This is a genomic window from Gemmata algarum, from assembly GCF_034097035.1.
Taxonomy (GTDB): Bacteria; Planctomycetota; Planctomycetia; order Gemmatales; family Gemmataceae; genus Gemmata; species Gemmata algarum.
Genome location: NZ_JAXBLV010000001.1, coordinates 1 through 57,671, shown reverse-complemented (window position 1 = coordinate 57,671; position 57,671 = coordinate 1). Strand labels below are relative to the sequence as shown.

The 57,671-nt window shown below is 64.4% G+C and carries 45 protein-coding genes (1 of these 45 running past the window's edge); 31 read left to right on the top strand and 14 right to left on the bottom strand.

From position 1 onward, the window contains the following. The 3 genes from R5W23_RS00225 to R5W23_RS00215 all read right to left on the bottom strand — a co-directional run. Nucleotides 1–1,490, bottom strand: partial view of a UxaA family hydrolase gene (locus tag R5W23_RS00225; RefSeq protein WP_320684580.1) — the 5' portion only. 79 nt of this gene lie to the left of the window's left edge; the window shows 1,490 of its 1,569 coding nt (coding positions 1–1,490); the start codon lies at nt 1,488–1,490; its stop codon lies beyond the left edge, outside the window. 93 nt (nt 1,491–1,583) lie between these two features. Further along, entirely contained in the window at nt 1,584–1,988 is a 405-nt protein-coding gene (locus tag R5W23_RS00220) for a hypothetical protein (protein ID WP_320684579.1), read from the bottom strand. A gap of 73 nt (nt 1,989–2,061) precedes the next feature. Further along, nucleotides 2,062–3,006, bottom strand: coding sequence for a DUF1559 family PulG-like putative transporter (locus tag R5W23_RS00215; protein WP_320684578.1), 945 nt, complete (start codon nt 3,004–3,006; stop codon nt 2,062–2,064). Between the two features lie 782 nt (nt 3,007–3,788). Between R5W23_RS00215 and R5W23_RS00210 the strand changes: the two genes are divergently transcribed. Next, nucleotides 3,789–3,986 (top strand): hypothetical protein, encoded by a 198-nt coding sequence (locus tag R5W23_RS00210; protein ID WP_261186093.1) that lies wholly within the window; start codon nt 3,789–3,791, stop codon nt 3,984–3,986. 32 nt (nt 3,987–4,018) lie between these two features. On the opposite strand, the gene cobA is transcribed toward R5W23_RS00210, so the two are convergent. Beyond that, complete coding sequence (gene cobA, locus R5W23_RS00205) at nt 4,019–5,560, bottom strand: uroporphyrinogen-III C-methyltransferase (protein ID WP_320684577.1); 1,542 nt, start codon at nt 5,558–5,560, stop codon at nt 4,019–4,021. A 331-nt stretch (nt 5,561–5,891) separates the two neighbouring features. Then, entirely contained in the window at nt 5,892–7,079 is a 1,188-nt protein-coding gene (gene tatC / locus R5W23_RS00200) for a twin-arginine translocase subunit TatC (RefSeq protein WP_320684576.1), read from the bottom strand. 281 nt (nt 7,080–7,360) lie between these two features. Between tatC and R5W23_RS00195 the strand changes: the two genes are divergently transcribed. The 7 genes from R5W23_RS00195 to fae all read left to right on the top strand — a co-directional run bounded on the left by R5W23_RS00195 (nt 7,361) and on the right by fae (nt 14,273). Next, nucleotides 7,361–7,594 (top strand): hypothetical protein, encoded by a 234-nt coding sequence (locus R5W23_RS00195; RefSeq protein WP_010044895.1) that lies wholly within the window; start codon nt 7,361–7,363, stop codon nt 7,592–7,594. Between the two features lie 47 nt (nt 7,595–7,641). Continuing rightward, complete coding sequence (locus R5W23_RS00190; RefSeq protein WP_320684575.1) at nt 7,642–8,694, top strand: ADP-ribosylglycohydrolase family protein; 1,053 nt, start codon at nt 7,642–7,644, stop codon at nt 8,692–8,694. 216 nt (nt 8,695–8,910) lie between these two features. Beyond that, nucleotides 8,911–9,486 carry a hypothetical protein gene (locus tag R5W23_RS00185; RefSeq protein WP_320684574.1) on the top strand — a complete coding sequence of 192 codons (576 nt, stop codon included), beginning with the start codon at nt 8,911–8,913 and terminating at the stop codon, nt 9,484–9,486. A 146-nt stretch (nt 9,487–9,632) separates the two neighbouring features. Beyond that, the gene (locus R5W23_RS00180; RefSeq protein ID WP_320684573.1) at nt 9,633–10,304 is read left to right on the top strand and encodes a hypothetical protein; all 672 of its coding nucleotides are present in this window, start codon (nt 9,633–9,635) and stop codon (nt 10,302–10,304) included. A 549-nt stretch (nt 10,305–10,853) separates the two neighbouring features. Next, nucleotides 10,854–11,996 carry an SPFH domain-containing protein gene (locus R5W23_RS00175; protein ID WP_320684572.1) on the top strand — a complete coding sequence of 381 codons (1,143 nt, stop codon included), beginning with the start codon at nt 10,854–10,856 and terminating at the stop codon, nt 11,994–11,996. Nucleotides 11,997–12,211: 215 nt separating this feature from the next. After that, the gene (locus R5W23_RS00170; protein ID WP_320684571.1) at nt 12,212–13,588 is read left to right on the top strand and encodes a hypothetical protein; all 1,377 of its coding nucleotides are present in this window, start codon (nt 12,212–12,214) and stop codon (nt 13,586–13,588) included. Nucleotides 13,589–13,718: 130 nt separating this feature from the next. Then, nucleotides 13,719–14,273, top strand: coding sequence for a formaldehyde-activating enzyme (fae, locus tag R5W23_RS00165; RefSeq protein WP_320684570.1), 555 nt, complete (start codon nt 13,719–13,721; stop codon nt 14,271–14,273). 180 nt (nt 14,274–14,453) lie between these two features. On the opposite strand, the gene msrA is transcribed toward fae, so the two are convergent. Both msrA and R5W23_RS00155 read right to left on the bottom strand, forming a co-directional pair. Beyond that, nucleotides 14,454–14,993 carry a peptide-methionine (S)-S-oxide reductase MsrA gene (gene msrA / locus R5W23_RS00160; protein WP_320684569.1) on the bottom strand — a complete coding sequence of 180 codons (540 nt, stop codon included), beginning with the start codon at nt 14,991–14,993 and terminating at the stop codon, nt 14,454–14,456. Between the two features lie 70 nt (nt 14,994–15,063). Continuing rightward, nucleotides 15,064–18,042: a prolyl oligopeptidase family serine peptidase gene (locus R5W23_RS00155; protein ID WP_320684568.1), complete on the bottom strand. Its 2,979-nt coding sequence runs from the start codon at nt 18,040–18,042 to the stop codon at nt 15,064–15,066. Between the two features lie 284 nt (nt 18,043–18,326). On the opposite strand from R5W23_RS00155, the gene R5W23_RS00150 reads away from it, so the two are divergent. The 4 genes from R5W23_RS00150 (at nt 18,327) to R5W23_RS00135 (ending at nt 23,063) form a co-directional block, all read left to right on the top strand. Continuing rightward, nucleotides 18,327–19,628, top strand: coding sequence for an acyltransferase family protein (locus R5W23_RS00150; RefSeq protein WP_320684567.1), 1,302 nt, complete (start codon nt 18,327–18,329; stop codon nt 19,626–19,628). Beyond that, nucleotides 19,625–20,263, top strand: coding sequence for a sigma-70 family RNA polymerase sigma factor (locus R5W23_RS00145; protein ID WP_320684566.1), 639 nt, complete (start codon nt 19,625–19,627; stop codon nt 20,261–20,263). Before R5W23_RS00150 ends, R5W23_RS00145 begins: the two co-directional genes overlap by 4 nt. Next, a complete protein-coding gene (locus R5W23_RS00140) occupies nt 20,260–22,104 on the top strand; it encodes a WD40 repeat domain-containing protein (RefSeq protein WP_320684565.1) in 1,845 nt (614 codons plus the stop codon). The genes R5W23_RS00145 and R5W23_RS00140 overlap by 4 nt, the downstream gene beginning before the upstream one ends. A gap of 146 nt (nt 22,105–22,250) precedes the next feature. Further along, a complete protein-coding gene (locus tag R5W23_RS00135; RefSeq protein WP_320684564.1) occupies nt 22,251–23,063 on the top strand; it encodes a sugar phosphate isomerase/epimerase family protein in 813 nt (270 codons plus the stop codon). Nucleotides 23,064–23,078: 15 nt separating this feature from the next. Here the strand turns inward: R5W23_RS00135 and R5W23_RS00130 are convergent, their stop codons facing one another. Further along, on the bottom strand, nt 23,079–23,873 hold the full coding sequence (locus R5W23_RS00130; protein WP_320684563.1) for an SDR family NAD(P)-dependent oxidoreductase: 795 nt from the start codon (nt 23,871–23,873) through the stop codon (nt 23,079–23,081). Nucleotides 23,874–23,941: 68 nt separating this feature from the next. Here R5W23_RS00130 and R5W23_RS00125 point away from each other — a divergent pair, with 68 nt between their 5' ends. Further along, nucleotides 23,942–24,916 carry an SMP-30/gluconolactonase/LRE family protein gene (locus R5W23_RS00125; RefSeq protein ID WP_320684562.1) on the top strand — a complete coding sequence of 325 codons (975 nt, stop codon included), beginning with the start codon at nt 23,942–23,944 and terminating at the stop codon, nt 24,914–24,916. Nucleotides 24,917–25,010: 94 nt separating this feature from the next. Here R5W23_RS00125 and R5W23_RS00120 read toward each other — a convergent pair whose 3' ends face one another. Then, nucleotides 25,011–25,850, bottom strand: a complete 840-nt coding sequence (locus R5W23_RS00120) for a sugar phosphate isomerase/epimerase family protein (RefSeq protein WP_261186111.1) — start codon at nt 25,848–25,850, stop codon at nt 25,011–25,013. A gap of 501 nt (nt 25,851–26,351) precedes the next feature. Between R5W23_RS00120 and R5W23_RS00115 the strand changes: the two genes are divergently transcribed. After that, nucleotides 26,352–27,653: a Gfo/Idh/MocA family protein gene (locus R5W23_RS00115; protein WP_320684561.1), complete on the top strand. Its 1,302-nt coding sequence runs from the start codon at nt 26,352–26,354 to the stop codon at nt 27,651–27,653. A 48-nt stretch (nt 27,654–27,701) separates the two neighbouring features. Here R5W23_RS00115 and R5W23_RS00110 read toward each other — a convergent pair whose 3' ends face one another. Together R5W23_RS00110 and ilvC are read right to left on the bottom strand one after the other, a co-directional pair. After that, the gene (locus R5W23_RS00110; RefSeq protein WP_320684560.1) at nt 27,702–28,550 is read right to left on the bottom strand and encodes an MlaE family ABC transporter permease; all 849 of its coding nucleotides are present in this window, start codon (nt 28,548–28,550) and stop codon (nt 27,702–27,704) included. Between the two features lie 846 nt (nt 28,551–29,396). Continuing rightward, nucleotides 29,397–30,446 carry a ketol-acid reductoisomerase gene (gene ilvC, locus R5W23_RS00105; protein WP_320684559.1) on the bottom strand — a complete coding sequence of 350 codons (1,050 nt, stop codon included), beginning with the start codon at nt 30,444–30,446 and terminating at the stop codon, nt 29,397–29,399. Between the two features lie 82 nt (nt 30,447–30,528). On the opposite strand from ilvC, the gene R5W23_RS00100 reads away from it, so the two are divergent. Further along, nucleotides 30,529–31,074: a MarR family winged helix-turn-helix transcriptional regulator gene (locus tag R5W23_RS00100; protein WP_320684558.1), complete on the top strand. Its 546-nt coding sequence runs from the start codon at nt 30,529–30,531 to the stop codon at nt 31,072–31,074. 82 nt (nt 31,075–31,156) lie between these two features. On the opposite strand, the gene R5W23_RS00095 is transcribed toward R5W23_RS00100, so the two are convergent. After that, nucleotides 31,157–31,420, bottom strand: coding sequence for a hypothetical protein (locus R5W23_RS00095; RefSeq protein WP_261186116.1), 264 nt, complete (start codon nt 31,418–31,420; stop codon nt 31,157–31,159). 204 nt (nt 31,421–31,624) lie between these two features. On the opposite strand from R5W23_RS00095, the gene R5W23_RS00090 reads away from it, so the two are divergent. Both R5W23_RS00090 and R5W23_RS00085 read left to right on the top strand, forming a co-directional pair. Continuing rightward, on the top strand, nt 31,625–32,929 hold the full coding sequence (locus R5W23_RS00090; RefSeq protein WP_320684557.1) for a ribonuclease D: 1,305 nt from the start codon (nt 31,625–31,627) through the stop codon (nt 32,927–32,929). A gap of 287 nt (nt 32,930–33,216) precedes the next feature. Then, complete coding sequence (locus tag R5W23_RS00085; protein WP_320684556.1) at nt 33,217–34,368, top strand: hypothetical protein; 1,152 nt, start codon at nt 33,217–33,219, stop codon at nt 34,366–34,368. Nucleotides 34,369–34,405: 37 nt separating this feature from the next. Here the strand turns inward: R5W23_RS00085 and R5W23_RS00080 are convergent, their stop codons facing one another. After that, on the bottom strand, nt 34,406–34,924 hold the full coding sequence (locus R5W23_RS00080; protein ID WP_261186119.1) for a PEGA domain-containing protein: 519 nt from the start codon (nt 34,922–34,924) through the stop codon (nt 34,406–34,408). Nucleotides 34,925–35,091: 167 nt separating this feature from the next. On the opposite strand from R5W23_RS00080, the gene R5W23_RS00075 reads away from it, so the two are divergent. The 4 genes from R5W23_RS00075 (at nt 35,092) to R5W23_RS00060 (ending at nt 43,616) form a co-directional block, all read left to right on the top strand. Next, a complete protein-coding gene (locus R5W23_RS00075) occupies nt 35,092–36,432 on the top strand; it encodes a PP2C family protein-serine/threonine phosphatase (RefSeq protein ID WP_320684555.1) in 1,341 nt (446 codons plus the stop codon). Nucleotides 36,433–36,592: 160 nt separating this feature from the next. After that, complete coding sequence (locus tag R5W23_RS00070; RefSeq protein ID WP_320684554.1) at nt 36,593–38,935, top strand: DUF1553 domain-containing protein; 2,343 nt, start codon at nt 36,593–36,595, stop codon at nt 38,933–38,935. A gap of 42 nt (nt 38,936–38,977) precedes the next feature. Then, nucleotides 38,978–40,426 (top strand): DUF1501 domain-containing protein, encoded by a 1,449-nt coding sequence (locus tag R5W23_RS00065; RefSeq protein ID WP_320684553.1) that lies wholly within the window; start codon nt 38,978–38,980, stop codon nt 40,424–40,426. A gap of 85 nt (nt 40,427–40,511) precedes the next feature. Beyond that, nucleotides 40,512–43,616 carry a c-type cytochrome gene (locus tag R5W23_RS00060; protein WP_320684552.1) on the top strand — a complete coding sequence of 1,035 codons (3,105 nt, stop codon included), beginning with the start codon at nt 40,512–40,514 and terminating at the stop codon, nt 43,614–43,616. 19 nt (nt 43,617–43,635) lie between these two features. Here the strand turns inward: R5W23_RS00060 and R5W23_RS00055 are convergent, their stop codons facing one another. Then, nucleotides 43,636–44,184, bottom strand: coding sequence for a DUF1415 domain-containing protein (locus R5W23_RS00055; RefSeq protein WP_320684551.1), 549 nt, complete (start codon nt 44,182–44,184; stop codon nt 43,636–43,638). 296 nt (nt 44,185–44,480) lie between these two features. Between R5W23_RS00055 and R5W23_RS00050 the strand changes: the two genes are divergently transcribed. From R5W23_RS00050 to R5W23_RS00005, 10 genes are all read left to right on the top strand, one after another. Further along, nucleotides 44,481–46,352 carry a TIGR03960 family B12-binding radical SAM protein gene (locus tag R5W23_RS00050; RefSeq protein ID WP_320684550.1) on the top strand — a complete coding sequence of 624 codons (1,872 nt, stop codon included), beginning with the start codon at nt 44,481–44,483 and terminating at the stop codon, nt 46,350–46,352. A gap of 122 nt (nt 46,353–46,474) precedes the next feature. After that, nucleotides 46,475–46,837 carry a hypothetical protein gene (locus R5W23_RS00045; protein WP_320684549.1) on the top strand — a complete coding sequence of 121 codons (363 nt, stop codon included), beginning with the start codon at nt 46,475–46,477 and terminating at the stop codon, nt 46,835–46,837. An 18-nt stretch (nt 46,838–46,855) separates the two neighbouring features. After that, nucleotides 46,856–47,224 (top strand): hypothetical protein, encoded by a 369-nt coding sequence (locus R5W23_RS00040; RefSeq protein WP_320684548.1) that lies wholly within the window; start codon nt 46,856–46,858, stop codon nt 47,222–47,224. A gap of 209 nt (nt 47,225–47,433) precedes the next feature. Continuing rightward, nucleotides 47,434–48,462 (top strand): UDP-3-O-(3-hydroxymyristoyl)glucosamine N-acyltransferase, encoded by a 1,029-nt coding sequence (gene lpxD, locus R5W23_RS00035; RefSeq protein WP_261186129.1) that lies wholly within the window; start codon nt 47,434–47,436, stop codon nt 48,460–48,462. A gap of 1 nt (nt 48,463) precedes the next feature. Continuing rightward, nucleotides 48,464–49,360 carry an LpxI family protein gene (locus tag R5W23_RS00030; RefSeq protein ID WP_261186130.1) on the top strand — a complete coding sequence of 299 codons (897 nt, stop codon included), beginning with the start codon at nt 48,464–48,466 and terminating at the stop codon, nt 49,358–49,360. A 181-nt stretch (nt 49,361–49,541) separates the two neighbouring features. After that, on the top strand, nt 49,542–51,038 hold the full coding sequence (locus tag R5W23_RS00025) for a hypothetical protein (protein WP_320684547.1): 1,497 nt from the start codon (nt 49,542–49,544) through the stop codon (nt 51,036–51,038). A gap of 533 nt (nt 51,039–51,571) precedes the next feature. Next, entirely contained in the window at nt 51,572–52,756 is a 1,185-nt protein-coding gene (locus R5W23_RS00020; protein ID WP_320684546.1) for a serine/threonine-protein kinase, read from the top strand. A gap of 51 nt (nt 52,757–52,807) precedes the next feature. Then, on the top strand, nt 52,808–53,782 hold the full coding sequence (locus tag R5W23_RS00015) for a DMT family transporter (RefSeq protein ID WP_320684545.1): 975 nt from the start codon (nt 52,808–52,810) through the stop codon (nt 53,780–53,782). A 128-nt stretch (nt 53,783–53,910) separates the two neighbouring features. Then, nucleotides 53,911–55,134: a hypothetical protein gene (locus tag R5W23_RS00010; RefSeq protein WP_320684544.1), complete on the top strand. Its 1,224-nt coding sequence runs from the start codon at nt 53,911–53,913 to the stop codon at nt 55,132–55,134. Then, on the top strand, nt 55,131–57,671 hold a 2,541-nt coding region (locus R5W23_RS00005; protein WP_320684543.1), incomplete at its 3' end, for a neutral/alkaline non-lysosomal ceramidase N-terminal domain-containing protein. The genes R5W23_RS00010 and R5W23_RS00005, both read left to right, overlap by 4 nt.

Genomic DNA, 57,671 nt, shown 5'->3' with positions numbered 1-57,671 from the left:
CTGGCCACCGACAGCACCTTTTCAAAGATCTCTTGCCCCACGGCCTCGACGGACGCCCCGGTGAGCACCTTGCCGGCGTCGATGTCCATGTCGCCGATCATGTGCGTGTACAGCGGCGTGTTGGTCGCGACCTTCACGCACGGGGCCGGTTTGCACCCGAACACGCTGCCGCGCCCGGTGGTGAACACGCACACGTTCGCCCCGCCCGCCACGATCCCCGTCATGCTCACCGGGTCGTAGCCCGGCGTGTCCATCACCACGAACCCCTTCGCCGTGACCGGCTCGGCATAGCGGTACACGTCCACCATCGCGGTCGTGCCCGCCTTCGCGATGGCCCCGAGCGACTTTTCGTAGATGGTGGTGAGCCCGCCCTCCTTGTTGCCGGGCGAGGGGTTGTTGTTGATCTCCGCCCCGAACATGGAGGTGTACCACTCCCACCACTTGATCCGCTCGACCAGCTTCTCCCCCACCTCCTTCGACACCGCCCGGCGGGTGAGGATGTGTTCGGCCCCATAGATCTCGGTCGTTTCGCCCAGAACGCTGGTCCCGCCCTGCTGAACCATGAGGTCGCTGGCCACCCCCAGCGCGGGGTTCGCGGTGACGCCGCTGTTGCCGTCCGAGCCGCCGCAGTTGGTCCCCAGGATCAGGTGCTTGGCTGGGAGCTGGACGCGGCGCACGTCGTTCACCCGCGGGAGCATCTCGGCGACGGCCTTTACGCCGGCTTCGACCGTCTTGCCGATCCCGCCGCACTCCTGGATCGACAGCGCCAGCGGGGTGCCCTTCGAGCCGTCCAGCTGCAGCAGGTCGAGGCGCTCGTTGTTGATGAGGTGCGACGCCTGCACGATCTCGCAGCCCAGCCCCACGAGCAGGTACGCCGCGACGTTCGGGTGCCGGGCGAAGCCGGCCAGCGTCCGGTCGAGCTGCTGGTGGTCCGGGCCGTCGAACTGCATCCCGCAGCCCTGCCGGTGGACGATCGCGATGACGCCGTCCACGTTCGGGTAGTCCTTCAGCAGCCCGAGCTGGCGGACCCGGTCGGCGATGTACTTGCTGGTGCTGGCCGAGCAGTTCACGGTGCTGATGACCGCGAGGTAGTTCCGGGTGCCGTACCGCTGGTGGTCGGCTTTACCCGGGCCGCGGTCGTACCCCATGAAGGTGCGGTACTCGGCCGGCGGCGGGAGCGGGGCCGGGATCTGGCTCGCGTGGGCGTAGTCGCGCTCGAACGCGCCGGCGCTGACGTTGTGGACGTGGACGTGCTCCCCTGGTGCGATTGCCCGACCGGCGAACCCGATCACCTGGCCGTACTTGCGGATCGGGTCGCCTTCTTTGACTGCCACGAGCGCGAATTTGTGGCCCATCCCGATGCCTTTCGGGAGGGTGAAGGTGCCGGAGTCGAAGAGGAAGGTGGTGTTGGCGGGGATCGGCTTGCGCGCCACCGCGACGTTGTCTTGGGCGCGCAGGTGGACCGCGAAATCACTGATCGGAACGGCCATCGGAGTTGGTTCCCGGCGGGGTGAGAGACTTCTCTTCACACTACCGGAAACCGCCCGGCTCGGGCAGATGAGGTTGCGCCGCGGCGGCCCGCATCAGTCGAGCTTGATTTCGAGACTATCGGTGCTCGGGGTGACGGTGTACTTGAGCCCGGATGTCTCGGGGTTGCGGTACTTCTCCGGGATCGTGGCCGGCGTCGGGCCTTTCAGGGCCGACGCGGCCTTCGGGTCCGACGAGCCGCTGCCGCCGGGCGAGGACTGAACGCCCACCTTGATGTCACCCGGAACCACGTCGGTCATGATGAACTTGCCGCCCGGCTGAACGACCGCTGCGGAGTAGGCGCCGTCAGCGCCAACGAACTGGAGGATGCCGGATTCGAGAGGCTGGCCCTTGTAGGTGACCGTTCCGTTGACGGTGATCTTCTTCACCCCCTGCGAGCAGCCGAGGAGGGCGGAGACCAGCAGGCAGGCGAAACCGAGGCGGAAAACGAGGCGGGGCATGGAGAGTTCACTCGGGGGAGAGAGCGGAATGAGGTGGCCCCGCCCGGTCCGATCGGGCGGGGCCGACAGGCGGTTACCAGTCGCCCAGGACGAGGCCGTCCTTGGGCCACAGCGCCCGGACCCAGGTCGTCGGGCTCACGGACGACGGCACCGTGCGGACGCTGCCGTCCATCATGCCCACCACGCACCCGGCGGCGTCCATCGCCTGGACGAAGTACGGGTTGCAGGCCGCCGGGGTCGGAACGTTTTGCGGCACCGCGGCGGTCGAGGTAGTGATCGGGGTGCAGGCCGAGTAGTCCCCCTGCGCCGTGCCCTGCATCCCGCTGCTCATCAGGCGGGTGTCGAAGTACGGCCCGCGCTCCCAGCGCCACGGGGTCCGGTACGCCCACAACTTGTGGAAGTAGTTGTTCGGGGACGCGCCCGAGGTGGTGTCCGGCTCGCCGAGGCCGCACTTACCGTACTGTTCTGCGAACCCGACCGTGTTCGAGGTGCCGTCGGTGATCCCCACGAGCGTCATCTTGGACACGGTGTTGCCGCTGCACGGGACGCCGAAGATGGCGTGGTTCATCCCGTAGTTCGAGATGCCCCACGTGCCGCCGTTCGATTCCTTCCAGACGTCGATCGGGTTCGAGGGGTCGCGCGGGGAGATGAACATCTTGAGCTTCACCGTGCCGGCGTTGTTCGGGCTCCCCTCCCACACGCCGCCGTTGGTCTGGCCCATGTTGTAAAGGGGCGACTGCTCCAGGTACGGCAGCAGGAAGTAGTAACCCGAGGCGTAGTTCTTGTTGGCCGCCACCACGTCCGCCAGCGGCGGGACCGAGGACATCGCGTCGTGGTAGCTGTGAACAGAAAGGGCGATCTGCTTGACGTTGTTTGTGCTCTGCATCCGGGCCGCGGCGGAGCGAACCTTCTGCACGGCCGGCAGCAAGAGCCCGATCAGAATCGCGATGATAGCAATAACAACCAACAGCTCAATCAGCGTGAAACCACGCTTTGAGCGCACAATCGGGAGAGACATGTCACGAACCTCGAACCTGAAAAGAGATGAGAGCGGGGTGAGTCAGCCCCGACTATGAAAATACCCTAATGAGACGAGAGAACAAGTCGGAATCGCACTTTTCCAGAGGGAAAAGCGGATGACGTTGAGGTGCCACCAAACAAACACACTGCTGGGCCGGGTGCTACAAACGCTTTACCGTTTGCCCTGTTGTTAAGCAGTAGGCCGAACTCCGTGATCGTGTTTTATAGCGTGCCGGCTGCATCTCGGATGGGCGATGCTATCCTTTTAAATCAGTGGGTAATATCGCCGAAAAGCAATGGCACCGGCCACTAACAACTGGGCACTCCCAAAGCAACGCCGCAGGGAAGTTTTGCGATCTCGCCCGGTAACGTGAGCCGCAACCGGCGTGACTGCCGAATTCTAAAGCTACTTCCGGAGGCTCCAGTCACAAAGCGTTTGAGTTGTCAGCTGCCCGAGCAGTTCCAAAAAACTTCTTAAACCGAGCGTATGTCGGGTCGGAACGTTGGGGTGAGGTGGCGATTCGAGCCCTGAGCGTTTTGCGATACTTCAAGAAGGTTGGCGTCGGTGCGGGTTGTGCGGTTCGCGCCGAGCGCGGGGGAAAGTGTCTTTGCAGGACCGCACCGGGTTTGTTGCGGTCCCGCGTGGCGCAAGTAGATTACCAACACTCCGGACCCCTACGGTGTCCGATCCCGGCACCTGTTTCTATCCTGACGGCCAACACGGGGTTAGTCGTCATGAGCACGCTAGTACTCGGCCGCGGGTCGCGGAAAGGTCGGGCAATGGACAAAGCACTCTGCTACGGGGCGCTCGGCGTCGGTGCCCTCATGGCACTGGTTTTTGTGCTCGATTTGGTGGCCGGCGTGCCGTTCGGCGGAGGGGGGAGCGAGAACCCGTTCGTCGTGGTGGACGTGTTCGGTTTCATCGGCGCCGTGATCGTCATTTATCTCGGCTTCAACGCCTCACGTGATTTGAAATAACCCGCCCCTTGCGGCTTCCGCTCTCCCGCTCGTCATTTCTGGCTCGCAAGGGCCAGAACGGCTTCGATGAGCCCGTCCTCGGTGAATGTCGTGGCCTCGGCCGCGACCGGGTAACCGAGCGCGCGCACCGCGTTCCCGGTTTCCGGGCTGATCGCGACGAGCTTGATTTCGCCACGCTCGATCCGGCCGTTAATCGTCTCGTCAAACGCCGCGAGCACGCCCCGCGCGATGTTGGAACTCGGGAGCGTGACGAATCGGACCTCCCCGCGTCGCAGCGCGTCGAGAACGCTTCCTTCTGGGGCGGTCACATCGACCTGATCGTACACCGTAACCTGTTCGACCGTAGTCACTTGCGCCAGTTCGTTACGGAGAAGTTCGCGCCCGCGGTTCGCGCGGGCCAGTAGCACCCGTTGGCCGGTAACGTGCGGCTTCAGCGCCGCCGCCAACCCTTCCGACGAAAACGTCGTGTCCGGTACCACGTCCGCGCGGAGCCGGTACTCGCGGAGCACTTCTGCGGTCTTCGGCCCGATCGCCGCAAGCTTCACGCCCCCCAAATCGCGCAGGTCGCGGCCGATCGCATCGAGCCGGCGGAGCAGGGCGTGGACCCCGTTGGCGCTGGTGAAAACCAGCCAGTTCCAGTGGCCCTCGCGGAGCTGCCCGAGCGCGCGGTCCATGCGGGCGGGGTCGCTCACGTCGCGGATTTCGACCGCTGGCAGGCGCGAAACGACCGCGCCGAGGTGTTCGAGCTTGCGAACCATCCCTTCGGCCTGGTGAGCCGGTCGTGTGACCAGGACGCGCTGGCCGAATAGCGGGCGCCCCTCGAACCACGGGCGCTCGGACCGGTGTGCCACGGTTTCGCCGATGAGGATGAGACCCGGGGCTTCGAGCCCCGCTTGGCGGCGCACCTCTTCGAGGGTGCCGAGCGTGGCGTATGCGGACCGCTGGTCGCCGGTCGATGCCCGCTCGACGATGGCGGCCGGAGTGTCGGCCGGTTTGCCGTACCTGAGCAGTTCGGCCGCGATCACTGGCAGTCGCGCGATCCCCATGTAAATCGCAAGCGTCCCCGGGAACGCGGCGATCGCTTTCCAGTCGAGCTTGTTGCCCGGTTTGCTGGGCAACTCGTGCCCGGTCACGAGCGCGATCGCGCTCGAGTGCATCCGGTGCGTGAGCGGGATCTCCAGGAACGCCCCGGCGGCCAGTGCCGCCGTCACCCCCGGGACGATCTCGTAGGCCAGCCCGGCGGCGCGGAGAGCTTCCGCTTCTTCGCCGCCGCGGCCGAAAATGAGCGGGTCGCCGCCCTTGAGCCGGACGACGGTTTTGCCAGCCGAGGCCGTTTCGATCAGCGTTTTGTGGATGTGCGGGTATTTGTCGGGGTGGCTCCCGGGCAGGTCACGAACGCACATGCGGACGGCGTGCGCCGGAGCGAGGTCGAGCAACCGCTCGGGAACGAGTTGGTCGTACAGAACGAGGTCGGCGCGGCTCAGCACCTCGGCCCCGCGAACGGTCATCAGGCCCGGGCTGCCTGGACCGGCGCCGACCAGGAAAACGAGCGGGTTCGCAGGGTCTATAGTCATTTCGGAATGCGGAATCGGGAACGCGGAACGGAAACCATAGCTGACGAAGAAAGGCGTTAAAGACTTCCGGTCAAAAGTCCCCTCGTCGCAAGTCATAACGTCGCAAAGTCATCATGGAAAATACCTTGTGACTTTATGACTTGCTAACCTTGCGACTTCTGACCGGTAGTCCTAAAGCCCGCGTTCCGCACGCGGGTCCGTTCGCCACCGGTTGGAGAGCAATCTGCTCTGGCCGGGCTCCGTAGGTCCGACGCACGACGAACGGCGATACGCTGGTGCCACTGAGCCGGCGAGAAGATTTCGGCGGGGTGCCGGTGAAACGGCACCGATATCAGACGGCCACCTCGTCGGCGGAATCGGACTCGGAATCTTCGTCGGGTTTGAACCCCGGGAACAGGTGGCAGACAAGGATGCCGCCCATGTAGAGCCCGAACATCGGCACGAACAGGTAGAGCATAGTAATCACGTCCGGCGTCGGGGTGAGCAGCGCCGCGAAGAACGCGATGATGATGCAGGCGTACCGCCACTTGGTCAGGTAATCTTGGGCCGTGAAGATCCCGATCCGGTTCAGGAACACCATTAGCAGCGGGGTTTGGAACGACACCCCGAACACCAGTGGCAGGATGAGGGCCAGACCGAGCCACTCGTTGAGCCGGATGTCCGGGTCGAACCCGAGGATCTCGTTGAACCGCAGCAGCGCCTTGACTGTCCCCGGCAGCACGATGAACTGGCACAGCAGCACGCCCGCGAGGAACAGCCCCACGCTCGGGCCGAAGAACAGGTACACGTAGCGCTTCTCGTGCGGGTACAGCCCGGCCCCCACGAACGCCCAAAACTGGTAGAAGATGAACGGGCACGAGAGCACGATGCCGCACAGGATCGACACCTTGAAGTACACCACCATCGACTCCTGGGCGCTGAGCGTGGTGAGGTAGTTCTTGCTCTCAAGGAGCCCTTCGCCCTTTGAACTCAGCGAGGTGATGTGCGCCGGATACACCCTCAGCTTGACGGCCAGTTCGTCCGGCGCCTCCTTCTTGCGCGGCCCGAACGCGGGTTCCAGGGCCGATGTCGGGATGAACACCGGCATCTCCTCGGGGGCGCCGAGCAACTTCAGCCGCTCGTCGGCGGTCAGCGCTTCCAGGCTGTTCTCATTATCCTTCAGCTTTTGACGGATTCGTGCGATCTCTTCCGGCGCCGAGTCGGTAAGCTGCGCGAGCTTGTCGTCGGCGTCCTTGAGCGCCTTGCGGTAGTAGAAGTCGCGGGTCTGCTGCTTCACCGGTTCGGTGATGACGTCGAGCATCGGCATCCCGATGCCGAGGTTGCGGTTGCCGATCGACCAGCCGACGAAGTCCAGCATGAACCCGATGAACATGAACGCCAGCAGGCACTTGATGGCGTTCAGCATCCGGTAGCGGAGTTCCTCGATGTGGTCGCCGAGTGACATCCGGGTGTCGGCGAAGATGTCGTCCGGGTACTCGTCGTACTTTTTGGTGAACTTCTGCAATGCATTGGTGGGCATGGTGCCGACCCCGTGCCGGGAGTAAACCCAACCCGAGGCGAAGGTGCCCGACCGGTTGGCAAAGGTGAGTGACGGCTGGAAGGTCAGTGGATATGGTATGAGTCGGGCCACAGGCGCACAAGTCGGGCGGCGCGGACTTCGGCATGTCGTGTGCGGGTTTTGAGGGCGGCGGGGCACCGAACTCGGGTCGCGCGGGCCGACTGACATGGAGCGGACCCGCGGGCGGGGCGATAACTACGGTGCGAACGGATTCGACCTTCTTCGCCCAACGGAGTGGCCCGATGCGCCGGCGCCTGCTCGTTTTATCACTGCTGGTTTGTGTAGGGTGCAACCGGTTCTCCGGGCCGCTCGAGACGCGGCAAATGGCCCCCGTGGACGCTCGTGCGCCAGACGGCTCTCGGTACAGTATCGAAGAGCAGAAGAAGCGCGGTCGCGAACGGCTCGCGGTTTCCGAAGACGATTTCCGGATCGGGCCGAAGGGGTACATCGACCGGCCCAGCCCGATCGGCCGCTAAACCCGCTGTTTGCCAGCACCCATATGGCCCACCCGCCCGACGCATTTATGGGTTCGATGCTCGGGCTCGCCGTGGGCGATGCTCTCGGGTTGCCGCTGGAAAATCTGTCCCCGCGCCGCGGGGTGAAGCTTTTTTCACACCTTCACCGGCATCAATTCTTCTTCGGGCGCGGGCTGTTCTCGGACGACACCGAGCACGCGTGTCTCATTGGGCAGGCGCTTCTGCGGTCCGGCGGCGACGCGGATACGTTCCGGCGCGACCTCGCCCGTCGGATCCGCTGGTGGGCCGCTGGGCTTCCGGCCGGAACGGGTCGCGCGACGATCCGGGCCTGCATGAAACTCTGGCTGGGCTGGTCGTCGGAACGAAGTGGGGTTCAATCGGCAGGCAACGGACCCGCGATGCGGTCGCCGCTTCTCGGGGTCGCATTCGGCCCGGACCGCGAGCGCCTCAAATCGTTCGTCCGTGCCTCGACTCGCATCACCCACACCGATCCGAAGGCCGAATGCGGCGCGCTGGCGGTCGCGTGGGCCGCGCACAGGGCCGCAGAAACGCGCGAGACACGCCCGCCGGAATCGGGACAATTCCTGTCGGAGCTTCGCGAACTGCTCGTGGGTGAACGCGCCTCCGGGCTGTTGCTGGATTCGCTCAGCGCCGCCGAAGGCGATTTGCAGGCCGGTCGCTCGACAGAGGAATACGCCCAAACCCTCGGTTTGTCACGCGGCGTTAGCGGCTACATGTACCACACGGTTCCGGCGGCGCTGTACGCGTGGCTCCGCTACCCAAACGATTTCCGCACGGCGGTGTCGTCGGCGATCCGATGCGGTGGCGATACGGACACCGTTGCGGCGATTACCGGCGCGCTGGTTGGCGCGCGGGTGGGGAAGGGCGGTCTTCCGCCCGAGTGGCTCGCGGGCGTGATCGACTGGCCGCGCTCGGTGAAGTGGGTGGAAGCACTCGCGGCGCGCGTCGCGAAGGGAGACTGGCTGACAGCCCCGCAGCCTGCGCAGCGGTTGGCGGTGTGGGCACTGCCGGCACGGAACGCGGCGTTCTTCGGCTGGGTGCTGGCCCACGCCGCCCGCCGGCTGCTGCCGCCGTATTGACCACACTCACGGCATGCGTCGAGGTGCAAGCTTGGCTCCCCTTCGAGAAGGAGCAATAGCGTGACAGGAGCAGAGTGGCGAGCGTGCGGTGACCCGGACGAACTTTTTGAGTACCTCCGTAACAGCAACGCGGTCTCGCAACGGAAGTGCCGTCTGTTTGCTACCGCCTGTTGCCACCGCGTTCTCGACCTATGTCCCGAGCGGCAAGCGTTCGCGGTGGCCGTCGAGACGGCCGAACTATTCGCAGACGATTTGCGGCCCCAGCAGGATTTGTTAGACGCCGGCGAGGTGCTGGAGATTATCGAATCACGTCTTGACCCCGAGGACGGAGAGGTCGATTCGGTTGAGCTTGATGCCCGGTATCACGCGATGCAGGTCGTTAGTCAGGCCGCGTGCTCAGACAGCGCGGACTGTCCTTACGTCTACAGGATGCGCGATGTCGTGATGCATGCGGCGTATGTGGCTGGCTTTCGGGTCGCTTCCCCAAGTGTTGACACCGTTGCGTGGAATCGGGCCGAAGTTGCCGAGCGACGTTTGCTGGCACGATTTGTTCGCGAAGTGTTCGTCGATCCGTTTCGATCGTCGCCACTTTTACCCGAATGGCGCACTAGAACCGCTGTTCTGCTTGCCCGCCAGATGTACGAATCACGCGACTTCAGTGCGATGCCGATTTTCGCGGATGCCCTTCAAGACGCCGGATGCGATAACGCCGACATCCTAAACCACTGTCGCGGGCCGGGGCCGCACGTTCGTGGGTGCTGGGTGGTGGATCTCGTGTTGGGCAACTCATGAGCAGCGAGGGCGTTGTGGTCGAGTCGGGCTGGATCACTTGCAACGACCCACGCGCGCTGGTGTCAGCCCTTCAGGACTGTGGGCACGCGAGCGAGCGGAAACTGCGACTGTTTGAGGTTGCGTGCTGCCGGCGTGCGCTACCGCACATGGACCACGATGGCAGTCGGGCGTTGGTTGAACTGGTGGAGCAACTCCTGGAGGGGCAAGTTTCATCCACTGAACTGGAGCGAACCTGCCGAGCACACGCACGCTGGTGTGATGAAGCGACTCCGGAGTGGGATTGGCTGAACCGCGCCGACCAAGCGGCCCTCGAAGCTGCTAATCTGCACTTGGCATCGTTTGAATGTCACGCAGTGCAGCTTGCCGCGAGGGGTATCGTTCAGGCCAGAATGGGGTCAGTCAACTTGGCGTTCGCAAAATCTTGCGAGTCGTTACCAATGCCCGAGCATGATGGGACACCATCAGATTCCGCCATCCTCGTCGAATTTATTCGTCAGTACGACGCGGCCCAAAGCCTGGTGGAAAAGACGGAAGCCGATTACTTGGCTCAGGAGCAAGCTGAACAAGTCGCACTTCTGCGAGACATTTTCGGTAACCCGTTTCGCCCGGTCGTGCTTTCTCCCGAGTGGCGCACGGAAACCACTGTCGCACTCGCAGCGCAAATGTACGAATCTCGAGACTTCAGCGTGATGCCGATTCTCGCAGACGCCCTTCAGGACGCCGGCTGCGATAACGCCGACATCCTCGACCACTGTCGGGGGTCTGGGCCGCATGTTCGTGGGTGCTGGGTCGTAGATCTCGTGTTGGGGAAGCAGTGACGCCGGTTGGCTTGTGAGTGTAGGTTGCGGGTGTTGCGTATCGACCTACCCCCCGGCCCCCTTGCCGTGCTCGCCGGCCCGGTCAGCAGAGCTTCCGTGGGCCGGCGGAAGGGAGGGGGTGGCGCCGAGAACGCTCGTCCCGGGGCGAAAGGGGCGCGCGGAGCGAAGAACCCACCCCCAGCCCCTCCCTGCAGGGAGGAGAGTAAGACAGCTTGCTTTCACCGAACGTGGCGCGCTCCTCTCGCATCGGGGCCAACGCTCCAGGCGCCACCCCCTCCCTTCAGGGAGGGGGCCGGGGGGTAGGTCGATACGCGCGATCTGCAACCGACAAATTCCCTGGTTTCGATACGAGAAGCAGAATTTGTGACCGCTGTTGCGGATTCGGGCCGCACGTGCAAGGAATAACGACGGTAGCGTCGTACCGGACGTGAATCGTGCGGTTTCGCGGCGTGTTCCGAAAAGCGAGTCGGTCGTGGACGAAGAGTCGGGTATCGGTTAGCTTCGGCGTTACCGAGGAAGGCGAAACCACACCTGTGGGCGGGGCGAGTCATGGGGCTGATGGACTGGGCTAAAGGCCAACTGATCGACATCATCGAGTGGACCGAGCCGAGCCAGAACGAGATCCTGGCCCACCGGTTCACGCGCCACAAGAACGAGATCAAGAACGGCGCGAAGCTCGTGGTGCGCGAGGGGCAGGCTGCCGGGTTCGTCAAGGAGGGGCAACTCGCGGACGTGAAGCTGCCGGGGATGTACACCCTCGACACCAACAACATGCCCATCCTCTCCACCATCCTCGGGTGGAAGTACGGGTTTGAGTCGCCGTTCAAGTGCGAGGTGTATTTCATCTCCACGCGGCAGTGGACGAACCAGAAGTGGGGCACGCAGAACCCGATCATGTACCGCGACCCGGAGTTCGGGCCGGTGCGGCTGCGGGCGTTCGGGAACTACGCGTTCAAGATCACTGATCCGGGCACCTTCCTCAAGGAACTGGTGAGCACCGACCCGTCGTTCGAGCTGTACGAGATTTCGGCGCAGTTTCGCAACGTGGTGGTGTCGCGCTTTATCGACGCGCTGGGTGCCTCGCGCATCCCGATGCTCGACCTTGCCGGTAACTACGAAAAGGTCGGTAGAATTGCGCTGGAGCGGATCGCCCCCGAAATGGCGAAGATGGGCGTGTCGCTCACGCAGTTCTTCGTCGAGAACATTTCGCTCCCGCCGGAAGTCGAATCTGCGCTCGATAAACGTTCGCAAATGGCAGTGCTCGGGAACCTGGACCAGTACGCCAAGTTCCAGACCGCCGAAGCTATTCCGACCGCCGCCGCGAATCCTGGCGGACTGGCCGGGCTCGGGGCCGGTCTGGGCGCCGGCGTCGCCATCGGCAACCAGATGGGCAATGCGTTCGCGGGTGCCGCGGGGGCGCCGGGAGTCGTGACGCCGGCAAACACCACACCCCCGGCGGGCGCGAGCGGTCCGCCTCCGCTGCCGACGGCGGTCGCGTTCCACGCCGCGATCAACGGCGCTTCCGCAGGGCCGTTCGACATGGCGGCGCTCCAGGCGCACGTGGTGGCGGGTCGGATCACACGAACTTCGCTGGTGTGGCGCGCCGGCATGGCGGGCTGGGCCGCCGCGGAAACGGTCCCGGAACTCGCGGCGCTGTTCGCTCACGTTCCTCCGCCGCTGCCGCCCATGTAAGTGCCGGACGTGGTCCAGAACGCTACCGCACCGACTGGTTGCCGACTGGACATTCGCTACCAACCGACTGGCGTTTCGCTGGCACATTGCTACCCACGAAACGCCCCAAAATCCCCTTGCGCAGCTCGCGATTTGTGCAGACTGCGCCGCGCAATGCCGTAATTCACCACTCCATCACAGACCCTCGACCTTGCGGTTGGGGTCTGCCAGTGACTATGAGTACGCCGCCTCCGCTGCCGCCCTCGGGTGACGTTCCTCCGCCCTTGCCCGGGGCCGCTCCGCCTCCGCTTCCGCTCCCGACCCCCACCAAGCCGCCGGAGACGCGCGAGCCGGCCGTTACGAAAGAGCCCCCGAAAGGGAAGCTGTTCCCGTGCCTTAACTGCGGCGCGAAGGTCGAGTTCGACCCGCGCGATCGGGCGCTGAAGTGCCCGTACTGCGGCCACACGTCGAGCGTCGAGGACGGCGGCGCGGAGGTCGAGGAGCGGAACTTCAACGAGTACGCCAGCAAGCTCGTGAAGGGCAACGTCGGCGGGATTGAGGGGCGATCGACGCAAACCCGCTGCGGCGGGTGCGGTGCGATGGTGCTGCTCGAAGACAAGGTCGTCACCGATTCGTGCCCGTTTTGCAGCACGCACCTGGAGAACCGGCCGGAAGCCGTCGAGGGGATGCTGCGGCCCGAGTCGCTCATTCCCTTCAAGGTGGACCTGCGGGCGGCGCGCGAGGAGTTCGATTCCTGGCTCGGCGGGCTGTGGTTCGCGCCGACCGAACTCAAGAAGGTCGCGAACCTGGGCCAGCTCGCGGGCGTGTATCTGCCGTACTGGACCTACGACGCGATGACCTACACCCGCTACCACGGGATGCGCGGCGATGACTACCAGGAAACGGAATACTACACCGACAAGGACGCGAACGGTAACGAGGTCCAACGTTCGCGCACCGTCACGAAAACGAACTGGTACTCGGTTTCCGGGGAGGTGCAACACTTCTTCGACGACGTCCTTGTGTGTGGGTCGAAGAGCGTCCCCGAACACCTCATCAGCGGCCTCGAGCCGTGGAACACCAACGAACTGGAGGTGTTCCAGGACGCCTTCCTTGCGGGCTTGAAGACCGAGCGCTACGCGGTCGATTTGAAGCAGGGGCTGGTGGTTGCCAAAGAGGTGATGCAGCCCACGATTCGCGACCTGATCCGGCGGGACATCGGTGGCGACCACCAGCGTATCGAATCGACCGACACTCGCTACCTGGGCGTCACGTTCAAGCACTGCTTGCTGCCGGTCTGGATCGCGAACTACCACTACCACGAGAAGCTGTTCCAGATCCTGATTAACGGACGCACGGGCAAAGTGTCCGGCGAACGACCGTGGAGCTGGATGAAGATTATCCGGCTGGTGGTGATCGTGCTGCTGGCGGCCGGGCTCATCGCCGCACTCGTGGCCGCCTTTTCGGGCAAGGGGCGCTCGCCGCGCGCGGCCGCAAATGAGCCGGTGCCATCGGCCGTAATGAGCGAACGCAACTCGCTCGCCGGTGTGTACCGTTCCGGCGCCGAGTTCGAGACGGATCATACCGGTTACAGGCGGCTACCGGCCGGATGATCCGTCCGAAACGGGTTCCGCCGTGGTGGGTGGCGGCGTGCTTCGATTGAGTTCGACAGCCGGTTCCACCTTTCGGAGAGGTCGATACAACCTCTCCTGGCAAGATGACGGCGAAAACCGGAGGACACGCATGGCAGGGCGGATCGTGATGCGGACGGGCGAGGCTCTCGTCGAAGGGGACAAGGATTACCTGTGCGCGGAGCCCGAGATCGTGATCGGCGCCCTCGACGGCCCGGTCGGGACCGCGTTGGCGACGCTCGTCGGCGATCAGGTGAAGGGCCACACCCGCGTGTTCGCCATCCTGAACAGCGACGTGCAGGTGAAGCCGGCGACTCTGATGGTTAGCAAGGTGACCGTGAACAGCTCCCGGTACACCGGCATTCTGATGGGCAGCGTGCAAGCCGGCATCGCCAACGGGGTGCTCGACGCGGTGCGGGAAGGGCTGATTCCGAAGGACCAAGCGAACGACCTCGGGATCATCTACTCGGTATGGCTCGACCCGAGCGTGCTGAACGTGCCGCCCGAGCAGGTGGACCACGCCGGGCTGTTCCAGGTGAACCGCGAGGCCACGGTGAAGGTGATCCGTAAGGCCCTGGCGAACGAGCCCAGCATCGACTGGCTGCTCGAGAACCAGGACAAGGTGACCCACTACTTCCACCAGCTCGGCATCGAAGGGAAGATCTGACGGAACTTAACTCGCAAGTGCGTTAAAGATGACCGTGACCGCAGGCCGTCAAGAGAAGCGGTTCGACGTGCAGGGCAAATGACGCAGTTGCAGAGCTATTCTGTGCCAAAGCCGCAACCGACGCCCTGAAGCGCGTCGGTTAGAAAGGGCACCGCGCTGAAGTGCGGCTTCACCCGTGCTTCACTTCAGTTTGGCTGCGAATGCGGTGCGGGCTTTCGCGACCTTGGGGCTGACCACCATTTGGCAGTAGCCGCGGTCGGGGTTCGCGCGGTAGTAGCCCTGGTGATACTCTTCCGCCTTGAAAAACTCCTGGGACAGTTCCACCTTCGTGACGATTGGGTTGGCGAAGGTCTTTGCTGCCGTGAGTTCCTGAATGACCTCGCCGGTGGTGTGGCGTTGCTCTTCGGAGGTGTAGAAGATCGCGGAGCGGTACTGTGTTCCCACGTCCGCGCCCTGCCTGTTTAGGGTTGTGGGGTCGTGAATCACAAAGAACACCTCCAGCAGTTCGCGGAAACTGATGACGGCGGGGTCGAAGGTGACACGGATCACCTCGGCGTGACCGGTCTTACCGCCGCAAACGGCTTCGTAGGTGGGGTTCGGTACCGCTCCCCCGGTGTAGCCGGATTCGACCTTTGCGACTCCCTTGAGTTGCTCGAACACGGCTTCCAGGCACCAGAAACAGCCGCCCCCGAGGATCGCGGTCTCGGTTTGTGCGCTCATGGTCATCCCCTGAACAGAAAGGGCCGCACCGGGAATCCGGCGCGGCCCGTGTTAGATTCTACGGCGGCGGTTAAGGTTTCGGACGACTCTTAAGATGGTCTTCCATCTTGAGGTGCGGGACGCCCTCGATCCACCAGTCGGGCGCCTGGCTGCCTTTCAGGTGGTAGTCGAAGAACTCTTTCATCCGCACCGCGTAGTCTTTGCGGTTCTCGGGCTTCGCCAGGCCGTGGTTCTCGCCCTTGTACTGCAACATCACGACCGGCTTCTGGAGACGCCGGAGCGTGTTGTAGTACTCCACCCCTTGCGTGAAATCGACCGCGCCGTCCTTATCGTTGTGGAGGAGCAGCAGCGGGGTGGTCACCTTCGTCGCGTGGTACACGGGCGAGTTGCGGATGTAGGCGTCCTGTTGTTCCCAGTAACCGCCGGTGAACCGTCCCTGGCTGCTCTCAAAGATCGGCTGGTTCGCCATCCCGGCGTTCCAGTAAACGCTGCTGTACATGCTCACGAGGTCGGTGAGCGCCGCGCCCGCGATCGCGCACTTGAAGCGGTTCGTTTGGGTCACCAGGAATGCCGTCTGGTAACCGCCCCACGAGTGCCCGTGCAGCGCGACTTTGTCGTTATCCACGATGCCGGTGGCGACTGCCGCGTCGAGCGCCGGCAGAATGCACTCGACCGCCGACACCCCCGGATCGTTCAGCTTGTAGGTGATGTCCGGCATCAGCACCGCGTACCCGTTCGACGCGTGGACCGAACCGACGCCCCACGTCCCCGGGGCCTGATAGCGGTGGATGTTCTGAGACAGCTTTTCGTAGATGTAGACGATCGTCGGGTACTTTTTCCCGGGCTCGTAGTCGGCCGGAAGGAACAGCGCCCCTTGCAGGCGCTTGCCGCCCACGCCCTTGTACTCGATCAGCTTCGCCCCGGCGGACCACTTGTAGTCCTTTTGCTGCGGGTTGCTGTCGGTCACCTTTTTCGGGTCCTTGAACGTGCCATCAGTGATGTAGAGGTCGGCGCTTTCGGTCGTCGATTGACGCATGAACACGAAGGTGTCGGCTTTGCGTGCTTTGCTCGGAGGATTGTACCCGTGATCCGACCACGCCAGGACGCTCACACTGGTCTTCGAGGGGTCGAGGCGGGCCAGCCCCTCCTTCTTGCTCCACTCGCCGTACATCAGGGTGTAAACGGGTTGCGTGAGGTCGGTGCCCGGTTTGGGCTCCGGCTCGAACTGAAGCGTCATACGGTACCGGATGGCGTCCGTTTTCCCGTTCACGGTCAGGTTCGTACCGCCGGTGCCGTCCGCGCTAACCCGCCAGATGTCCCACCCGTCGGAGAGGAGCACGAACTTTCCGTCCCGGCTCCAGCCGTAGGCCGGTGTCGAGGGCTTGTCGAAGTTGTGGTCGTCGTCCGCGTCAACGAACGAGGCGCCCACTTTCTCCGTCACGTTCACCGACTTGGCGGTGGCGAAGTCGAGGACGTGGTAATGGCCGTCCTTGTAGTAAAGGGCGTGCGTACCGGTCGGCGACGGGCTTACGGTTGCCGGGCCGAAGAACAGGCTCGAGAGCTTTTCGACCGCTTTCGTCCGTGCGCCGGTCTTCGGGTCAACGACGTAAACGTCGGTGTACAACTTCCCGGTCAGGTAGCTCTGGTACTCGTAGGGCTTCGAGTCGCGTCCGACCGCGAACTTGTGCTTCGGGGCGAGCGCCACCTGCTTGAACTTCTCGTCGGCGAGCCGGACGAACTTCCTGTCCTTGATCCAGTACACGGCGCTATAGTTCGTCACCCGGTCGCTGCTCGCCTGCTTCTCCTGCATGGGTTGGAGTCGCTCGTCCTTCCAGTGCCACACCACCAGATCGGGCTTACCGCCGTCGGTCGAGTTACCGGCGGTCGGGACGATTTTCTTGCCCTTTTTGCCGTCGTCCTTCGGATCAGTTTTGGTTTCGGACTTCACTTCCTTCGGCGCCGGCGCTGTTTCGGTTTTCTTTTTGCGCTCGGTGATCGAGAACCGGAAGCCGTCGAGACCGTCGGTCCACGCGGCCGGGCCGGTAATGACGAAGTCCGTCGGGAAGCTCTTGTCGTCCTTCGGATCGTAAACGGCTTTCGTCGGCTTCGGCCCCAACTCCGTGAACCCGACGATCGACAGCGGTTTGGCGTCCGAACCGGCATCCTCGGTCTGCTTCGTGACGACAAATGCGGTGGTGTCTTCGTTCCAGGAGAGCGAGCGGTAATTCGCCTTGCTCGCCTCAATCGGGTACACGAGGCCGGTCTTCATCTCGCGGAGGTGAACGCCGTTCCCGATCCGGCCGCTGGCGTCGATGACGGTCACGAGCCAGTCGCCCTTCTTGGTGAAATCGAACTCCGCGACGTTCCCGAGTACGAGGTCGGTGCCGGTCGCGAGGTCGCGCAACACGAGGTCCGACCCGCTCGCAGCGGACACAGGACCCGCCGGTGCGCCGGCGGCCGGCTCGCTCACCTTGCGGAACACGAGGTGTGTGGCGGCCTCGCCGTTAAACCGGGCCGACGCGGCTCCTTCGATTTCGGTTTTGTCACCGGTCGCCAGGTTCACCAGCGTCACCTTGGCTTTGCCGCCCGAACCCTGCGCCGTGCCGCCCTTGGTGGGAGGAGCATACGTGAACGCGAACCACTTGCTGTCGAGCGAAAACACCGCGGTGCCGAACCCGGTGCCGCCCGGGAACTTCGTTTCTTTACCGTCCGCGATGTTCCGCAGGAACAAGTCCCCTTCGCCTTCCGTGGCACCGACGCGGTGAGCGAACCACTTGCCGTCAGGGGAGAGGGTGAAATCCCGAATCGATCGCCACTTGTCCGCGTCCGCGAAGGTGAGCACCTTCTTGGCTGCCGGTGTGGTCGGGCTACTTTTTTTCTTGTTCAGCTCGTCCAGCTTCTTTTGAAGCTCTTCAAGCTGCTTTTGGACTTCAGCGATCTCCTGTTCGCGGGTCTTCTGGGGGTCTTCGGCACGAAGGGTGACAACGAACCCTGCGACTAGCACCAGCGCCGCGATTGCCCGCGACGAGACTGCACACTGTGGCAACACTCAGCACCTCCGTCGGGTCGGTGACCCGCTGACGGGAATACAGTAAAACCCGCGGTTCGCGGGTCGGGAGATGGTCCATCATCTGCGGCCCACTGCGACCGCAAAGCATTTTGCCCAAACTACCAGCCGGGGTGGGTGTCGTCGAGCGTTTGGAACGACAAAGCGTGAGATTGCGCCACCCAGGGTGTTGGGATCGCTACCGCGAAGTCGGTTCGGTGGGCGTTGGAGAGTGGGCCGGAGGACCTATTCTGAATACTATTTGACCCGCATTGGGTAGGAGCATCATGTCAACGCCTGCGCCGTCCGACCGGTACCACGCGCTCGACAGCCTTCGCGGGTTTGCAATGTTTCTTGGGGTCGTCCTGCACGCGGCCATTTCGTTCATGGTGAACGTGCCGGCGTTCTGGCCGGTGCGTGACCCAGAACCGGTCCCGCTCGCGGACGTGTTCCTGATCGCGGTTCACGATTTCCGGATGCAACTGTTTTTTGTGCTCGCGGGGTTCTTCGGGTGCCTGCTGTACCAGCGTTACGGACTGGTCGGGATGTTGAAGCACCGCGCGAAGCGGGTCGCGCTGCCGTTCGTTCTCGCACTCGTTTTCATCGTGCCCACGGTTCAGGTAACCGGGCTGTACTCTGAGATTGAGAACGTACGGGCCGGTGCTGTGCGCAGTCCTGAATCGGTGGCGCGCGGGGTGGCAGCGAAGCTCGTGGCCGCGAACCCCGAGGCGAGCGCGCCGCAGCTCATCCTCGACTACGTTTTGGCGGGGGAGGCGGTCGCCCGGTTGCCGCTCGTCCACCTCTGGTTTCTGTACTACCTGCTCCTCTTCACGATCGCCGTGGCTGTGCTGGCGCCGCTACTCGGTCGATTCACCGGCACGCGACTCCTGCTCGTGACTGACGCCGCGTTTCGTCGGTTAATTGCCGGTTCCGGGCGTGTGCTGGTGCCCGCCGTTCTGACTTTCCCGCTCATGTTGCCAATGACGTGGGTTGTGGACACGCCCTCGCAGTGGAACCCGCAGTGGCACATCGTGGGCTACTACTTCGCGTTCTTCTGTTTTGGGTGGATGCTGTACCGTCACCGCGACCTCGCCACCGCGTTCGGCCACCGGTGGCGCCTGCACCTCTTGATTGCCAACACTGTGCTGCTGCCATTGATGCTTGGTCTCGTGGTGAAGGGGTATGAGGCCGAACGTGCCGGAAAGGATGGAGTGCTCGCAATGAAGCTGGCTGGGTACGCCGTATCGGTGCTCTATACGTGGCTGATGGTCGCGGGGTTGTGGGGCGGGTTCTTGCATCTGTTCGCGCGCGAACGGGCGTGGGTGCGCTACCTCGCCGATTCCGCGTACTGGTGCTACCTCGCGAGCATCACTCCGATTTTTGTGTTCCAATTTCTGGTCCGCGACTGGCCGGCACCCGGGTTCTTGAAGTGCGGTTTAGTTACGCTTGCAACGTTAGCCGTGCTGCTCCTCAGTTACGAATATTGCGTGCGGTACAGCGTGATCGGCGCGATTCTGAACGGGCGCAAAATCCGCCCGAAGCGCTCCCCCGTATCATCGGAGCCGGCTGCGACCGGTGCGGCGGCGTGACTACTGTTCTGTCTGATCCGTGGCGCCGTGGGGTTCTGGTTGTAATCGTGCAGCGCGACGACGAGCAAACCGGGGCGGCGACACCGGAGGCCGACCGGATCGTGGCGGACGTGCTCGCCGGCCACACACCGGCGTTCGCAGCACTGGTGCGTCTGTATCAGGAAAGCGTTTGGCGGATTGCGGCGGCGCTGCTCCGCGACCGCGATGCGACGGAGAACATCGTTCAACAGGTGTTCGTGGACGCGTACTTTCACCTCGATCAGTACGCGCTGGGGACCGATTTCGGCGCGTGGATCCGCACCGTCGCTCGCAACCGGCTCCGGAAGGAGCTGCGCACCGCCGGACGCGAGGACCGGCGGCTCGCGGTCTACCGCGAGCGGCTGGCGGAGCGGCTCCGGGCCGAGAGTGCCGTCCACCGCGATGACTCCGACGCGTACGTCGTGGCCCTCCGGGGCTGCCGGGAGTTGCTGACGCCCCGCGAAGCCGCGGTGCTGGCGCTGCGGTACGAACGGGGCCTCTCGTTCGAGGCCATCGCGTCGAAGCAGGGACAAACACCGGAAGCTGTTCAGCGGATGATTTCGCGCATCCGGTGCCGTCTCCGCGACTGCATTCAAACGAAACTGAACGACCAATGAACCGCGTCGCTGAACTCACGCTCAAGCTCCTCGACCGCGCTCTTACGGCAGCGGAGGTCGAGGAGCTCGACGCGCTCACCGCCGCCGACCCACGCGCCGAGGCCGAACACCTCGAACTGCTGGCTCTCGAGACCGAACTTCGCGGGCTGCGCACGGATTTCGACCTGGCCGACGCCACCCTCGCTCAGATCCAAGAAGCTCAAGCGGAGCGAACCGCGGGCGCCGTGCTGGCCGCGATCACCACTGCGGCGCCACCAACCTGGGCGCGCTCCGCACCGGGACCGCGACGGACCGTGCGGCGTCGTGCGGTGGCGGTGGTCCTGATCGCATGCGCCGCGTGTGCGCTCGTGGCGGTGTGGCTCGGGGTGAAGCCGGCACCGATCATTTTCCCTGCGCACGACGATGGGTCCGGGGCAGCGGGCCAGGGCTTTGCGAAACTGTCGCAGAAAACCGGACTGGTCGAGGTGTTGAATGCCACCGGTGACGTTGTTTCGGTGGAGGAGGGGAGCGAGTTACCGGCCGGGTTCACCCTCCGGACAGGCGATGAGAGCTTGGCCGTCGTCGAACTCCTGGCCGAGCCGGCCCGGTTTGAGATCGAATCCGACAGCGTGGTGCGCTTCCGTTCCGGCGGGCGCACGGTCGCAAGTAAGCCGCAACTGTACCTCGCCGCCGGTCAACTCACCGCGACTGTGCCGGACCGACCGAACAGCCGCCCGCTTGTCGTCAGCACATCCGTTACCGACGTACTCGCTCACAGCGGGCTGTTTGTCGTTTCATCGGCCGGCCCGGACACCGCACGTGTGGACATCCGGAGCGGACAGGTCGAACTCGTCCGTACCGTGGCGCCCAAACCTGTTCCGGTCGGCGTCGGTTCGGCGCTGGTCACCGCCGGGCTCGATCGGGTCCATATTGAGGGCTCGCGCGCCGTCGATCGCGTACCCGCTCGAACCCTTGCTTTCCCGGGCGCGCGAGACGTGACGTATTCGCTCGACGGGGCTGAAGTGTGGGTCGGGAGCGCTCGTGCGTTCACCCGCTGGGGGGCCGCGACCACCGAGTCCAGTTACTACGCCAGGCGCACCGACGGGTTCGCGGGCTTCACCCGTGACCGCAAGCACCTCGTCACGTTCCGCGGCGACCGAGAAGACCGGGTGCTGATCCGCTCACTGCCCGACGGGGGCGAACTGGCCGCCGTCGATGCCCGCATCGGCGACTCACGGTTCTGGGCGGTTGCGCCGGACGCCTCGTGGTTCGCGTTGGTCGATTCGCCCAAGCCGTACAAGTGCGTGCGGCTCCTTGATGTCGCGACCGGCGAAGAGCGGTTCCAACTGAACGTGGCCGAGAACATTGCGTGCATCGCTTCGAGCCCCGACGGCCGCGCTTTGGCCGTCGGACTCATCGATCTCGCCCGCGGTGGCGGCAACAAGGTTCTGCTGCTCGACACCGCGTCGGGGGCACGACTGTTGTCCCTGCCGATCCAGAAGCGCCCCCCCACCGCGCTGGCCTATTCCGACGACGGGCAGCTCCTGGCCGTCGGTTTTAACGGTGTGATTCAGGTTTGGGACGTGTCGTCGCGCGAGTTGCTTCGCACGATTACGGGGTTCGAGCGGGCCGTTGTTTGTCTCGCGTTCTCACCGGATGCGAACCGGATTGCAGCCGGGACGCCCGACGGCTCCGTTTGGGTGTGGCAGCGGGCGAGCGGTCAGCAGACGCAACTGATCGAGAGCGGCGGGCGTGGGGTCAGAACGGTCGCGTTCTCGCCGAACGGCAAGCACCTCGCAACAGTCGCGAACGGAGCCCCGGTTGCTGTCTGGGATGTCAAGCTCGCTGGCGACCTTCAGTAGCCCGATGATCCGTTCGAGTGTAGTGTGAGGGGGCTTATGTCCCGTCACCCTTACCCCTGCCTCAGATGAAACCTCTTGTTCTGCTCGCGATCTGCGCTCTTACCGCTGCCGCCGGCCGGGCTTCCGACCCCGTTAAGTCTGCCGACGTGTTCGCAACGGAAAAACTCGTTGCGTGGTGCGTCGTGCCGTTTGACGCCAAGAAGCGAGGCCCGGCCGAGCGCGTCGAAATGCTTCAGAAGCTCGGTTTCAAGCGGTACGCCTACGACTGGCGCGCCGAACACCTCCCGACCTTTGACGAAGAGGTCGCGCTGCTCAAGAAGGCCGGCATCGAGTTGACCGCCGTGTGGTTCCCGGCGAACCTCGGCGCAGACGCTCAGAAGTTGCTGGAGGTGCTTAAGAAGCACGACGTCAAGACGCAACTCTGGGTGACGATGGGCGATCCGGGCGGCACGGATCAAACCGCAAAGGTCGAACGCGCCGTCAAAGTACTTCGACCCCTTGCAGAGGCCGCTGCAAAGCAAGGCTGCACCATCGGGCTGTACAATCACGGCGGCTGGTTTGGTGAGCCCGAAAATCAGATCGCGATCATTGAGCGGCTGAAGCTGAAGAACGTCGGGATCGTGTACAACCAGCACCACGGTCACGATCACTTTGACCGGTTCCCAAAGCTGCTCGAAGCGATGAAGCCGCACCTCCTCGCCCTAAACCTGAACGGCAGCGTGAAAGGGGGGGATAAGGCGGGCAAGAAAATCGTTCCGCTTGGCGGCGGTGAACTGGACCTCCAACTTTTGGCGGTCATCGCGAAGAGCGGTTACACCGGGCCGATCGGCGTTCTGGGGCACACGTCCGACGACGCCGCAGAGCGGCTCGTGGACAACCTCGACGGTCTGAGGTGGCTCGTCCCGCAGCTCGGTGGGAAGGAACCGGGGGAGAAGCCCAAATATCGCACGTGGAAGTGAGTGCGGGGAACGTACTTATTTCTTTTCGGCTTCAGTGACGGGGCGCACGGCCATCTGTTGGGCATCGAGCCCGCCGTCCACGGTGAACACGCTCCCGGTGCTGTAGTTCGCACGGTCCGACGCCAGAAACACGTACCACCACGCCACGTCCTCGACGGTTGCGATGCGGCGGACCGGAATCTGTCCAATGACGGCCTCGCGCTCGGCCGGTGAGGACTTGAGCCCGAAGTCGGTTAGTGGGGTTTCGACCAGTCCGGGGGCGACCGCCGCGGTTGTGAAACCGTGCGGCGCAAGCTCGACCGCCAGTTGCCGGGTGAGTGCGTTTACCGCCCCTTTGCTCGCGTCGTAGAGCGTGTGCAGCGGCTCGGACCGGGTCGCGTTGAGGGACGTGCTGAACAGGATCCGGCCCCCGCGCCGTGCGACCTGGGCGCGCCGCACCACCTCGCGCGTGATCGCGACCGGAATCCACACGTTCAGCCGGAAGATGAAGTCGAAGTGTTCCCGAGTGAGTTCGGTGAGTGGGGGCTCTTTATACGTGCCCAGGTTGTTGACCAAGACATCGATGCCGCCGAACGCTGCCCACGCTTCGGCCACCAACCGTTCGGGCTCGTCTTCGCTTAGCAGGTCGGCCTGGACGTACCGGGTGTGTTCGTAGTCGCTGAGTAACCGTAACACCTCTGGGCACTTGGCCAGTGGCTTCTCGGACGTGACAATCACCTTCGCACCGCTCGACGCGAACGCCTGCGCGACACCTAAACCGATGCCTTGGCTGCTCCCCGTAATGAGCGCCGACTTCCCCGACAGGAACATGACCCGGCTCCGTTCGTATCTTCTGAGTAGGCATAGTGTAGTGGCCGAACTGCGATCGGAGTACCGCGATGAGAAGCACCGAAGCGATCGTCTATATCGATTTCATCGAGGAAGAGGACCGATTCCTACCCGAAGGGCCTCGCTGGCTCACCGTGGGAGGAAAGGCCGGCTTGGCGTGGGTTAACATTCAGCTCAATCCCGCCGCCACGAACGGCGAACTGCGGGTGCATTTTCCGGACGACCAATTCGCCGAAGACCTCATCGAGCCGTGCCCGGGTCGTCCGGGCTTCGCTCTTCCCATCGCCGGCGGGAACCGGATGCTGGTCGGGGTTGATAAGCAGCTTCGGGTGTGCGATGTCGCGAACGGTAAATGGTCCGATCCGCTCGCAACGATTCCTGACGACAACCCGCGGACGATCATAAACGATGCAGAGATCGTTCCCGGCGGAAGGGCGGTGGTGTTCGGTACGAAGGACACACAGTTCGATGGCGAGGCGAAGCTCGCACAACTCTACCTCTACACGCCCGAAGACAACCGGATCTCACTTCTGGCGGCTAAGCAGGTCTGTTCGAACGGGAAGGTGTTTGCCACCGACGATCGCGGTCTGGTCCTCTACGACATCGATACCCCGACGCGCAAGGTTGTTCGTTATCGTCTCGACTTAGCAACCCGAGCCGCTGTGCCCGATGGAGTCGCGCTCGACCTGTCGAACCAAGCGGGTTTTCCGGACGGCATGTGCGATTGCGGTGATGGGTCGGTAATCGTTGCGTTCTTCAACCCCGATTTCGTGGAAGCGGGTCGGGCTGTACGATTTTCACTCGCGACCGGTGCGGCTCTCGAAGAATGGACCACGCCGGGCTCGCCGCGCGTGACCTGTCCCTTTTTGGTGAAACGTCCCAACGGTGTGAAACTGATTCTTACGACCGCGAGCGAAGGGATGCCGGCGGACCTGCGCGCGAAGTGCCCGAACGCGGGGTGCATCTTCGTGGCCAGCACGGAGTTCGCAGATTGTCCGGCGCCGGAATTCGTGGTGTTGGGCTGACGAGATGCGCGGATCGTTTGCTCAAGGTGCGGTTGGCGGGTCTGTTCCGTAACAGACTCACCATCCGCACTGAACCGCGCAACCGGCGGTCGGCTCAGGAAGCGAGGCATTCGCGCAACAGGCGCACCCCGTGTTCGATGTCGCGGAACCGCTCCTGTTGGTTACCGACCTCGCGCTCGATGCACAACGGTCCGGTGAAGCCGATCCGCTTAAGTGCCTTGACGAACTCGCGCGTATTGGTCTGCCCCGTCCCGAGCGGTACTTCGGTTCCCCACGTTCCTTTCACCGTCGGCCGGTTCGCGTCCTTTAGGTGGACGCTGCGGATGTCCGGGGCGAGAAGGTCGAGCACCCGTAGCGGGTCGTCCATGTCGTAAAGCAGCATGTTCGCCGGGTCGAAGTTGACCTTCAGGTTCGGGCACTTCAGGTCGTCCAGGGTTCGGCGGAGCAGGGCGGCGGACTCTTGGCCCGTTTCGAACGCCACGGTCACACCCGCCGCTTGTGCGAGTTCCGATACGGTGGCCAGTGTGTCCAGAAACGCCTTCCGCTCCGGCGAACCGACCGCTGGGATGAACCCGGCGTGCAACATGAGGTCGGACAGCCCCAGTGCTTTGGTCCGCGCCAACCCCCACTTGAAGCGTTCCAATCGTTCGGGGCGTGTCGCGGAATCACCGAACCCGCCGGTCCTTTCGATGGTCTGTGGGGTTGTGTAATCCTCCCCTGGGAACCCGAGCATCGCACCGGACATCTTGAACCCTGCTGCGAGCGCGGCCGATGGTAAGTCCTCGCCTTCGGCCCAACTTGCATGGTGCGGGTCGCCGCAGGCGAGCTGCACCACGTCGATTCCGAGTTTGTCGAGAAAGGTTTTCAGTTCCGGAACGTTGGTTACCTGGAGCGACCAACTGCAAACGCCGATTGCGAGTGGCGGAATCGCCATGCGGAGCCCTCCGTTGTGGTTGTGACCGCGATTGTACCGCCGGTCTCGGTTACTGTCGCGTAGCACCGGTGCGCGGATCGTCGTAATAGTTCCGTTACCGGGTTGGTTAGGGTGTTCGTTCGAGTTCTAACACAGGTCGGTGCGGCAAATGTGACGGGGTCGGGGATTTTTTTCGGGCGGAAGATGTTAATGGATAAAGGTTTGTGATTGCCGCTGGAGAGTTTTGCGATTTCCGAAGTCCGAATTTCGCATTCGGCAGCGTTACATGGCATGAGGACACTACACCAGTAGGTTTTTCCCGCTTAAGCTCCATGTCGCCCAGGGAGCGCGGGTCGAGGTCGAGGGCGGCGCGTCGCCCTGTTCGCTCAACGCGCCGCTCTCCCTCACCCGTTCGATCCAATTCTCTCTTCTCACCTCGCTCCGGTCGTGTACACTCGCGAGGAGTCATACCCGTCCCCACAGCAATTCGGGGTTAGTCCCACCGATTCGCCGGAGCCAATCATGCCAACTCGTCTCACGCGTCGGAAATTCCTCGCTACCGCCGGCGCCGCCCTTACCGCGCCGATGGTCGTGCGTGCTCGCAACGCGAGCGAAAAGCTGAACGTCGCGGTGATTGGCGTTGCGAACCGCGGCGCCGCGAACGTCGCTGGTGTTGCTCACGAGAATGTCGTCGCACTGTGCGATGTGGACCCGGGGAACGCACAGAAAGCCCGGGCGCAGTTTCCGCAGGCCTCCTTCTTTACTGATTACCGCAAGCTGTTCGATAAGGCGCACAAATCGATCGACGCTGTCGTGGTGAGCACCCCGGACCACACGCACGCGCTGCCGTCGTGTTTGGCGATCGACCTCGGGAAACACGTGTATTGCGAAAAGCCGATGGCCGAGACGGTGGCGGAAGTGCGTCACATGACCGCTTTCGCTGCGAAAAAGAAGGTCGTGACGCAGATGGGAACGCAGATCCACGCGGGCGAGAATTACCGCCGCGTCGTGGAGATTGTGCAATCGGGTCTGCTCGGTGAGATCAAGAAGGTTCACGTCTGGAACAGTAGCAAGCCGGTGGGCGGGAAGAAGCTTACCTCAAAGCCGTCGGCAAAGTTTGACATCGACTTGTGGATGGGACCGACGACAAGTGAGTTCTTTGAAGTCGACGTTAACAAGTCGAGTTGGAATTTCGCATGGCCGCACTTCCACTGGCGGTGGTGGTGGCAGTGGGGTGGGGGAACCCTTGCGGATCTCGGGTGCCACTACATCGATCTGCCCTACTGGGCGCTGGGGCTGACTTCTCCGACCCGTGTGAAGGCGGCTGGTAAGAGGACCTATCCGGGTGACAACGATACCCCGGACGTGATGTCGGTCGATTACACTTTCCCGAAGACGAAGGACCGGGGGGAGGTTCACCTCACTTGGGAACACGGCACGACGGCACCAGCGGGGGTGAGCGGGCTAAAAGGTTACAGCTCGGGTGTTTTATTTGTGGGTACGAAGGCCCAACTCGCTGCGGACTATAACAGGTACGCCGTGATGCCCGAATCGGTAGCGAAGGAGTTCAAAGCCCCACCTAAATCCATCGCACCGTCGATCGGGCACCACAAGGAGTGGCTGGAAGCGTGTAAGGGCAACGGTACGCCGCTGTGCAACTTCCCTTATGCAGGGCGGCTCGCGGAGGCTGTGCTGTTGGGGAACGTGGCATACCGCGTGGAGAAAGAGATTACGTGGGATGCGGGGAAGGGTACCACCGGCGATAAGGCCGCCGACACCTTCCTGACACGCGACTACCGCAAGGGCTGGGAACTGCCGGGGTGAACGGGCCGCGGCTGTTGATCGGGTGAGTACCAGCTCGACGCACTAATTCTACAAAAACTGGTGCATCATCTTAATCAATCCCACTAGAAGCACATCGACCGCGAGGACGAGCAGCACGCATGCGACCACGCTCGCGGTTGCGGCCCGCCCGACACCTTCGGAGCCTTCGCGGGCATTCAAGCCTGCGAAGCACCCGGTCACACCAACCACGAGCCCGAACGCGAGGGTTTTCAGTCCCGCGGGAACCACGTCTCGGAGCAACAGTTCGCGCACCGCGGCAGTGTCGTACTTCAGGTAGGTAGTCGAACCGGTCGACAATTCTGCGATAAAGCCACTGCCGAGGGCGGTAGCGGCGATGAAGATGTGCAACAGCGGCGCGGCAAATACGCAAGCGACGATGCGCGGCCCTACCAATGCTCGGATCGTCGATACGCCGAGCAACTCCATCGCGTCGATCTGCTCGCTCACCCTCATGGAGGCGAGTTCGGCACCCAAGCTCGCGCCGGTGCGGGCCGCGACGATCAGGCCGGCGCCGACGGGCGCAAGTTCGAGGAGTACAGCGGCTGCGAGGAACGTGGGCAGGTATTCGACGGCCCCAGTGCCGGTTCTGGCGAGTACGTCGCGTGTGTGCATCCAGATGACGACGCCCAACGCGAGACCGGTAACAAGTGCCAGCGGCAGCCCGCCGATCGTCACGGAGTACAGGGGGCGCAACCACAATTCCGGACGAAAGAAGGCTGTAAAAGAGGCCAGAACGGCACGCGGTGCGAACGCCGCCAGCCGGCCGAGGCGTTCTAGAAAGGTGATTGCGTCGGTCACGAATGTTCCAATCCGCAGCTCAGCGGCAGGCGGGTCCACATCGGCATGCACGCTGTCGGCGACACTCGCGCTCTTCAATGCAGGCTTCCAGCAGGTTGTTACGGAGGTCAAAATCACCGGCCCCATCGCGGTCCCACGCGAGGACGACGGACGAGGTTGCGGGATTCAGTTTTGCGACCTTGGCAAGCCACATCACACCGGCCTCGTGCTGGTACCGGCACGTCTGAGGGTGATTCCAGGCGATGTGGGAGGCCAAGCAGCCCATCGGGACCGTTCGAGTGAACGCCCCGTGAATCAGGAGCGGGCTTCCCTTCTCCAAAAGCTCGATGATCCGCGAAAGCCCGTCCTTCGTGACGTGGGGCAGCCATCGAGCCCGGAACTCGGCAACGGGGTCCAGGGTCGGTGGCATGGCGATACTCTCCACGAGCCGGTCGCCGGACGACCGGAAGAGGTATTTCTGCTTTAAATGCTTGTGTGCCGTTGTGATAGGTCAATCACCGGCACCAGTAGACCGAGCCACGACAGGGGGGAAGCGTGGTGGCGACTCGGTTGTGTTGGGCATCATAGAGGGCGGTTTCTGGGGCTGTCAATGGTCCGGACGTTGGGGAAAGATCGCTGGATCGTTGCATCGTTCGGGCCGGTTCACGGTTCCGGGGCGGGGCAAAGCAGTTATGTCGCGGCAGCGCGGCGGATGTCACGCCAAAAAAAATCGAAAGATATTTCAGATCCGTAGAGATGATATCGGGAATCGCTTTAGTTGTAATTATTATTGTTTGTGGTTATTTGGTGTCACTGGGTGGTGTGAAGCAACTGAGATTGCAAGGTAAGTCGCAAAAGAGAGTGCCGTTCTGGGCTGAAACGCCGTTGGGGACCGAGTGACAACCTGGTGTCACTCGGTCCCCAACTTTGCGGCTCGAACGTGTCTCAGCCTTGGCGTTCGGGCCGCAGTGCTCGAACCTGAGCGCCCGCCTGCCACATCTCGCTCTCCGCGATCTCCTTGAGCTCTTTCTCGAGTTGCTGCCGGTAGTCCGGGCGGCTGTTCGCGTCGAGTGTACGGCGCGCCTCTTCGCCGGTCGCGACCGAGTTGTAGAGCTGCTCAAACACCGGCTTGGACGCGTCACGGAACGACTTGAACCAGTCGAGCGCGCCGCGCTGGGCGGTCGTCGAGCAGTTGGCGTACATCCAGTCCATGCCCTTTTCGGCGATCAGCGGGTATAGGCTCTGGGTCGCCTCTTCCACCGTCTCGTTGAACGCTTCGCTCGGCGAGTGCCCGTTGGCACGGAGCACTTCGTACTGGGCGAGCCACAGCCCGTAGATGGCGCCCATGAGCACGCCCCGCTCGCCGGTCAGGTCGGACACCACTTCCTTCTTGAAGGTGGTCTCGAACAGGTACCCCGAGCCGATCGCGATGCCCAGCGCCAAGCACCGCTCGCGCGCTTTGCCGGTCGCGTCCTGGTGGATGGCGAAGCTGGAGTTGATCCCGCGCCCCTCGACGAACAGCCGGCGCACCGTCGTGCCCGACCCCTTCGGGGCGACCAGGATCACGTCGATGTCGGCGGTCGGAACGACCCCGGTCTGCTCGTTGAAAACGATCGAGAAGCCGTGCGAGAAGTACAGCGCTTTGCCCTTCGTGAGGTGCGGTTTGATCTTGGGCCACATCTCCTTCTGCCCGGCGTCGGACAGCAGGTACTGAACGACGGTGCCCTTCGCGGCGGCCTCTTCCGGGTCGAACAGAGTCTTGCCCGGCTCCCACCCGTCTTCGAGGCACAGGTCGTAAGCTTTGCCCCCCTTGCGCTGGCCGACGATCACCTTCACGCCGTTGTCGCGCATGTTGAGCGACTGGCCGCGGCCCTGTACGCCGTAGCCGACCACGGCCACGGTCTCGTCCTTCAGGATCGCGCGGACCCGGTCGGGCGGGTAGTCGGACCGCTCGATGGCCTGCTCCACGGTCTCGCCGATGCGAATCTCTTTCATTGCGTCTACTCGGAGGAAGAGGTTGGCCCTATGTTCTGCGGGAGAGCTTACGAAATATTATCTCGACGGCAAGAATTCAAATATGGACACGACTGACGCGCAGCCGCCCGCCGGCCCCGCGGGAGTGGCGCCGGCCGGGGTGCCGGACGTGGTCGACCGGCTGGTGGAACAGTGGCGGCAGGCGCGCCCCGATCTGGACCCGTCACCGCTGGAGGTGGTGGGCCGGGTGATCGTGCTGGCGCAGCACCTGGAGCGGAGCGTGGAGGTGGCGCTGGAGCGGCACAAGCTGACGCTGGGCCAGTTCGACATCCTCGCGACGCTGCGGCGACACGGGAAGAAGGGCGGACTATCTCCCACCCGGCTGCTGGAGAGCGTGCTGCTGTCGAGTGGCGGGATGACCGCCCGGTTGGACGCGCTCGCGGAGGCCGGTTACGTCTCGCGCAAGCCGAACCCGGACGACCGGCGGATGGTGGTGATCGAGCTGACCTCCAAGGGCCGGCGGGTGATCGACCACGCGACGAAGACCCGGTTCGCCGAGGCCGAGCACTCGCTCCCGCCGCTCAGCCCGACGGAGATGGGGACGCTTACGGGCCTGCTCAGGCGGTGGCTCGTTCAGGTCGCGGGATGAAGTGCCGGCCTCCGAGGGCGACGGTGAGGTCAAACGGTGCCCGCCACGGGGCGCGGGGTAAGTGGCCTCTCCGAAAGGCCTTTCACTCATCCACAATGTCTTCGAGCTTCGAGATCGCCACCACCTCGCTGCGGCGTAAGAACACCCGCTTACGGTTCCGCTTGATGCCGGTCGCGACCGAGTCCGCAACGTACAGCTCGCGGGTCGTTTCGGTGTCGCGCAGGTCGTGCAGGTCGGCGTTCTTGAGTTCCATGAAGTGCTCGTCGTACCGGACCAACCGGCCGAGGCACACGTAAGGGCTGACCAGGTCGACAACGATCTTCTGTTCGAGCAACTCGTCGAGCATCGGATTTGATCTCCGCGCGGGTTATTGCGATTGTACCGGTTGGGGCGCCCCGGCCCCCGGAATATGCCACCGCCGCCCGCCCGTGCGCCGGGAAAGCTGCGGCGGATGTGTTGACCGGCCGGGGGGCCGTTCGCACCCTGAACGATAACGTTAGTTTCAGGTTTCGGTTTCCGAGTTCCACACCACGCATTCAGGCCCACCGACATGGCTCGCCGCCCCGGTAAGCGCCCCGCACTCCCGGAACAACTGGTCACGCACCCCGCGCAACTGGCCGCGTGCCTCGGCCACCTCGCGAAGGCGCCGCTCGTCGGGTTCGACACCGAGTTCGTCGGCGAGGACGCGTACCGCCCCGAGCTGTGCCTGGTACAGGTTTCGACCGCAGAGCAACTGTTCGTAATCGACCCGTTCGAGTGCGGCTCGCTCGACGGGTTCTGGGATCTGTTGCTCGACCGGAAACGCACGGTCGTCGTCCACGCCGGCCGCGAAGACGTGCGGATGTGCTACTTTCAAGCGGGAAGCGCTCCGCCGAACGTGTTCGACGTGCAGATTGCGGCCGGGTTGGTCGGGCTGACGTACCCCATCGGCTACGCGGGGCTCGTCCACGACCTGTTGCGGCAACGGATGCAGAAGGGCGAAACGCTTACCGACTGGCGGCAGCGTCCGTTGACTCCCGCGCAGGTGCGGTACGCGTACGACGACGTGCGGTACTTGCTCCCTGCGCACCGCAAGCTGACCGAGCGGCTCAAAAGGTACCGCCGCTTGTCGTGGGCCGAGGAGGAGTTCGCCGCCGCGGTGAAGCGGGCCGTGGCAGACGACGCCACGATCGAGCGGTGGCGGAAGATCAAGGGGATCGGGGCGCTGGACCGGCGCGGGCTTGCCGTCGCGCGCGAGTTGTACGGCTGGCGCGACAAGTTCGCGGAGCGGCTGAATAAGCCCCCGCGGTTCCTGATGCGGGACGACCTCCTGATCGAGATCGCCCGCCGCGCTCCGTCGCGGTCCGAAGAGCTGCACACGGTCCGTGGCCTGCCACGCGGGCAGGAGGAGCTCATTTTAGAGGCCGTCCGGCGCGCGAACGCGCTCGAGCCCGGTGCGTGCCCCGAGCCCGAAACTCGCGACAACGACAGCGCCAACGTCGTGCTGCTCGGGAACCTTTTGAACGTTGTACTTGCGGACTTCGCCGGGCGCCACCGGCTCGCCGCGAACCTGATCTCCTCAGGGGCGGACCTGAAGGCCGTTGTCCGCTCCCGTGTTGAGGGCACCGGTTTACCAGACGTGCCGCTGTGCCGCGGGTGGCGGGCGAAGGCGGTTCTGCCCGAGTTGTTGGACATCCTGTCGGGCGAAACGGCGATCCGGGTCGCCAACCCGAAAGCACTTGACCCACTCGAACTCGTGGAACTGGAGCCGGAGGAGCCGGGCGACGCCGCGTTGCAACACGAGGCGGGGCTGACGGCTGACGCGCGGGAAAAACCTGCACCGCTCGCAGACGGTACACTGGAAGAGCCCGAATAAATTCTCCGAGACGTTGCGCAATGAGCAACCTGCTAAAGTGCCCCAACCCGAGTTGCCCGTACACGTTCGACTCGTCGCAGGTGCCGGTGGGTGTGGTGCTGAGTTGCCCGCGCTGTTCCATGCAGTTCACGCTCGGCCCGCCCCCACCCCCGTCACCGTCTCCGGCTTCCGATCCGACTCCATTGTCATCCGGCCTGGGACCGTCTGGGGCGCCCCTGGCCGCACCGGCGGGGCGCGAAGCGGGCCGGCTCAAGCCTCGGCGAGAGCGGCTAGAGCCAGCGGCCGGCATGCCGGCGTATCAAATCGCCATCTTTGCTCTGATGCTGGCCGCACTGGTTGCCGGGGCGGTGCTGGTAATTGGCTTTAAAGTTGTCTCGCGCCGCACTTCGCGCGGCGGCGAACCAATCGTGGTGAAGGACACCGAAGGTAATCTTGGAGTTGAGGGGCTGCCAAAAGGATGGGCGCAGGACGATGCCACCCGGCTGAAGGTGTCCGCCCCGTTCGTCTACGGTTTCAAGCGCGAGAGCCCGGAAGGGTACGTGGTGCTCGGTCGCACCGAGTACGCCAAAGGACGCGCTCCGCGCGGAACCGAGATGCGCCGCGACCTCGAAGCACCGCTTCGCAAGCTGTTCACCCGATACGAGGAAGAGCCCCCGCCCGATAACGTCTGGCTGGGGCAACCCGTCGGTCCTCGGCACGGATTCAAGTTCCGCGCCCCCTCGGGCGATGGGCTGGTCTGGCAGGGCGAAGCGTACACGGTGGCGCACCAAGGGATCGCGTACTTCTGGCTCGGGTGGTGCGGCGAGGGCGACTTCGACAAGCTGCAACCCGAGTTCGCAGACTTCCGAAATCGGTGCAAGCTGCTCGGACTCCGCGGTGACTGGCGCGAGACGGTTGCCCGCGAGGTTCAATACAAAGGCGCGACGGTGCCGTACACGTTCACCGATGCCGAAGACGCTTGGAAAGAAGTGCCCATCGACGCCGACAAGAAAGAGCGGCCGGAACTGGATCGAGGGCTGCGCATTAATTACACGACGCGCGGCGAACGGAACGCGCTACCGGATGTCGCCGAGTTGCGCGTTTATCTCCTCGACGGCGCAGGCGACCCGCTGAACCGTGCGCGCGAGTACGTCCAAAACCTCTGGACCAATCACCTGAAGAGCGCGAACGACCAGCTCCCGGCGCCAACGTTCACCGAGCGCACCGGGGAGCCGGAGGGCGATCCCCTCAGCAAAGGAGGCGCCCCGGTCGTCCGGCTTGACAGCGCGGTCATCGACCCCGGTACGAAAAAGGTGGTCGCGTCGTCAGAGTCGCGGCTGATCGTACTTTCTGCCGTCCGCGTGGGCGATAAGATTGTGGTGCTCCACTGCTGGTGCGAGTCCGCGAAGCGGAACGTTTTCGAATGGCGGTTCGTTCAGATCGCGTCGTCGCTGCGGTGAGTGCCGCGCGGCGGCACCCACGGCTGGCGCGAGGGGGCTAAGGCAGTACGCTGGGGACGAGGCCCGGCTGTGCCGCGGGCGGTGGGAGCGGCGCTGCTTGTGGCGGCTTCTTCGGCGGGCGTGGGTCGGCCGGGCGCTCCGGCGCCGGCAGGTTCAGACCGCGAAGCCGTAAAGCATCGGCGGCGTTCAGGATGTCGTCGGTGCGGGTCTGAGTCGCCTCGTACAACTGGAAGTAGTAGCGGCGGGTGTCGCGGATGCGGAACGGCCACACCACCTCCGCAAGGAAGTCGATGGGCGGGTACGCGTACCACGGAGCGGTGACGTGGACCCGCTCTTCGCGCGTCTCGTAACCCGGCTGAACGATTTTCACGGTGTAGTAGCCGTAATACTCGAACGGGCTGTGGGCGGGCGCGGGGCCGATCGGGCGGTTGTCAATGTACACTTGCGCGTTCGGGACGTTCGATTCGATCACGAACCGACGGTCCACGCAGCCGGTGGTGACCAGCGCCGCTGCGCAAGCTAGGACCGGCATCAGTCGCACGGTTCGCGCCGTCATCGAGTCCCCTTCGTTCGCCCGTGCCCGTCGTGAGGCGTGGTGAGCCGACCGAAATACCGACCCGCCGGGAGGCGGTCAACCGCACCGTGACGCGGATTTCTGTTGCGGGGGCAGCATTGTTTCCGCCGATGGCGTAGGATGGGTACAGAACCTTCGCGAGGTGAGTCGTGGCGGCGTTTGAACCTGTCCGATACGCGGCGCTGACCGACGTGGGCGTCAAGCGCAGCCACAACCAGGACGCGTGCGCTGCGCAACCCGCCGTGGACGCGACCGGTTTTGCGGCTCAGGGGCACGTGTTCGTGGTCGCCGACGGGATGGGCGGGCACGCGGTGGGGGAGAAAGCCAGCGCGAAAGCCGCCCGCGACATCCCGTTCCTTTACACCAAGCACGCCCGCGACGGGGGGGTGCTTCCGGCCCTGCGGCGCGCGTTCCAAGAGGCGAACTCCGGAATTCACGAGATCGGCCAGCAGAACCCCGAGTTCCGCGGTCTGGGCACTACCAGTACCGCTTTAGTCCTCCGGCCCGAGGGCGCTTGGATCGGCCACGTGGGTGACAGTCGTGCGTACCGCATCCGCCAGGGGCGGGTCGAGCAGTTGACGTTCGATCACTCCTGGGTGTGGGAAATTGCCAAGCGCCAGGGCGTTGACCCCGACGAACTCGGCGATTTCAAAAAGAACGTGATCATTCGCTCGCTCGGCCCCGACCGCGAGGTCGAAGTCGACATTGAAGGGCCGTACCCGGTAGAGCCCGGGGACACCTTCCTACTATGCAGCGACGGCCTCACGGGGGTGGTGACGCCGCAAGAGGTTGGGGCGGTCGTCTCCGCACTCCCGCCGGATGAGGCGGCCCGCTTTCTGGTTCACCTCGCGAACCTGCGCGGCGGTCCCGACAACATTACCGTTCTGATCGTTCAGGTTCCCGGTGGGGGAGAGAACAGCTCCGGTGCCCGCTCCGCGCGGCCCGCGCTACTGGCGCGGCTGTGGTCGGCTTGGAACCGGCGGGTTCACTGGTCGTTTACGGTCCTGGGCGGTGGGGTCGGGCTGGCGCTCCTGTCACTGGGGCTCCAGTTGGGTGCGGTGCCCGGCGCGGCCGTTCTCTTCTCCCTTGCCGCGCTGCTGATCGTGGTCGGGCTTGGTGGGCTGGCGGTACATATGCAGAAAGAAGAGCCGCCCGGTGCCGGGGACGTTGCCGCCGACCTCGCGCCCCGCGAACTTCATGTGTACCGGTCGCACGACTGCGGCGTGACGCCCGAGGTTCTGGAGAAGTTCACGCAACTGGAAAGCCAGCTCCTCGAAGGGATGCAGGCGCACAACACGCCCGCGGATTACGGCGCGCACGCGCAGCTCGCCAAACTGGCCGGCGCGCCCGGCGCGAAGGGGGAGGCCGTCCTTCCGGCGTTCCGCGCGCGGTGCCGATCGATTCTGTTCTTGGCCGAAGCGTTCCACAAGTCCCGACACAAGCAGGAGTTGTTCCGCCCGAGCTGGACTCCACCCCCATACCCGCAGTAGCGGCACTTCCGTGAGGTCGCGCGGACCGACCGTTTCGGCCAAGGTATTTTTTGTTTCCGCTCGACCCGCGTCGCCGGGTACACTTCCCTTATCACTCGAACCGATCCCGCCTCCTCGACCAGCCCGCGGTCGTTCTGCGTTGTTCTGCTGAGGGCCAACCGTGCGTTTCCTCACCGGCCGCTTCGGACTCGCGCTCGTGGCGGGCGCGCTCTTCGCTCACCCGGCCCAGGCGCAACCGCTGCCTGCAAAGATCGATTACAACCGCGACGTGCGGCCGATCCTGTCGAACAACTGCTTTCAGTGCCACGGCCCGGACGAAAAGACCCGCAAGGCCCGGTTGCGTCTCGACACCAAGGACGGCGCGCATGAGACCTCGATCGTCGTCGGCAAACCGGACTCCAGTGAGTTAATCGCGCGCTTGCTGGCAACTCCCGACGACGCGAGTGTGATGCCGCCCGCGAAAACGGGTAAGAAGTTGACCGATCGTGAAATAGGGGTGCTCAAGCAGTGGATTAAGGAGGGCGCGAACTACGCACCTCACTGGGCGTACATGACTCCGGTACGGCCCGAAGTGCCGAAAACCAAGTTCCCTACGGCCAACCCCGTCGACGCGTTCCTGTTCGCCCGGCTCGAAGTCGAGAAGCTCGAACCCGCGGGGCGGGCCGATAAGTACGCACTCGCTCGTCGCGCCGCTCTCGACCTGACGGGCCTGCCGCCTACGCCCGACGAACTCGACGTGTTTCTGAAAGACGACACCGTGGGGGCGTACGAGAGGCTGGTGGAGAAGCTGCTGGCCAAACCCGCGTTTGGCGAGCACTGGGCGCGGATGTGGCTCGACCTGGCGCGCTACGCCGACAGCGCCGGGTACGCCGACGACCCGCTGCGCACGATCTGGAAGTACCGCGACTACGTCATTCAGAGCTTCAACGCGAACAAGCCGCTGGACCAGTTCACGGTCGAGCAGCTTGCAGGGGACCTGCTGCCGAATCCCACTCCTGAGCAACTCATCGCGACGGCATTCCACCGCAACACGATGACCAACAGCGAGGGCGGGACCAACGACGAGGAGTTCCGCAACGTCGCGGTGGTGGACCGCGTCAACACTACGTACATGGTGTGGATGGGCACCTCGATGGGGTGCGCTCAATGCCACACGCACAAGTACGACCCGTTCAGCCAGACCGAGTATTTCCGCTCGTTCGCGTTCTTCAACAACACCGCCGACGCCGACCGGGCGGACGAGAGCCCAGTGCTGCCGTTCTGGGCCGACGGGGTGCTGGCGAAGAGGACCGCGGTCGAAAAGCAGGTCGCAGAGCTCGAGGTGGCGCTAAAGGGCAAAAAGCCCGAGGAGCTCAAGGCACAGCGCGACGCGCTCGCCGCGCTCAAGAAGGAACTTGCGACCCTCAGACCCGAAAGTACGGTGCCGGTACTCAAGGAACTGTCCGGTAACCAGAGGCGGAAAACGCGGCTCCAGTTTCGCGGCAACTTCCTGGACCTCGGCGACGAGGTGACCGAGGGCACACCCGCGGCCATGCATCCTTACCCGAAAGGCGCTCCGAAGGACCGCCTGGGGTTCGCAAATTGGCTCATCGGGGCTGAGAACCCGCTGACCGCGCGGGTGATGGCCAACCGCTTCTGGGAGCAGATCTTCGGTACGGGGATCGTCCGCACCACGGAAGAATTTGGGGCTCAGGGCGAGCTCCCGAGCCACCCCGAGTTGCTCGACTGGCTCGCCACCGAGCTGGTGGCACAGAGGTGGGATCTGAAGAAGTTTCTGAAGTTGCTGGTGACCTCCGCCGCGTACCAGCAGTCCTCGAAGGTGACCGGCGCGCTGTACGAGCGTGACCCCGACAACCGGCTCCTCGCGCGGGGACCCCGGGTCCGGCTCACGGCCGAGATGGTGCGCGATCAAGCGCTGTCCGCGGCCGGGCTGCTGAGCCCGAAAATGCTGGGGCCGTCGGTACGACCACAGCAGCCGAACCTGGGCGTGAGTGCCGCGTTCGGCGGGTCCATCGACTGGCAAACCAGCGCGGGCGAAGACAAGTACCGCCGAGGCGTTTACACCCAGTGGCGGCGTTCCAATCCGTACCCGTCGCTCTCAACGTTCGACGCCCCGAACCGCGACACGTGCGTGGTGCGCCGCGCGCGGACCAACACGCCGCTCCAGGCGCTGGTGACCATGAACGACCCGGTGTACGTCGAAGCGGCTCAGGCGCTCGCCCGCCGGGTGATCGAGCAGGGCGGAAAGACAGACGCGGAGAGGGTGGCGTTCGCGTTCCGGGCGTGCCTCGTGCGCCCGCCGTCCGACGCCGAGGCTGCCCGCCTGGTGAAGCTGTACGACGAAGCAAAATTGAAGTTCTCCAAACAGCCGGCGAAAGCGGTGCAATTCGCGACCAACCCGCTCGGCCCGCTCCCGAAGGGCGCCGAGCCGAGTGGGGCGGCGGCTTGGACCGTCGTCGCGAACGTGATTATGAACCTCGACGAGATGCTATTGAAGCGCTGACCCGCGCCGCCCACCGCCGCAACACACTCCGAGGGTCGATTCATGCACCCCCGCGCCGAGCGCTTGCTCCACCAAACGCGCCGCAACTTCCTTCACACCTCATCATTGGGGTTGGGCGGGCTAGCCCTCTCTTCGCTCCTTCACGACGGCCGCGCGGAAGGACCGAAGGTCGAGAACCCACTCGCACCGAAGAAGCCCCACGTTGCGGCTTCGGCGAAGCGGGTGATCTACCTCCACATGTCGGGCGCGCCCCCGCACCTGGATTTGCTCGATTACAAGCCCGCCCTCCAGAAACACGACGGCCAAGATTGTCCCGACGAGTACCTCAAGGGCAAGCGGTTCGCGTTCACCAGCGGCGTGCCCAAGCTGCTCGGCACGCGGCAGCCGTTCAAGCAGCACGGCCAGGCCGGCATCTGGATGTCCGACGCGATCAAGCCGCTGCACGCGGTCGCGGACGACGTGACCGTCATCCGGTCGATGAAGACCGACGAGTTCAACCACGCGCCCGCCGAGTTGCTGCTGTACACGGGGTTTGCGCGGCAGGGGCGCCCCAGTCTGGGGGCCTGGACCTGCTACGGCCTCGGGAGCGAGAGCGCGAACCTGCCGGGGTTCGTGGTGCTGATCTCGAGCGGGGTGCAGCCGAGCGGCGGGCAAGGGTGTTGGGGCAGCGGGTTCCTGCCGAGCGTGTTCCAGGGGGTGCAGTGCCGCAGCAAGGGCGAACCGGTGCTGTACCTGAGCGACCCGCCCGGCCTCGACCGCGACATGCGCCGGCTCGGCCTCGACGCGATGCGGGATCTTAACGAACTCCAGGAGGCGGAACTCGGTCACCCGGAGACGCGAACTCGCATCTCACAATACGAACTCGCGTTCCGGATGCAGCTCTCGGCCAGCGAGGTGATGGACATCTCGAAGGAGTCGCAAAAGGTGCTCGACGCCTACGGCGCTAAGCCCGGGGCCGGCAGCTTCGCGAACAACTGTCTGCTCGCCCGCCGGCTCGTCGAACAGGGCGTGCGCTACGTGCAGCTCTTCGACTGGGGGTGGGACTTCCACGGCACCAATCCGAATGAGGACATCCGGGACGGGTTGACCAAGAAGGGCACCGTGACGGCCCAAGCCGTTGCCGCACTCATTTCCGACCTGAAGAGCCGGGACCTGTTGAAAGACACGCTGGTGGTGTGGGGCGGTGAGTTCGGCCGCACGCCGTTCCGCGAGGGCCGGACCGCCGGCGGGAAGGTGCTCGGCCGGGACCACTACCCGGACGCGTTCTCGCTGATGCTCGCCGGGGGCGGAATCAAGGCCGGCCACACCCACGGAGAGAGTGACGACCTCGGGTTCAAGGTCGCGCGGGACGAGGTCCACATTCACGACCTGCAAGCCACCGTCATGCACTGCCTCGGGTTCGACCATACCCGGTTGACTTACCGTTTCCAGGGACGCGACTACCGCCTCACCGACGTTCACGGCAAAGTGGTGAAGGGCGTTCTCGCGTGACCGCCGGTGGCGTGTGAGCCGCCGAACAAAGCCGCGTGCTGTTGAGCCATAAGGCCCGGCTGTACTTTTTTTCGAGATTCTATTCATGCGAACAGCGACGCTCACTCTCCTCGCGTTCGGCGCTGCGGCGCTCGCCCGCGCCGATGAGCCGTTTGTGCAGAAGCCCGTTGTCGCCCGAGCAATCGAACGGGGCGAGGTGCCGAAACCGCCGCCGATCGATGTCGCGGCGACCGACTGGGCCAAGGTGTTCGGCGGCGGCCCGGCGCCGCTCTGGATTTGGGGCGCGACACCGACCAAGAATTACACATTGCGTACCGAGTTCGCGGCGTCCAACGTGAAGGCCGCGCGCGTGAAGGCCTCGGCCGATAATCACGTCGTCTTGTTCCTGAACGGGACTCAGGTTGCTGCTTCGGACGAGTGGCAGGAGCCCGCCGAGGCCGACGTAACGAAACTCTTGAAGGAGAAGAACGAACTGGTCGCCGAGGTCCGCAACGCCGGTGGTGTGGCCGGGTTCGTTCTGAAACTGGCCGTCACTGACGACAAGGGCAACACGAAGTACGTCGTCAGCGACGAAACCTGGCTCGCGACTGAGAAGAAAGGGGCCACGGCCGCGAAGGCCAAGAAGATCGGTACCTACGGGGATCAGCCGTGGGGTAAAGTGTTCGACAACGCGGTCACGCAATCCGCATCGAAGGTGCCCGCCAACACATTTGTTGCGTTGCCCGGCTTCAAAGTCGAGAAGCTGTTCACAGTACCCCCGAAGCAACTCGGCTCGTGGGTCTGCCTTACTGCCGATGACAAGGGCCGGCTCATCGCCAGCGACCAAGGCGGGCTGGGGCTGGTTCGCATCACGCCCGGCAAGATCGGCACTGACGAAGAGACGAAGGTCGAGAAGATCCCCGCCAAGGTCACCGGGGCGCAGGGGCTCCTGTGGCACAAGAACATTCTGTACGTGGTCTGCAACGGCGGGCCGGGAAGTGGCTTGTACCGTGTGTCGTCGTCCAAAGGCGACGACACCCTCGATAAGGTCGAAAAGCTAAAAGCGCTTTCGGGCGGCGGTGAGCACGGCCCGCACGCCATCCGGCTCGCACCGGATGGTAACTCGCTCTACGTTATTTGCGGGAACCACACGCAGCCGCCCGAAAAGTTCGATCATAGCCGCTTGCCGAAGAACTGGAGCGAGGACCACATCCTGCCGCGGCAGTGGGATGCGAACGGTCACGCCCGCGGTATTCTGGCCCCGGGTGGGTACGTCGCCAAAACCGATCTAGGCGGCAACACCTGGGAAATCTTTACCGCCGGTTACCGCAACCCGTATGACTTCGCGTTCAACGCTGACGGCGAGATGTTCGTGTACGACGCGGATATGGAGTGGGACTTGGGGATGCCGTGGTATCGCCCGACGCGGGTGAACCACGCCACCAGTGGGAGCGAACTCGGCTGGCGTTCTGGTACCGGGAAGTGGCCCGCCTATTATGTCGATTCGCTCCCGGCGATGACGGACATCGGTCCGGGCTCGCCGGTCGGCGTCGAGTTCGGGTACGGGGCGAAGTTCCCGGCCAAATACCAGAAGGCGCTGTTCATCTGCGACTGGACGTTCGGCACTATGTACGCGATCCACACCGAACCGACCGGGGCGACCTACAAGGGTGTCAAGGAAGAGTTCCTGAGCCGCACGCCGCTACCGCTGACCGACGTGGTCATCAACCAAGCCGACGGGGCGATGTACTTCACGATCGGCGGGCGCGGGACGCAGAGTGAACTGTTCCGCGTGACGTACACCGGTTCCGAGCCGACCGCGCCGGTCGAGACCAGATTGGGCGAAACGCCCGAACGCAAGTTGCTGAAACAGGCCGAAGAGTATCACAAGCCGGCGGCGGACCCGGCGAAGGCGGCTGAGTTCCTGATCCCGCTGCTCGGTCACAAGGATCGGTTCGTCCGGTACGCGGCGCGCGTCGGGCTCGAGCACCAGCCGGTCAAAGGGTGGCAGGACCGGGCGCTCGCTCTCACCCAGCCGGACGCCCTAATCGCGGCCGTCGTCGCTTTGGCCCACCAGGGTGACACGTCCCTTCAGCCCAAACTGCTGGCCGGTTTAGACGCGCTGTGGACGCAGAAGTTGAACGAGCCGCAGGTGCTCGACGCGCTCCGGGCGTACCAGCTCGTGTTCCTGCGCACCGGCGCGCCGAGCGACGCCGTCGCGAACGCGGTCGGGCAGAAGCTCGAAGGGCTGTTCCCCGGCCCGACGGACGCCGTCAACCGCGAGCTGGCCCAACTGCTCGTGTACCTCAAGCACCCCAAGATTGTCGAGTGGCTGTGCGCGGAGCTCAAGAAGCCGTCGAGGCCGCTGACCCAGGAAGGGCTGGACGAACTGATCCTTCGTAACCGCGGGTACGGTGGCACCGTGGCGAACCTGATGAAGAACTCGGCCGACCAGCAGAAGCTGTGGTACCTGTTCACCCTCCGGAACGCGACCGCCGGTTGGAGCATCGACCGCTGGAAAACGTACTACGGGTTCCTGGCCGAGGCGCGCACCAAGAACGGCGGGGCGAGCTACCAGGGGTTCTTAACCAACATCGAAAAGGATGCGTTCGCGAACGCCGGCGACGCCAACCGGCTGGCGATCGAAGCTGCGAACCTGCGTCCGGCGTACAAGGTGCCGGTTCTGCCCAAGCCCGTCGGCCCGGGCCGGGCGTGGACCACGGCCGAACTCGTCGGCCTGGAACAGAAGCTCAAGAGCGGACGCAACTTCAAGAACGGCGAGCGCTCGTTCGCGGCGGCCCGGTGTGTGGTGTGCCACCGGTTCGGCGGCGACGGCGGGGCTACCGGGCCGGACCTGTCCCAGGCGGCGGGGCGGTTCGGGCTGAAGGACATGGCCGAGGCGATCGTCGAGCCCAGTAAGGTGATTTCGGACCAGTACAAGGCGTCAGTGATTCGCACCGGCGACGAGCAGACCATCACGGGTAAGATCGTCAGCGATGTGGGTGGTAAACTCGTGATCGTTACCAATCCGGAAGATTCCAGCAAGGTCATCGAGCTGAAGCGCGAAGATGTCGCAGAAGTGCGGCCGTCCAACGTCTCGTTGATGCCCGAGAAGCTCCTCAACGACCTGAACGAAAACGAGGTGTTGGACCTGCTCGCGTACATGCTGAGCCGTGGCGACCCGGGCCACACGATGTTTAAGAAGAAGTAGCTCGTCTGGCGACCGCGCCTCAACCAGGAGCGCGGTTCACGAGCGCGAGCAACTTGGCGCGCCCCAACTTGCGAATCGTCTCGATGTTGCGCTTCGGAATGTCGAGCAGCTTTTCTGGGTCGTCGTTCACGCGGCTGATGCTCTCCTCGCGCAGCAGGTGCAGCATCGGGAACGGCGACCGGTTCGTATAGTTTTCTACGTCGTCGGGGCGGGTGCCCGCGAACTGGTACTGCGGGTGAAAACTGGCGATCTGGATGACCCCTTCAAGCCCCAACTCGGCGACTAGCTCGTCCGCTCCGGCCACAAAGTCGTTGTAATCGAAGAAGTCCGCGAGCGCGTTCGGGTGAATGAGGAACGCGGTCTCGATCACTTCTGCCGGAGCCGTCGCGAGCGAGTGGAGTTGCTCTGTCAGGGCTGCCGCCAGTGCCGCGGTATCAGCCGCGTCCGTGACGGAGTAGCGGATCAGTCCACCGTCGAACACCCGGCGCGCGAACGGGCAGAGGTTCAGGCCGATCACCACCTCGCGAATCCACCGCTGGGTGGCCTCGATCACCGCGTCCGGGTCCATTTTCGCTCTCCCAAGGTCGTTTCACTCCTGTCCGGTGTTAGCGTAGGGGTGCTGCGTCGTGCCGGTGCGGGTTTAGCTCGGTGGCTCCGGCTACGCGGACGATGGCGCGTCGCCCGTGCGGGGGCTGTGCTTCACCACACGGGGGCCGGCTCTTCCCACGCTGCCGCACAGATTCGGAGGTAAACGCTCGCCGTGACTCGACAACCAAAAGCCCGAGACCTTCGTTCGGGGCTTTCGCGCGACTCGCTGCTATAATCGCAAGGCCCACTGCCGACGACAGGTCGAGAGACGTTGCCATGACGAATACCGCCCTCCGCGACGCCGTGATGCGGGTGCTGCCGCGCGTGAAGACACCGGCCCAGTACACCGGCGGCGAGCTCCACTCGGTGCCGAAGGACCACCGGCAGGTGCGCGGCAAACTGTGCCTGTGCTTCCCGGACGCGTACACGCTCGGGATGAGTCACCACGGGTTCCAGGTGCTCTACACGATCATGAACAACGATCCGCAGTGGGCGTGCGAGCGCGCGTTCGCCCCGTGGATGGACTTCGAGGCCGAACTGCGCCGCAACCGGCTCCCCTTGTACGGGCTGGAGACGTTCACGCCGCTGTCCGGGTTCGACGTGGTCGGGTTCAGCCTCCAGTACGAGGTGTGCTACTCGAACCTGCTGAACATGATCGACCTCGGTGGCATCCCGCACTTCGCGACCGAGCGGCTGGTGAGCGACCCGCTCGTGATCGCCGGCGGCCCCGGGGCGCAGAACCCGGAACTGCTCGCGCCGTTCGTGGACCTCTTCGTCATCGGCGACGGCGAGGAGTCGCTGCCGTGGGTGATGGAAAAGTGGATGGCACTCAAGGAGGTCGCGGTCCGCGAGGGGGACTTCTCGCACAAGCGCCGGCTCGACATGCTTGCGGAACTCGTGGGCAGCACGAAGTGGGCCTACGCCCCGTGCTTCTACGAGTTCGATTACCACGCCGATGGCACCATCGCCGCCGTGAACCGCACCCGCTCGGACGTGCCGGTCCAGATCGAAAGTTGCACCATCTCGCAAGACCTCGACGACATCCCGCTGCCGACGAAGCCGGTCGTGTCGTTCGTGCAGACCCCACACGACCGCATCGCGATCGAGATCATGCGCGGGTGCCCGTGGCAGTGCCGGTTCTGCCAGTCCACCGTCATCAAGCGGCCCCTCCGGGTGCGCTCGGTCGAGACCATCGTGCAGGCGGCGCTGGAGAGCTACCGCAACACCGGGATGAACGAGATCAGCCTGCTGTCGCTCTCGTCGAGCGACTACCCTCACTTCGAGGAGCTGGTGAAGCGGATGCACGAGGTGTTCGCGCCGCTGGGTGTGAACGTGTCGCTGCCGAGCCTGCGCGTGAACCACCAACTCCGGTCGGTCCCGCAGCTGATGAAGGGCTGGCGGCGCGCGGGTATGACGCTGGCGCCCGAGGTGGCCCGCGACGACATGCGCACGCAGATCCGTAAGCCCATCAAGAACGATGACCTCATCGAAGGCTGCCGGGAGGCGTTCAAGGAGGGCATGTCGCACGTGAAGCTCTACTTCCTGTGCGGGCTGCCCGGTGAGCGCGCCGCGGACCTGGACGGAATTGTGGACCTGGCCGAGGCGATCAGCGAGGTCGGCAAGCAGGCGACCGGCCGGTACAAGGAGGTCACCGCGAGCGTTTCAAACTTCATCCCGAAGCCGCACACGCCGTACCAGTGGAACGGGATGCAGGCTCGCGATTACTTCATCCGGGCGGGCGATTACATGCACCGCCGCAAGCGGAACAAGTTCGTGCGGATCAAACAGCACGACATCGAGACGAGCCTGCTGGAGGGCATTCTCACCCGCGGTGACCGGCGCGTGTCGATGGGGCTGTACGAGGCGTGGAAGCGCGGCGCCCGGTTCGACGGCTGGAAGGAGTGCTTCCAGCCGGAGCTGTGGTGGAGTTCGTTCCGCGACCTCGGCATCGATGTGGACTTCTACCGCTCGCGCCAGCGGCCGGTGTCCGAGAAGCTGCCGTGGGACCACGTTAACGTGAAAAAGGGCCGTGCGTACCTGGAGAAGGAGCAGGAGCGCAGCGTCATCCAGCTTCGGGTGATGGCCGAGGCCGTGAGCGGCACCGACGGAGCGGGCGAGGCGTGCGGTCCGACCGGGTGCGGGGGATGAGTGTGAAGTTGGTTTGAATCCCCAGTTGGCGTGCGCTTTTTACTTGCGTGCGGGGGTTCGACTTCTCCATATTGATGTTGTGTTGGCTGTATCACCCGCCCGTGTTCCCGCCAGAGGCCCACATGTTCTACGCCCGTTCGTTCGCCCTGTTTACTGCGCTCGCCGTTCTGTCCGGAAGCGGACTCGTTGGTCAGGACGCCAAGAAGGACGAGAAGAAGACCGAAGCCCCGAAGAAACTCGACAAAGCGGACGAGCCGGCCGCGAAGGCGAAAGGCGTTCTGCCGGCAAACTGGAAGCGGCTGGGGCTGAGCGATTCTCAAGTGCAGGATGTTTACAAGGTTCAAGGGAAATACAACAGCGAGATCGATAAGTTGGAAGCGAAGATCAAGGAAATTAAGGCGGCGCGCGACAAAGACCTCAAAGCGCTCCTGACCCCCGATCAAAAGAAGCGGCTCGAAGACATCCAGACGGGTAAGGACAAATAAGCAGGTTACACGATGGGTATGGATCGCATCGTTCGGTTTCACGCCGGTCAAGTTCCGGCGTGGGACGCTATTAAATCGCAACTTCATCGAGTCGGTGAGCCGGGAACGATCCGCATGATCGATGGCCTGCCCGCGTTCCCCGACGAAACTCCGGAACCGGACTGGGAGGAGTTGCGCGTCGCCGCCGGCGGGGCCATGGTTACGCTCCGCCGCGAGGTCGATTCGCTTACCTGTGTCGTTTGGGGTAACGCGGACGAGGCGCTCGTTGCTTCATGGAACAGGTTCCTTTGGGCCTGTGCTGCCGCTGGAGACGGGGCCGTTATGACGAACGCCGGTGCAGTTTCGGCATCCACGTTCGCACAACTCGCAGAGATCCGTCCCGCATAACCGGCGCATCCAGGCGTGCCCGCGCCGATTTCCCCTCTCCCCGACCGCTTCCGTCTGTCGTGAGATGTGCTGGCACGTCGATAGTGGGAAGCAAGGTCAGTTCCGAGACGCGCAGACGGTTGGGCTTGTCCCAACCGTCCCGGTTCGCTAACTTCCGCGAACTCCGGGCGGCTGCACCCCTCGCCTAGCCGGAAGAAGGGATTCCCACCGTGAACGTCACCGTCAGACAACTCGCCGAGTGGGTCCGAGGAGAAGTTCTCGGCGACCCCGAACTGGCCATAACGAACGCCCGGACGTTGTCCGAGGCCGAGCCCGGGGACATTACGTTCGTCGAGAGCGAGAGGAACCTGCATGCCTGGCACAACAGCCGGGCGTCCGCCGCCGTCGTGCCCGCGTCCGTGCCGGTTAACGGGCGCCCGGTGATCCGCGTTGCCGACCCGCTGATGGCCTTCGCGGACATTGTGCGCCACCTCCGAGCGCGACCGGAAGAGACCCCTCGCGACATCTCGCCGGGGGCACACGTTCACCCAACGGCCAAGCTCGCTCCAGGGGTCTCGGTCGGACCGCTGGCCGTGATCGGCGAAGGGTCCGAACTGGGCGAGAACTGTACAGTCCACGCCGGCGCCATAATCGGTCGGTTTTGCAAGATCGGGCGCGACGCGATCATCTACCCGCACGTCGTGCTCTACGACGACTGTGTGCTCGGCGATCGGGTCATTCTGCACGCCGGCGCGGTAATCGGGGCGGACGGGTTCGGCTACCGCACCGCGAACGGGAAGCACCACAAGGTTCCACAACTCGGCTGGGTGGAGCTCGAAGACGACGTGGAGATCGGGGCCAACTCGACCGTCGACCGCGGCACGTTCGCGCCGACGCGGATCGGCGCCGGGACCAAGATCGACAACCTCGTGATGGTCGGGCACAACTGCCAGATCGGTAAGCACAACCTGTATTGCAGCCAGTCCGGGGTTGCGGGGTCGTGCGTCACCGGCGACTACGTGGTCCTTGCGGGCCAAGCCGGTATTGCGGACCACGTGACCATCGGAGACCGCGCGATGGTGGGGGCGCAAGCGGGCGTACCGGCGGACCTGCCGGGCGACCTGCACTACCTCGGCACGCCGGCGATGCCGGTGAAGGAAATGGCGCGGGTGTTCGCGAGCCTCCGTCGGCTGCCGGAGTTGCGTGAGGAACTGCGGCAACTCAAGAAACGCCTCGATGCCGCAGAGGGGGCCGGTTGAGATGAGCTCCGGGATTGTTCCGTTCGGTTCGGGAGGGACAGCACCGTTCGACCCGCGTGAGCCGGTGGGGCTACTCGCGTGTGCCGGAAGGTTCCCGGTGGTGTTCGCGGAAAAGGCCCGCGAATGTGGCATCCCGGTGGTGTGCGTCGGCGCGGTCGGGCTGGCCGATCCCGTTCTGCGAGAGCTTTGTACCGAATTCGTTTGGCTCCATCGCATGTCCATCGGCAGCGTGTGTCGCGCCTTCCGGCGCGGCGGGGCGCGGCGCTGGACAATGGCCGGCAAGTTCGAGAAGAAGATCCTCTTCCGGCCGTGGCGCTGGCTCCACTACATCCCGGACTGGAAGATGCTCCGGTTCTGGTTCCTGCGCCGGCGCAAAGCGAACAACGACGACTCGCTCCTGCTCGGGCTCATCGACGAGTTCCGGGCCGAAGGGCTGGAGTGCGTCTCGGCCCTGGACCTGTGCCCGGAGTTGCTCGTGCCCGAAGGCGTTCTCACCAAGCGGCAGCCGACCAAGAGCGAGCAGCGCGACATCGCGTTCGGCTGGGAGCTGGCACGCGAGATGGGCCGGCTCGATGTCGGCCAGAGCGTAATGGTCCGCGAACGTGCCGTCTTGGCGGTCGAGGCCATCGAGGGCACCGACATGGCCATCCGCCGCGCCGGCGAACTGTGTTCGCGGGGCGGGTTCGTGGTTGTGAAGCTCGCCAAGCCCGAGCAGGACAAACGGTTCGATGTGCCCACCGTCGGCACCCAGACCATCGAAACGATGCACCGGGCCGGTGCGACGGCACTCGCCATCGAAGCCGGCCGGACCATCGTCATCGACCAAGAGGCGACCGTCGCCCTGGCCGAGAAGTACGGCATCACGATCACCAGCCTCGTCGCGCCTGTGAACGAGTGAGTTCACTTCGGGAGGGCGGGCGCCCGAATATTCCGGCCGCTCCCGCCCGAACGCAGTTCCCTTTCGCCCGTCCTCGCGGCTATAACTGAAGGACGCCCGTTGAGCCGCGGCACAGCGTTCGTGCGTCCGGCCCCGAGACGGGCGTTTTTGCCGCGGCATCTGGGCACGAGTCTGTACGCGCATGGGTTCCATGTCCTTTCTGCTGCCGGGTTCGCTCTCGGCCGCCGCCGCCGCGGGTCTCGGGGAGGCGTGCGTCGCCGGCGCCGGCTTTCATGACCAGACGCCCGGTCCCACCGTCGTCTCGCTGGCCGACGGGGTCCTCACGCTGTCACGAGACGAGGACGAGAGCGGGTACCTCATCGTGCCCTGGCCGGTGACGCCGTTCGGTACCCTCGCGGTTATCAGCAGCACCTTACGGGAACGCGCCGAGCCGTATCGGCTGGTCGTCGAGTTGGCCCGTGGCAAGGTGAACCAGGTGCGGACGCTGGCCGCCGAATGGCACGACATCGGCCTCCATACGACTCCCGAGTTCGATCGTGGCGTGGTCGAGGTCGGCCGGCAGTTCGGTCGCGCCTTGCTCGCGCCGACCCCTGAAGAGTCCGACGCGCTGGCGACGCGCGTGTTGGAGCACGCGCACGCGCTGGCGGATCGGTTGACAAGGGACTACACTCGGCAGATGCTCGCGACGCGCGAGAAGGCCGAGGGTCGGTTGGACACGCGACTCGCCGCTCGGCACCTGTGCGCCCCACAACGGGCCGCCGCGGCCGAGTACGGGCGCGCGTTCAACGCCGCCGCCGTCGGGCTCCGCTGGCGCGACATCGAGGCGGCCGAGGCCCAGTACGATTGGACCGAAACCGACTCCGCCGTCGCGAGCGCGCGGGCTATGGGGTTGCCCGTGACGCTCGGTCCGGTCATCGACCTCGGGCCGGGCATGATGCCGCCTTGGGCCGCGGGATGGGCTGCGGACCTGCCGACGCTCGCGGCGTGTATGTGCGACTTCCTGGAAACCGCACTCAACCGGTACAAAGGGGACGTGCGCCGCTGGGTCGTGTGCGCCGGATTTAACCAGGGCGAGGGGCTCGGGCTCAGTGACGACGACCGGTTGCGGCTGGCGTACCGCCTGTTCGAGGCCGCGGCTCAAGTCGATTCCGGACTGGAACTCGTCCTCAGCGTGGCCCAGCCTTGGGGCGAGTACCGGGCCAGCGGGGCGCGGACCATTTCACCGATCGCGTTCCCCGATGATCTGCTTCGCGCGGGGGTGCGGCTGTCGGGGCTGGAACTCGAGATCCGCCCCGGGGTGCGGCCGCGCGGGGGGCTGCCCCGCGACCTGCTCGATACCGCGCGCCTGCTCGACGTGTTCGGGGTGCTCGGATTGCCCTTAGAGGTGCTCCTTAGTGCCCCAGCCGGCGAGGGACCGGACCGGCGGGCGGCGGACCAGCAACAGACCGCGTGGGCCTCGATCGGGCCGACCCCGGAAGGACAGGCCGAATGGGGTGCGTCGTTCGCGGCTTTGGCGCTTTGTTGGCCACAGGTCCGAAGCGTCACCTGGGACCACTGGTTTGACGCGGAACCGCACCTCGTACCGCACGGCGGTTTGCTCGATCCGACTGGGCGCCCGCGTCCCCTATTGGCCCGGCTCCGAGCGCTCCGCAACGCGCACCTTACTCCTGAGGTGTGACGGCGCCGAGCTTGTGTATTCTGCCCCATTTACGCCAACACTTCGCGCATTCACGGGGAACTCATCCCACCCAGGCGCTGAATTCAACTATAACGGGTGATGAAGGCACACCGCCTGTTTGACGTTATCGGGCATCACTCGCGATCCGACCGCAGACATTTATTGTGCTACCAAACCGACACCCACGTGGGGTTTTTCTCGATTGTGCTCGGGGAACCCTTGCCGGACCGTGATCGTAAGGGTTGGAGGTGCCACAAATCGGTTCCACAGGCGTAAAGTCGAGAAAGCGCGACGATTGGGGCCGGTTCGGGGCAAATAACTTGCGGGCGACTCGCGAACCAACGCTGACGGTTCCAAATCCGTTAGCGGTGAAAGCGAACGACATCGAAGACGTGTAAGTGACTGCGGACATTGACTACTCGGCCGCCCGGTGGGATGAGTGGTTCGCAGCGAGTTCGGCCGCGCGCAAGGGGTTCTTCCGGGCGGGAGTCGGTCGGAAGTTTAGGTTGCTTCGGGTACCAGGAGGTGCGCCGATGACGGAGGGTGACGCGAACGTGCCTGCGGCACTGCGGTCCGTAGCGGGGTACCGGTTGCTCCGCCAGATCGGGCAGGGCGGCATGAGCGCCGTGTACCACAGCTACGATGTCGTCACCGACCGACCGGTCGCGGTCAAACTCTTGGCCGATCACCTGGCCGGGCAACCCGAGTTCGTCGGCCGGTTCTACCGCGAGGCCCGGTTGAGCCGCGTCCTCGAACACCCCGCCATCGTGCAAGGGTACGCATCCGGTTTCGATCCCGAGGTCAGCAAGCACTACTTGGTTCTGGAGTACATCGACGGTCCCACCGCGCACGGCGCGCTGCTGCGTCTCGGCCGGCTCCCTGTGGGAATGGTCGTTCGTATCGGCCTCGACATCGCGCACGCCCTGGCCTTTCTGCACGAACGCCAGTACGTCCACCGGGATGTGAAACCGGACAACATTCTGCTCCACCCGGGCGGGGGGGCGAAACTCGCCGACCTGGGGCTTGCGAAGCGGCTCAACGACGATTCGCAACTCACCGCCGTGCATCAGGGCGTGGGGACGACATATTACATGCCCTACGAGCAAGCGGTAAATGCGAATTTAGTGGACGGGCGCAGCGACATTTTTGCACTCGGTGCGACGCTCTACCACCTGTTGACGGGCGAGGTGCCGTTCTCCGGTGCGACGCACGACGAGGTCATTCGCGAGAAGGCGCACGGCTCGTTTCGTCCGGTGCGCGCGCTGGCGCCGGGCACGCCGGCCACCGTAGCGAACTTGGTCGATTCGATGCTCGCGTGTGACCCCCGGGCTCGGGTCCAGCGCGCCGATGACCTCGTCCGCGCGCTTGGGGCGACCGGCTTGGCCACAACGCTGCCGCCGTTCGCGGACGGAGATGTTCAACCGTCCGGTGACATTCAGTCGCTGGAGATGCAAACTCGGGCGGACCACCCGCCGCCCCACCCGAGCCCCACCGACGCGGACGAGGGCGACGCCCCAGAGCCGCCGTTAACGTCTGTTCCGCGGCCGAAGCTGAGCCTCTGGCCGTGGGTGGTCGGAGGGGGGGCGGTGCTGCTCGCGGTGCTGACCGGGTCTACGCGGTTCGGGTTGGGCCGGGCGGTTGGTCCACCGCCGCTGTACCGCGTTGCGCAGGCCGATTCGGTGCCCGCGTGTGGCCGTTGCGACGCGCCCGGCCAATAATCTCTTTCTCGACCGCGTCACTCCGGTGCGGCCGTCTCAACCGCGCTCGGAATGACGCCTGAACCCCTCACTTACACCCGTGCACGCGGGCTGCTGATTCTTGCTGCGGTGCTATGGAGCAGTGGTAGCGTGTTCATGCGCCTTCTGAGCGAGCCGCTCGGCTTGGGGCTGGACACACCACTTCTTACTCCGCTCCAGGTCGCGTTCTACCGCGGCCTGTTCGGCGGCGTGATTGTGTTGGCGCTGGTGGCCCGTTCCGAAATGACGTTCCGGCCGCGCATGGCCCTGATGATGGTCGTGTTCACGGTCATGAGCGGTTTGTACCTGTCGGCCCTGGGACGGGGGCCGGCCGCAAACGCGATCTTCCTGCAAAACACCGCCCCACTGTGGGTGTACGTGTTTGCGGTGCTTTTTCTGCATGAACCGGCGAGCCGACGTGGCTGGGAGACGGTACTGCTCGGGGCCGCGGGCGCGGTGGTAATCGTGGCCGGAAACTGGCCGCGCGACCTCCCACCAGCGCAACAGCGCACGCAAACGCTCATTTTGCTGATGGGGCTCGGCAGCGGGATCACCTACGCGGTTGTGGTTCTGTTTCTGCGCACGCTGCGGGAGCACTCGTCGGCGTGGCTGGTCGCACTCAATTTGCTCGGCACCGCAGTCACCTTGGGAGCGTTCGTGCTCCTGAACGACGGACCGGCCGCCTTCGGGGCGTGGGTGACGGCCCCGACCGCGCGTCAGGTGGGAGTGCTCGTCGTCTTCGGCGCGGTCCAGATGGCGCTTCCGTACTGGTTGTTCACACGCAGTTTGCGTGCGGTTCCTCCGCAAGAAGCGGCCATCATCACGCTCCTCGAACCGTTACTCAACCCGGTGTGGGCGTACCTGATTACGCCCGAAAAGGACACCCCGAACCTCTGGATGTTCGCCGGCGGTGGGCTGATCTTGCTCGCGCTGGTGTGGCAGTACCTGCCGCGCCGGGCACCCGCCGCCAAGAGCACGCAGATGGTGGCAGACAAGCCACTCGAGTGATGGCATAATGTGGGTCCGTTTTCACCCACCCCACCCGGTGCTCTATGCCGGCACTCCACCTCGCGACATTCTCTTGCGATGTCACCCCCCCCGAAGGTCACCCGCTGTGCGGCGGTTGGATCGAGCCGGTGCGCGGCGTCGACGACCCTCTGAAAGCGCTCGGCGTTGTGCTGCTCGGTGTGGGCAAGCCGGTGGTGCTCTGCGCGGTCGACTGGACTGGCCTGCGCAACGAAGCGTTTCGAACTTGGCGGAGGGCGCTCGCGGACGCCGCGCACACCACGCCGGAACACGTTTCGCTCCACTGCGTTCACCCGCACAACGCGCCGTTCGCCGACACAGGGGCAGAAAAGCTGATCGCCGCGGCGAAGGCCCCCACCTCGCTGGACCTGAAGTTCTTCGACCGGTGCGTGACTGCGTCAGCAGAAGCGCTGACCGCTTCGCTCGTAAAGGCCGTGCGGTTTACACACGTCGGGACTGGCCTCGCGGAGGTAAAAGAGGTCGCGTCGAATCGCCGCGTTCTGGGTGACGACGGCAACGTCAAATTTACACGCACCAGCGCGACGAAGAGCAAGGAGGCTCGAGAGGCACCGGAGGGGCTGATCGATCCGAAACTGCGAACGCTCAGCTTTTGGGACGGGGACAGGCCGCTCGCGGGGCTGCACTTTTACGCTTGCCACCCCATGAGTTACTACGGCGACGGGCGGGTGAGCGCGGACTTCTGTGGGCTCGCGCGGCAGAAGCTTCAGGACGAAACGAAGGTGTTCCAGGTGTACTTCAACGGGTGCGGCGGGAACGTGACGGCCGGGAAGTACAACGACGGCTCCAAAGAAAACCGGGTCGTTCTTCGCGACCGCGTCCACACCGCAATGGTGTCGGCATGGAAGGCGACCCGCACCACGCCCGTAACGGAGTTGCGGTGGCGGTTCGAGGCCGTGACGCTGCCGGCGCGCAAAGAGGCGTCGTTCGGAGAAGCGGAAAGCACCAAGGTACTGAACGACCCAAAGGCGGCAGCCGCCAAGCGCAACAACGCGGCGTTTCAACTCGCTTGGCTCGCACGCAAGGACGTGCCCATTGAAGTCAGTTGCCTGAGTTTCGGCGGGGCGATTCAAACGCTGTTTCTGCCGGGTGAGGCGTTCGTCGAGTACCAAATCGCTGCGCAGAAGCTCCGCCCTGACGCGGTGGTCAATGTCGCCGCCTACGGGGACGACGGGCCGGGTTACATCCCCACGGCAAAAGCGTACCTCGAAGGCGGATACGAGCCGACCGTCGCTCTGTCCGGCCCAGGTTCGGAAGAAATGCTCCTAGCTGCCATCCGGAAGCTGCTGAAGGTAGAAGGGAAGGGGAAGGAATGAAAACGCTGCTGGCGCTCGCACTCACATTCACCCTCGCGGTTCCGCTGGCGGCGGACGACAAGCCGCAGTTTAAGGCCGGGGTGGCGGTGACGGATATTACGCCGCGCGAGCCGATTTGGATGGCGGGCTACGCCGCTCGCACCAAGCCGGCCGAGGGCCAGATACATGCCCTCCACGCAAAAGCCCTCTGTCTCGAAGACGCGGCCGGTAAGCGGCTCGTGCTCGTCACGACGGATCTGATCGGCATCCCGCGGTCCTTGGGAGCCGCGGTCGCCGCGGACGCCGAGAAGCGGTTCGGCGTCAGGCGCGAGGAACTCGTCCTCAGCGCGTCGCACACCCACTGTGGGCCGGTGGTTCGTGAGAACCTGATCGACATGTACCCGCTTACGAAAGAAGAAAGCAGAAAGATCGAGGCGTACACCGATGAACTGAAACTCCGGTTGGTCGATCTCATCGGATCGGCGATCGAGAACCGCCGGCCGGCGGTGCTCAAGTACGGCGCGGGCAAGGCGACCTTCGCGGCGAACCGACGCGAGCCGACGGAGAAGGGCGTCATCAACGGGCGCAACCCTGCCGGGCCGGTCGACCACACGGTCCCGGTGCTGGTCGCCGAGGGGACGGACGGTGCGCCGCTCGCGGTGGTGTTCGGGTACGCCTGTCACAACACCACACTGAGCTTCAACAAGTGGTGCGGCGACTATGCCGGGTTCGCACAACTTGCGGTCGAGAAGGCGTTCCCCGGTGCCAAGGGGATGTTCTGGACCGGGTGCGGTGCCGACGCCAACCCGCTCCCGCGCGGGAAGATCGAGCAATGTGAGCAGTACGGTAAAGAGCTTGCCGAGGCGGTCACCGCGGCCGTTAAGGGCGCGAAGCCGATTCAGGGGAGGTTCGCAGCGAAATACGAGCAGATCACGCTCAAGTTCGATTCGGTACCCACAAAAGCCCAGTTAGGCGCTGACGCTTTGAGCAAAACGTTAGCCGCGCAGAAGCGTGCCGAGCGGCTGCTCAAAGAACTCGAAGCGACTGGGAAGATTGCCGACACCTACCCCCACTACCCAGTGCAGGCGTGGGCACTCGGCGATCAGGTGCTCTGGGTGGCGCTCGGTGGTGAGGTCGTGGTGGACTACGTGCTGAGGCTCAAAAAGGATGTCCCCACGAGCCGCGCGCTGTGGGTCATGGGCTACGCCAACGACGTGATGTCCTACATCCCCAGCGCCCGCGTGCTCAAAGAAGGAGGGTACGAAGCGGATTCGTCCCAGATTTACTACGGGATGCCCGGGAAGTGGAGCCCGACGATTGAAGACGCTATCGTCAACAAGGTCAAGGACCTGGCGGCCGTGGTCGGTGAGCTTCCGAAGCCGCCCGGCCCTCTCACTCCCAAGGAAGAACTCGCCACTTTCAAACTCCCCGACGGGATCAAGGCCGAATTAGTTGCTGCGGAGCCCGCTGTCGTGGACCCCGTCGCGATGGCCTTCGACGAGAAGGGGCGGCTCTACGTCTGCGAGATGCGCGGTTATCCGAACGGCGGTGTTGGGACCGGGAGCGAAACACGGGGCAAAATCAAATGCCTTGTCGATAAGGACGGGGACGGGGTTTTCGAGACGGTGACGACGTTCGCGGAGGGCTTGCGGTTCCCTATGGGCGTGCAGCCCTACAAGCGCGGCCTACTCGTGGCCGTCGCTCCGGACCTGTTGTACCTCGAAGACACGGACGGTGACGGCAAGGCGGACAAAACGACCGTCCTCTACACCGGCTTCTACCTTGCGAACATTCAGCAGATGTTGAACAGCCTTCAGTGGGGGCTCGACAACTGGGTGTACGGTATTTGTGGCAGCGACGGCGGCATCGTGAAGTCCGGGCAGAGGGCGGACGCCCCGGCGGTCAATCTCCGCAACCGCGGCCTGCGGTTCAAGCCCGACGTGCCGGCGAGCCTCGAACCGACCAGCTCCGGCGGCCAGTACGGGCTGAGCGCCGACGACTATCAGCGCTGGTTCACCGCGACGAACAGCCAGCACCTGCGACAAATCGTGCTCCCCGATCATTACCTGAAGCGCAACCCGGCCCTGGCGGTCTCCGCGGTGACGCTCGACATCCCCGAGCACGGGGCCGCCGCGAAGGTGTTCCGCATCAGCCCGTTCGAACCGTGGCGGGTCGAACGTACCACCCGACGCGCGGGGGGCGCGGACGCGAAACGCTTCCCTTCGACGGAACTGGTCCCCGGGGGCTACATCACCTCCGGCTGTAGTCCCCTCATTTACACCGCCGACCTGCTTCCGAACGAGTATCGCGGCAACAACTTCGTCTGTGACCCGGCGAACAACCTTGTTCACCGCGAGTTGCTGAGGGAGAACGGCGCGGCGTACAAGGCCGTGCGCGCCTACGAGGATCGCGAGTTCTTGGCGTCCACGGACAACTGGTTCCGCCCGGTGCAGTTGAGCGTCGGGCCGGACGGCGCGATGTACGTACTCGACTTCTACCGAGAGGCCATCGAAACGCCGCTCTCGCTGCCGGACGACATCAAGAAACAATTGAACCTG

Excerpts from the sequence above, each read along its gene's own strand:
- R5W23_RS00215 (WP_320684578.1), bottom strand. The coding sequence starts at position 3,006 with ATGTCTCTCCCGATTGTGCGCTCAAAGCGTGGTTTCACGCTGATTGAG.
- R5W23_RS00125 (WP_320684562.1), top strand. The coding sequence starts at position 23,942 with ATGAGAAGCACCGAAGCGATCGTCTATATCGATTTCATCGAGGAAGAG.
- R5W23_RS00115 (WP_320684561.1), top strand. The coding sequence starts at position 26,352 with ATGCCAACTCGTCTCACGCGTCGGAAATTCCTCGCTACCGCCGGCGCC.
- R5W23_RS00130 (WP_320684563.1), bottom strand. The coding sequence starts at position 23,873 with ATGTTCCTGTCGGGGAAGTCGGCGCTCATTACGGGGAGCAGCCAAGGC.
- R5W23_RS00015 (WP_320684545.1), top strand. The coding sequence starts at position 52,808 with ATGACGCCTGAACCCCTCACTTACACCCGTGCACGCGGGCTGCTGATT.
- R5W23_RS00040 (WP_320684548.1), top strand. The coding sequence starts at position 46,856 with ATGGATCGCATCGTTCGGTTTCACGCCGGTCAAGTTCCGGCGTGGGAC.
- R5W23_RS00050 (WP_320684550.1), top strand. The coding sequence starts at position 44,481 with ATGACGAATACCGCCCTCCGCGACGCCGTGATGCGGGTGCTGCCGCGC.
- R5W23_RS00090 (WP_320684557.1), top strand. The coding sequence starts at position 31,625 with ATGGCTCGCCGCCCCGGTAAGCGCCCCGCACTCCCGGAACAACTGGTC.
- R5W23_RS00190 (WP_320684575.1), top strand. The coding sequence starts at position 7,642 with ATGGGTTCGATGCTCGGGCTCGCCGTGGGCGATGCTCTCGGGTTGCCG.
- R5W23_RS00180 (WP_320684573.1), top strand. The coding sequence starts at position 9,633 with ATGGACCACGATGGCAGTCGGGCGTTGGTTGAACTGGTGGAGCAACTC.
- R5W23_RS00210 (WP_261186093.1), top strand. The coding sequence starts at position 3,789 with ATGGACAAAGCACTCTGCTACGGGGCGCTCGGCGTCGGTGCCCTCATG.
- R5W23_RS00120 (WP_261186111.1), bottom strand. The coding sequence starts at position 25,850 with ATGGCGATTCCGCCACTCGCAATCGGCGTTTGCAGTTGGTCGCTCCAG.
- R5W23_RS00055 (WP_320684551.1), bottom strand. The coding sequence starts at position 44,184 with ATGGACCCGGACGCGGTGATCGAGGCCACCCAGCGGTGGATTCGCGAG.
- fae (WP_320684570.1), top strand. The coding sequence starts at position 13,719 with ATGGCAGGGCGGATCGTGATGCGGACGGGCGAGGCTCTCGTCGAAGGG.
- ilvC (WP_320684559.1), bottom strand. The coding sequence starts at position 30,446 with ATGAAAGAGATTCGCATCGGCGAGACCGTGGAGCAGGCCATCGAGCGG.
- R5W23_RS00060 (WP_320684552.1), top strand. The coding sequence starts at position 40,512 with ATGCGAACAGCGACGCTCACTCTCCTCGCGTTCGGCGCTGCGGCGCTC.
- R5W23_RS00085 (WP_320684556.1), top strand. The coding sequence starts at position 33,217 with ATGCCGGCGTATCAAATCGCCATCTTTGCTCTGATGCTGGCCGCACTG.
- R5W23_RS00065 (WP_320684553.1), top strand. The coding sequence starts at position 38,978 with ATGCACCCCCGCGCCGAGCGCTTGCTCCACCAAACGCGCCGCAACTTC.
- cobA (WP_320684577.1), bottom strand. The coding sequence starts at position 5,560 with ATGACTATAGACCCTGCGAACCCGCTCGTTTTCCTGGTCGGCGCCGGT.
- R5W23_RS00045 (WP_320684549.1), top strand. The coding sequence starts at position 46,475 with ATGTTCTACGCCCGTTCGTTCGCCCTGTTTACTGCGCTCGCCGTTCTG.
- R5W23_RS00095 (WP_261186116.1), bottom strand. The coding sequence starts at position 31,420 with ATGCTCGACGAGTTGCTCGAACAGAAGATCGTTGTCGACCTGGTCAGC.
- R5W23_RS00175 (WP_320684572.1), top strand. The coding sequence starts at position 10,854 with ATGGGGCTGATGGACTGGGCTAAAGGCCAACTGATCGACATCATCGAG.
- R5W23_RS00100 (WP_320684558.1), top strand. The coding sequence starts at position 30,529 with ATGGACACGACTGACGCGCAGCCGCCCGCCGGCCCCGCGGGAGTGGCG.
- R5W23_RS00150 (WP_320684567.1), top strand. The coding sequence starts at position 18,327 with ATGTCAACGCCTGCGCCGTCCGACCGGTACCACGCGCTCGACAGCCTT.
- R5W23_RS00140 (WP_320684565.1), top strand. The coding sequence starts at position 20,260 with ATGAACCGCGTCGCTGAACTCACGCTCAAGCTCCTCGACCGCGCTCTT.
- R5W23_RS00020 (WP_320684546.1), top strand. The coding sequence starts at position 51,572 with ATGACGGAGGGTGACGCGAACGTGCCTGCGGCACTGCGGTCCGTAGCG.
- tatC (WP_320684576.1), bottom strand. The coding sequence starts at position 7,079 with ATGCCCACCAATGCATTGCAGAAGTTCACCAAAAAGTACGACGAGTAC.
- R5W23_RS00025 (WP_320684547.1), top strand. The coding sequence starts at position 49,542 with ATGGGTTCCATGTCCTTTCTGCTGCCGGGTTCGCTCTCGGCCGCCGCC.
- R5W23_RS00220 (WP_320684579.1), bottom strand. The coding sequence starts at position 1,988 with ATGCCCCGCCTCGTTTTCCGCCTCGGTTTCGCCTGCCTGCTGGTCTCC.
- R5W23_RS00080 (WP_261186119.1), bottom strand. The coding sequence starts at position 34,924 with ATGACGGCGCGAACCGTGCGACTGATGCCGGTCCTAGCTTGCGCAGCG.
- R5W23_RS00195 (WP_010044895.1), top strand. The coding sequence starts at position 7,361 with ATGCGCCGGCGCCTGCTCGTTTTATCACTGCTGGTTTGTGTAGGGTGC.
- R5W23_RS00170 (WP_320684571.1), top strand. The coding sequence starts at position 12,212 with ATGAGTACGCCGCCTCCGCTGCCGCCCTCGGGTGACGTTCCTCCGCCC.
- R5W23_RS00030 (WP_261186130.1), top strand. The coding sequence starts at position 48,464 with ATGAGCTCCGGGATTGTTCCGTTCGGTTCGGGAGGGACAGCACCGTTC.
- msrA (WP_320684569.1), bottom strand. The coding sequence starts at position 14,993 with ATGAGCGCACAAACCGAGACCGCGATCCTCGGGGGCGGCTGTTTCTGG.